Consider the following 53,694-nt stretch of genomic DNA (forward strand, 5'->3'; position numbering starts at 1 on the left):
TCTGCCGCTTCTTGACGATCCTCGGCTCGAACGAGCCGTCCCGGTCACGCGGCACGGATATCTCCACCGGCCCGACGTCCGTCAGCACGGTCTTCGCCCGGGTGCCGTTGCGGGAGTTGCCGCCGTTCTTCCCCGCCGGGTCGTGCTTGTCATAGCCGAGATGGTCGGTGATCTCACCCTCCAGGGCGGACTCCAGCAACCGCTTCGTCAGCTGCTGGAGCAACCCGCCCTCACCCGTCAGCTGCAGACCCTCGGCCTGGGCCCGGGACACTAGCTCATCGATCAGCCGGTCATCCACCACCCTCGACGGCTGCGGCTCAGCCGCCTCGACGGACTCGCCCTCGGGCACGTTCTCACTGGTCATCGATGCATCCTCCATGATCGGGAGTTACAAGTACAACGAGGAGTCCAGCCTTCCCGGCGTGGCCTTCCGTGCGATCAACGAGGCATACCCGGAGAGCACCGGCACGCTGAACCAGCGCGTCGAGACGCTGGCCATCCTGGGAGGTGACGCCGACGTGGACAAGTTCATCGTCCAGACGCGAGGGAACCTCAACGATCAGCGTGCGATTCAGACCCACATGAAGGTCAAGGCCGCCTCGATTCACTTCGCCGACCAGTTCTTCAACGGCGACGTCGAGGTCAACCCGAAGGGGTTCGACGGTCTTCACAAGCGGCTGGTCGGGCGCCAGGTCATCGACGCCGGAGGGAAGGGCGCCGTTGCCCACGGTCATGACTTCTTCGATCTGCTCGACACTCTGACGAATCAGGTGCGGGGCATCAACGGCACGAACGGCGCGTTCTACATGAACGCCGCGCTGCGCGCCAAGATCGCATCCGGTTTCCGGCGTCTCGGTGGCAGTGAACTGCTGACCGTGGACATAGCCGGTAAGCCCACGGTCATGTGGAACGGCATCCCGCTGCTGGACGCCGGCCAGCGCCTTGACGGCACGGACGTGCTGCCGCTGACGACCGGGACCGGTGGTGCGGAGACCGGTGACATCTACGCCGTTCGCTTCGGCGCTACCGAGGCGGACGCCGGTGTCTCCGGACTCACCAACGGTGGCGTTCAGGTCACCGACCTGGGCGAGTCCCACGACAAGCCGGTCTACCGAACCCGCATCGACTTCTACTGTGGCATCGCGCTCTTCGGTGGTAAGGCAGCCGCACGCCTCACCGGTGTACTGAACGGCTGATGCCGCCATACGGCCCCTGTGTCTCTCTCCCTCGCCGGAGAGGGCGCAGGGGCCTTTCGGTGTTTCCGCAGCAAGCCGGACGGTCAGCCGAGCGATGACAGGGCGGATGTCACGAGGGTGCGTGCGGCAGCTCCCCGTGCCGATCCTTGCGACAGTCGGTCGAAGGCTCGTGCATACAGATCGACTTGGCTTGGCTGCGTCAGCGTGGACGCGGCATCCAGGGTGTCCGCGTGCACCCTCGTGTCGTCGAAGATGGTGAAGGTCGGCATGGGCCAGACAGTCCGCTGCGACGAGAACGGGACGATGCCCACAGCCACGTTCTGGAGGTCCATGACCGCCAGGAGGTGACCGAGCTGCGCTGCCATCGTCTCGACGGTGCACAGCCGGTAGCGCAGGACCGATTCCTCCAGGACGAACGAGAACCGGTGCGCCGCGTTGTTCAGTACCGCATTCCGTCTCATGCGGACTTTGACTGCCTCTGTCACGTCGTCCGGCGTTCCCCGGAAGTCCGCGATGGACGACAGGAGCGCGGTCGCGTACCCGGGTGTCTGGAGGAAGCCGGGGATCACGTCGGAGACGTAGACGCGGAAAAGGTGGGTGCGCCGGTACAGGCTCTCCGTGGATTCCTGCACGTGCCGTAGGCCGCCTCGCTGGAGGCGTTTCCATTGGATGTGGGCGTCCGCGGATTGTCTGTTCGCTGCGATGAGGTCCGGCGCCTGGTCGTCGGCTTCGCACGCCTGGCACCATGCCCGGATGTCGGCGTCGGACGGAGGTGTCTTGGCGTTGCCGATGCGCGACACCTTCGAGTCCGACCAGCGAAGCCTGACGGCCAGCTCCCGCCCGCTGATTCCGGCATCCCTGCGTAGCTCGCGCAGTCGGCCCGCGAGTGCTTCACGGGCTTGCTGAACGCTCGATGAGGGGTGTGGGGGCATGGAGCTGGCTGTCCTCAGATCGCGTACAGGTGGTGCGGGACGGCCCGGTCCCAGACGGCTTCGAAGGCCGATGCGCAGAGTTTCACCGTCGCCGGGTCGTCCGTGATTTCGTCTTCGACCACTGCGCCGTCGCCGGAGAAGTGGTGCACGCGCAGGAGTTCGCCGTCGAAGAGCCAGAAGTCATTGCCGGGGAGGGCGATGTCCGTGGCCCGGCGGCGCGGCAACCAACGGACGTCCTCGCCGGCCGTGACGTTGGCCTGGGTGACGTAGTGCTCCCACCGGATGTACTCCGTCACGGGCTCGGAGACGATCCGGGCGCGACGGATCGACACTCCTCGCGCCACGGTGTCCGTGATCAACTGGTCGTACGGGTGCCACCAGGACGCGCGGTCGTCCCAATCGATGCGCTCGCCCCGCTTCCACGCTTCGAACCTGTCGGTGGACGCGTACGAGTCACGCATCTCCAGGTGCACGGCGGACCGCGCGCACCGGCCCAACAGCTCAGCGAAGCTGGGCACGCTCGATGGCATCGCACGCCTCCCGGATCATCGGAATCATGCGGGCCGGAAGCCTGACGATCGCCTCACTGTCGGGAACCGGCCCGTTCGCGGGGCTGCTCGCCTCGCATCGGGCCTGAGTCTCGCTGTCCGGCTTCCAGCCTTGCAACAAGATCTCCTGAGCTTCCGCGTCCGCCCACACCGTCGGGCAGTGATCGCGGTCGGTGTTCGGGTCGATGCCTACGAACTCTACGGCCATGGCTGACTCCCTGGTCCAGGTGATTGCGTGGGCTTGCATGAACCATGTCGACCTGCACTTTGAACGTCAACGCGTAAATGAGACAGGCGATTTGACATGCAAACTCATGCAAGCTCATGGAGCTTCCGTCTGGTGTCTTCCTAGCGTCCTCGGCAAGGACGCAAACGCACCGAGGGGACGACGACATGCCCGGCAAGGCTCAGGAACGCGAAACGGACGCACGGCAGTGGGAGTACACGACCTACGCCCCTTCGGGAGAGGTGTGTCCCGCCTGCAATAACCCGATCGCCTCGCTCGAACGCTGTCGCCGGGGAACGCTGCGCGAGCCGTCCCAGCCCGACAGGGCCGTCTACCAGCACGTGAAGTGCCCGAGGTGATCGGCCCGGACGACATCGGCCGGCGGGTCGAGGACGGCGCGGGAAGGGTCGGCATCCTGCGTGACGTGATCCGGGATTACGAGGACCCCGCCGAGCTGCCCAGTGAGCGCCGGAAGCGCCCCATGGCGTTCCTCTGGCCCGAGCGCGGCGGGCGGGAGTGGCTGGTCCCGCCCGACCATGTGCGGCGAGCGTGAGGGACGCCTGGGCCGAGGGCTGGGGCTGGCGGCTTCTAGGCTGGCCGACCATGGCGGCACTCACGGTGTGAAGCTCTATGTGAGTGGCTTGACCCATTCGTTGATCTTCACGATGCTCATGAAAGGCAGGATATGACCGGGAACGGCGCGGCCGTGCGGGCGGGGGCGGTACGGGAGTTGGCCGGGTGGCTGCTGCCGGGGGACGCGGCGCGGGACTTCGTCGGGTCGCCGGCCGGGCTGTGGGTGGCGCTCGGCGCCGTGGCGGCGGGGGCGCGGGGGCGGGCCGCCGAGGAGCTGCGGGCGGTGCTCGGGGTGGCCGGGGAGGAGGCGGGCCCCGCCGTCGCCGGGGTGGCGGCCGAGTGCGCGCGGACCTCGGGCGTCTTCGCCGGGGTCGCGGTGTGGAGCCGGGTGTCGGTGCGCGCGGCGTACCGGAGCGGGCTGCCGGGCGTCGGGTTCGGGGAGCTGGGCGGGGACGCGCGGGCGGAGCTGGACGCCTGGGTGGCCGAGGTCAGCGGAGGGCGGATGGACGGGCTGCCCGACGCGCTGGACGGGGGCGCCGACCTGGTCCTGGTCGGCGTGGTGGCCCTGGGGGCGGTGTGGCGGGAGGCGTTCGACGCGAGCCGGACCCGGCCCGCGCCGTTCACCGGGGCGGACGGGAGCGTGACGGAGGTGCCGACCATGCACCGGCGCGTTCCCGCCTGGTCGGCGTGGCGGGTCGGGGACGGGGACGGGCACGGGGACGGGCACGGGGTCGTGGTGGAGCTGCCGTGCGCGGGGGAGCGGGCGCCGAGGGTGCGGTTCGTGCTCGGCCCCGTGGGCGCCGGGCCGGACACGGTGGTGCCGCTCGCCTGGGCGGACGCCGTGCCGGAGCCGGTACGGGGGTCGGTGCGGGAGTCGGCACGGGACGGCGGACGGGAGCCGGTACGGGACGGGCGGCGGGGGCCCGTGGGGGCCGGGGGCGTCGAGCTGGCGCTGCCCCGGTTCGCGCTGCGGGGCAGGATCGACGCGCTGGCCTGGCTGGAGTCGGTGGGGGTGACGGCCCCGGCGCGGCCCGGTGCCGACTTCTCCGGGCTCTCGCCCGCGCCGCTGTACGTCTCCAAGGCGCTCCAGGAGGCCGTGCTCGAGGTCGGCGAGACGGGGGTGGAGGCGGCGGCCGTCACCCAGGTGGAGATGACGCGGAGCGCGGCCCGGCCGCTGCCCGTCGAGCGGATCGCCTTCGACCGGCCCTTCGGGGTGGTCGTCCTCGACGCCGACGGGCGGCTGCCGCTGTTCGTGGGATGGCGGGCCGGGGGATCTCCGGTCAGGCCGTGACGCGGGCGATGAGGAGCCCGTCGTGGCCCTTCGTGCCGACCGTCTGGAGGGCGGTCGCGTCGAGGCGCGGCTCGTTCGCCACGAGCTCGAACATGGCGCGGGTGCCGGTGATCGCCGGGTCCGACGGGTCCGGGACGGCGACGCGCCCGGCGCGGACGACGTTGTCGACGACGATCAGGGTGCCGGGGCGGGAGAGCTTCAGGGCCCAGGCCACGTAGTGCGGGTTGTTGGCCTTGTCCGCGTCGACGAAGACCAGGTCGAAGGGGCCCGCGGCCTCCTTCTCCAGGAGGGGAAGGGTGTCCAGGGCCGCGCCCGTGCGGACCTCGACGCGGTCGGCGAGCCCGGCGCGGGCGAGGTTGGCGCGGGCCACCTCGGCGTGCCGGGGGTCGTACTCCAGGCTGATCAGGCGCCCGTCGGCGGGCAGCGCGCGGGCCAGCCAGATGGTGCTGTAGCCGCCGAGCGTGCCGATCTCCAGGATGCGGCGGGCGCCCTGGACCCGGGCGAGGAGGTTCAGGAACTTGCCCTGGTTGGGGGCGACGGCGATCTCGGGGAGACCGGCCGCCGCGCTGTCGGCCAGCGCGGCGGTCAGGGCCTCGTCGGCGGGGACCAGCAGGTCGGTGACGTACGCGTCGACGTCCTGCCACTGAGGGTTCGTCATGCCGTCGACGGTACCCGGCGGCGGCGGTTCGCCCGCGCGGTCAGGAGCACGGTCAGTCCGGCGATCACCGCCGCGCCCGCGCCCGCCGTCAGCATCCAGGCCGGGATCCCGGCGAACGTCAGCAGCCGGTCCCGGTAGACCACCTGGCGGTACGGCGTGTCGGCGACCGTCCGCAGGACGTGGTCGTCGTCGATGCGGGAGGGCTCGGGGAAGCGCTGCCGGAGGACGGTGAGGTGGACGGGGGCGCCGCCGGAGAGGGCGGCGACGGGGCCCTCGGGCCGGTCGATCCGGCCGGAGAAGGTGACCTCGGGGGCCTCGCCGCCGATCGGCGAGCGGGGCTCCATGCGGTGGGCGGCGAAGATCGACAGGCCGAGCGTCTGGCGGGTCTCGGCGAGGCGGGAGAGCCGCATGGGGTAGACGAGTTCGGGGGAGGCGAAGGTGATGCGGAGCGGCGTCAGCTCGCCGTACAGCGGCACGTCCTTGCGGTCCGGGGCGAGGCGGATGGCGACGTACTCCCACTTCCGGTCGACGTAGGGCCGGAGTTCGGGGGTGAGCCGGTCGGGGAGCTCGAAGCCGTTGGCGTGGAGCCAGTCGCCGAGGGCGTCCGGGTCGGTGGCGGTGAGCCGGGCCACGTCGAAGGGGCCGAGCCGCTCGCGGCCGACGACGCCGACGCCGCCGCCGGGGGCCGCGCCGGCCGAGGCGCCGTCGCCGTGGCCGGAGTCGAAGGGCCAGTCGTCCTCACGGGGCCAGAAGTAGGAACGTTCCCGCTCCTCGGGCGCGGCGAGCTCCTCGATCGCGTCGAAGAGCCCGGGGTCGCCGAGGGTGACGTCGGCCCGGTGCGGCACCGGCATGACCCAGGCGGCCTGCTTGGCGTCGCCGTGGACGCGGAAGCGCATGACGATGGTCTCGGTCCGGCCGTCCCAGTGGACGGCGGACTGTTCCTGGTCGACGCCGATGCGCTCTTCCGGGCGCGTGATCATCGCGCCGCAGCCGCACGCCCAGGCGGGCGCGACGAGCGAGCCGAGCTGGAGCGCGAGCAGCGCGAGCAGCGTGGTCAGGATTCTGGCCGTGGTGGTGGTGTGTGTCCCCCGCATGCCCGCTCGGACGTGCGGGGGAGGATTCAGGTTCCCGTTCCGCTGCTCAGGGGGTGGTGCGGACGCGCAGCTCCTTCACTCCGTTGAGCCAGGCGGCGCGCAGCCGGCGGGGTTCCGCCGCGAGGGTGAGGTCGGGCAGGACGTCGGCGATCGCGGCGAAGATCAGCTCGATCTCCTTCACGGCGAGGGACTTGCCGAGGCAGAAGTGGGGCCCGCCGCCGCCGAAGCCCAGGTGGGGGTTGGGGTCGCGGGTGATGTCGAAGACCTCCGGGTCCTCGAAGACCTCGGGGTCGTGGTTGGCGGAGGAGTAGAAGAGGCCGATCCGGTCGCCCTTCTTGATCTTCTGCCCGCCGAGTTCGGTGTCCTGGGTGGCGGTGCGCTGGAAGGAGACGACCGGGGTGGCCCAGCGGACGATCTCCTCGGCGGTGGTCGCGGGGCGCTCCCGCTTGTAGAGCTCCCACTGGTCGGGGTGGGTGAGGAAGGCGTGCATGCCGTGGCTGATCGCGTTGCGGGTGGTTTCGTTCCCGGCGACGGCGAGCAGCAGTACGAAGAACCCGAACTCGTCGGAGGAGAGGTTCCCTTGGTCCTCGGCGGCGACCAGCTGCGAGACGATGTCGGCGGCGGGGCACTCCTTGCGCGCGACGGCCATGTTCATCGCGTACCCGATGAGTTCCATGGCGGCCTCGACGCCGACCTCCTCGGTGATGGCGTACTCGGGATCGTCGTACGCGACCATCTTGTTGGACCAGTCGAAGATCCGGGAGCGGTCCTCCTGGGGGACGCCGATGAGTTCGGCGATGGCCTGGAGCGGCAGCTCGACGGCGACCTTGGTGACGAAGTCGAAGGTGCCGTCGGGGTCTTCGGCGGCCGCGGTCCGCGCCTCCTCGGCGATCGCGCGGGCGCGGGTGCGCAGGGCGGTCTCCAGTCCGCGGATGGCGCGGGGGGTGAAGCCGCGCTGGACGATCTGGCGGACCCGGGTGTGCTCGGGCGGGTCCATGTTGAGCATGATCAGCTTCTGGACGTCGATCTGTTCGCGTCCGATGTGCTCGTTGAAGCGGATCACCGCGGTGTTCTCCTGGGAGGAGAACAACTCGGGGTGCGTGGAGACGTACTTGACGTCCGCGTGGCGGGTGACGGCCCAGTACCCCTCGTCGTCGAAGCCGGTGATGCCGCGCGGCTGGGGGCACCACCAGACCGGTGCGGTGCGCCGCAGCTCCGCGAACTCGGGGAGCGGGACGCGGCTGCGCAGCAGGTCGGGGTCGGTGGCGTCGAATCCTTCGGGGAGGTGGGGGCAGGTCGGCATCGGCAGCACGCTCCATATCTGATGGACCATCAGAAGTTGCCCGGAAAGTTAGTAACGAGTTCTACAAGTGGCAAGAGGCGCGGACGGAATACGCCTCCGGGTGCGCCCGTACGCGCCCCCGGGCGCGGACCGCGCCCGCCTCTCCGGGGGCCTCGGGGTCGCCCCCGTCGCCGAACTCCTCCCTTCCGGACCCTTGCGTACCGGCGGTAGCAGTCATAAGACTTCACTCAGAACTAGAACGCGTACTAGTTCTCCCGTGACGCCGACTGGACGGGGTGCCGGGACACCCCGCCCGGTCGAGGAGAGGACGAGCCCATGGCCGCGGAACCCGTGATCGTCGAAGCCGTACGCACCCCCATCGGCAAGCGCGGAGGCGCGCTCGCCAACCTCCACCCCGCCTATCTCCTGGGCGAGACCTACCGCGAACTCCTCGGCCGCACCGGCATCCCCGCCGACTGCGTCGAGCAGATCGTCGGCGGCACCGTCACCCACGCCGGCGAGCAGTCCATGAACCCCGCGCGCACCGCCTGGCTCGCCATGGGTTTGCCGTACGAGACCGGCGCCACGACCGTCGACGCGCAGTGCGGCTCCTCGCAGCAGGCCGGCCACATGATCGCGAACATGATCGCGGCCGGGGTCATCGACGTCGGCATCTCCTGCGGGGTCGAGGCCATGTCCCGCGTGCCGCTCGGCTCCGGCTCCAAGCACGGGCCCGGCAAGCCCTTCCCCGACGAGTGGAACGTCGACCTGCCCAACCAGTTCGAGGCCGCCGAGCGCATCGCCCGCCGCCGCGGCCTCACCCGCGAGCGCGTCGACTCGCTCGGCGTCATCTCCCAGGAGCGGGCCGCCGTCGCCTGGTCCGAGGAACGCTTCAAGCGCGAGACCTTCGCCGTCCAGGTCCCGACCACCGAAGCCGAACAGCACGCGGGCCAGGGCATGTGGCGGCTCGTCGACCACGACGAGGGGCTGCGCGACACCAGCATGGAGGGCCTGGCCCGGCTCAAGCCGGTCATGCCCACCGCGATCCACACCGCCGGGAACTCCTCCCAGATCTCCGACGGCTCCTCCGCCGTGATGTGGGCCTCCAAGCGGATGGCCCGCGCGCTCAAGCTGCGGCCCCGCGCCCGGATCGTCGCCCAGGCGCTCGTCGGCGCCGACCCCCACTACCACCTCGACGGGCCCATCGACGCGACCCGCGCGGTCCTCGGCAAGGCCGGCATGTCCCTCCGGGACATCGACCTGGTCGAGATCAACGAGGCCTTCGCCTCGGTGGTGCTCAGCTGGGCCCAGGAGTTCGAGAAGGACCTCGACGGCCTGGAGAAGGTCAACGTCAACGGCGGCGCGATCGCCCTCGGCCACCCGGTCGGCGCGACCGGCGCCCGCCTCGTCACCACCGCGCTGCACGAGCTGGAGCGGTCCGACAAGGAGTTCGCGCTGATCACCATGTGCGCGGGCGGCGCGCAGGCCACGGGAACGATCATCCAGCGGCTGTAGCGGGGCCGCGCGGCCTCATGAGACCTGGCAGGGGTGCCCGGGAAACCGCGGGGCCCCGTCCCTCCGGAGTGGGAGGGACGGGGCCCCGCGCCCATGTCCGGAACACGGAAGGCGGAACTCGGGACCGGGATCCCCGCGTCCCCCAGGGAAACCGATCACCAGGGGGACGCATGAGGACACGCAGGGTCCGGATGACGGTGGTGGCAGTGGCGCTGGCCGCGGCCGGCTGCGCGCTGACGGCGGGGTGCGCGCAGGAGGCCGGGCCCGACGGGCGTACGGAACGGCAGACCGTCGACGCGTACGTACGGGCGCTGAACGGCCGGGACGTGGCCGCGCTCGCCGGGCTGGGGCCGTCGGGGTACGTGGAGGTCGAGGCCGACGCGCGCGAGATCGTCGCCGCCGACGGGGGCAAGGGGATCACGGTCGCGGACGTCGAGGTGTCGCACGAGTTCGGCGACGACCTGGCGAGCGCGCGGGTCACCGGGAAGGGGCGGGACGGCCGGCCCTTCGCCACGCACGTGTCGATGTTCCGCCACGGTGGCGACTGGGTCGTGCTCCTCGGGCACGCGCCCGGGGCCGCGGCGGGCAAGGGCGGCGCGAGCCCGGCGGCCACCGGGCGGCCGGAGTAGCGGCCGGAGTGGAGGCCGGAGTAACGGAAACGCCGCAGGCCCCGCCCCTCCGAGAGGAGGGCGGGGCCTTGCGGTGCGCGGGGCGGCGTGGTGACTCTTAGTACCAGCCGTTGGCCTGCCAGAACGCCCAGGCGGCGTTCGGGGAGCCGTAGCGCTCGTTCATGTAGTTCAGGCCCCACTTGATCTGGGTGGCCGGGTTGGTCTTCCAGTCGGAGCCGGCCGAGGCCATCTTCGAGGCGGGCAGGGCCTGGACCAGGCCGTAGGCGCCGGAGGAGGAGTTGGTGGCCTTGAAGTTCCAGCCGGACTCGTGCGAGACGATCTTGCTGAAGGCGGCGTACTGCGAGGCGGGGACGATGTCGCGGGCGAGCTCCTGCGGGCTGGCGGCCGAGGCCGTGCCCGTCGTGCCGAGCACCGCACCCGAGGCGCCGAGCAGCACGGCTGCGGTGGCGGCGAAGGACTTCTTGCGGGCAGCGGCGCGAGTGGTGATCGAGCGGAACAAAACGTCTACCTAACGTCGGGGACTGTGGCTGTGCCGGGCGTCACGGCCGTTTCCGGCCGGTTCAGGCATGCCGGAACCAGAGCCCGGGGGACCCGGGGACTGGGGGGAACCGGCCTGCCGCGGTGACTCGCTCTCGCTGAGCGTTTCGCTTGCGCTGAGCCGAGTACCTGCTGCCTGGCGACGTCCACTACAGAAACAAATCCCCGGGGGGTGGCGCAACGCCCCCCAGTACGAGGAAGGTTCGGACTCCGGCGGGCGGGACCCCGCTCGGTGGGTCGGGTGTTTTCGCAGGTCAAGTGCGCTAATGGGCGTTTTGCGCGCCTCGTCCGGTTCTACTATTTCCGGTCGTACGTGACGTGGGTCCTATGAGGCGCCTCACCCGCGGGACCCTTTTCCGGCCCCTCGAATGTGACCTGGGCCTCGAAGTTCGCCCGCCGAGTGGCCCTGCGCAGCGCCCGCAGCAGCGGTCCGCCGACCGTGAGCGTCAGGACCACGGTGAGCGCGGCCCGGCCCAGGTCCCAGCCGAGGGACGTGGCCAGCACGTACGCGAGGAAGCGGACCAGGTTCTCGGCCGCCGGGGCCCCCGGGACGAAGGAGATCCCCTGACCGAGGCCACCGACCGTCACCCAGCCGTACAGATTGGTGACCGTGCCGTACGCGAACGCCGCCACGAAGCCGTACGCGGCCAGCATCAGCCGCTCCCGCCGGCCCCGGACGCCCGCGGGCAGCAGACCCGCGCCCATCGCGAACCAGCCCATCGCCAGCATCTGCGTCGGCATCCACGGCCCGACGCCGCCCGTGAGCAGCGCCGACGCGAACATCGTCACCGCGCCCAGGACGAAGCCGAAGCCCGGGCCGAGGACGCGGCCGCTCAGCACCATCAGGAAGAACATCGGCTCCAGGCCGGCCGTGCCCGCGCCCAGCGGGCGCAGCGCCGCGCCCACGGCGGCGAGCACCCCCAGCATCGCGACCGCCTTCGCGTCCATCCCGCAGTCCGCGATCGTCGCCACGACGACGGCGATGAGGAGGGGGAGGATCAGCGCGAAGAGCCACGGCGCGTCGGCGGCGTGGTCGGTGACGGCGGAGCCGGCGTCCGCGAAGAGCGGCCAGCCGATGCCCGCCAGACCGACGAGGGAGACGAGGCCGAGGGCGGCGACGGAGCGCGGCCCGAGGCGGATCGGATGCGTCCTCACGGGCGGAGCGCCTCCTCCACCTGCTCGACCGTGAGCCACGGCTCGGGGGCCAGGATCTTCGCGACCTGCGGGGCGAAGGCGGGGGACGAGACGACGACCTCCGCCGTCGGGCCGTCCGCGACGACCTCGCCGCCGGCGACGATCACCACCCGGTCCGCCAGCTCCGCCGCGAGCTCCACGTCGTGCGTGGCGAGGACGATCGCGTGCCCGTCGGCGGCGAGCGCCCGCAGCCGGGTCACGAGCCGGGCCTTCGCGGCGTAGTCCAGACCGCGGGTCGGTTCGTCGAGCAGGACCAGCGGGGGCGCGGCCGTCAGCACGACGGCGAGCGCGAGCGCGAGCCGCTGCCCCTCGGACAGGTCGCGCGGGTGGGTCGCGTCCGCCACACCCGGTACGAGCTCCGCCACGAGCGCCCGGCAGGTCCCGGGCGGCGCGCCCGCGTCCGCGTCGGCGGCCGCGCACTCGTCGCCGACGGTCTCCGCGTACAGCAGGTCCCTCGGCTCCTGCGGGACCAGGCCCACCTGCCGGATGAGGGTGCGGGGCTCGGTCGTGTGCGGGACGAGCCCGGAGACGTGGACGGTGCCGGAGGTGGGGGCGATCATGCCGACGAGCGTGGAGAGGAGGGTGGACTTTCCGGCTCCGTTGCGGCCCATGAGCGCGACGGTCTCGCCGCGGGCGACGCGCAGGTCGACCCTGCGCAGGGCCTCGACGCGGCCGCGGCGGACCGCGAGGCGGCCGACGTCCACGAGCGGGGCGTCGGTGCGGGCGGAGGCGGAGGCGGAGGCGGCTGCGCGGCGCCGTCGGAACAGGGACCTTCCCCCACCCCGCCCCTTCCCGAAACCAGGGGCTCCGCCCCCGGCCCCCCGCGCCTCGAACGCCGGCGGGGCTGGATCGCGGGGCTCGGCCCCGGGCGCCCGCGCGAGCTTCCGCTCCTGCTCCTGGTCCCGCGCGGGCTCCCGCTCCTCCCGCTTCCGGTCCTTCAGGTGGGCCTTCAGTGGGGCCGACCTGCGGCGGGCGTCCCGCACCGTCAGGGGCAGGGGGTTCCACCCGGCGAGGCGGCCGAGGGCGACCACGGGCGGGTGGACGGGGGAGACGGCCATGATCTCCGCCGGGGTGCCGAGGACGGCCTCCGGCAGGAGGAGGACGCGGTCGGCGTACTGGACGACCCGCTCCAGGCGGTGCTCCGCCATGAGGACGGTCGTGCCGAGGTCGTGGACGAGCCGCTGGAGGACCGCGAGGACGTCCTCCGCCGCCGAGGGGTCGAGCGCGGACGTCGGCTCGTCGAGGACGAGGACCTTGGGGTGGGTGGTCAGGACGGACCCGATGGCGACCCGCTGCTGCTGGCCCCCGGAGAGCGTGGCGATGGGCCGGTCGCGGAGGTCCGCGAGGCCCAGCAGGTCCAGGGTCTCCTCGACGCGCCGCCGCATCACGGCGGGGGCGAGGCCCAGGGACTCCATGCCGTAGGCGAGCTCGTCCTCCACGGTGTCGGTCACGAAGTGCGCGAGCGGGTCCTGCCCGACGGTCCCGACGAGGTCGGCCAGCTCGCGCGGGTGGTGGGTCCGGGTGTCCCGGCCGTCCACCGTGACCCGGCCCCGCAGCGTCCCGCCGGTGAAGTGGGGGACGAGACCGGACACCGCGCCGAGCAGCGTCGACTTGCCGACCCCGGAGGGCCCGACGAGCAGCACCAGCTCCCCCTCGGGCACCACGAGGTCGACGTCCCGCAGGGTGGGCCCGGCGGCGTCCTCGTACGTCACCGAGACGTTCTCGAAACGGATCACGCGGACGGCTCCTCGCGGACGGCGGCACGGGCGGGCGGTACGGGGGCGATGACGGCGGGCAGCAGGCCGGGCAGGACCGACAGGGCCGGCCAGAGCGGCAGCTCGGGGGCGATCAGGGGGACGACCCCGGGGTGGAGGGCGTCCGGCGCGTACGAGTTCGCGTGGATCATGAGGGCCGCCACCGCGATGCCGGACGCGGCGACCAGCCAGGAGCGGGGGCCGAAGCGGTCGGGGCGGTAGCGGGTGCGCAGGGTGCGCCGGCCGCCGAGGCGCAGCCCCGCGACGGCCGCGGCGAGCCCGACGGCGAGCAGCGGGAGCCCGTATCCGGCGCCCTGCGCGGCCAGCAGGCCGTACGAACCGGCGCAGACGCCGAGCAGACCGCCGAGCGTGAGGACGTTCGTGGTGCGGCGGACGCCCGGCGGGACCTGGGCGGTGCGCCCGTACCCGCGCGCGTCCATCGACGCGGCCACGGCGACCGACCGTTCGAGGGCGCCCTCCAGGACCGGCAGGCCGATCTGGAGGACCGCCCGCACCCCGCCCGTGGGCCGGCCGCGCAGCCGTCGCGCGGTGCGCAGCCGGACCACGTCGGCGACCAGGTTCGGCGCGAAGGTCATCGCCACCACGACCGCGACCCCGGCCTCGTACAGCGCCCCCGGCAGCGACTTGAGCAGCCGCGCCGGGTTGGCGAGCGCGTTCGCCGCGCCCACGCAGATCAGCAGGGCGGCCAGTTTGAGGCCGTCGTAGAGGGCGAAGACGAGTTGTTCGGCGGTCACCCGGCCGCCGACGCGGATGCCCTGCGCCCAGTCGGGGAGGGGCAGCTCGGGGAGGGTGAACAGTTCGTGCTCACCGGGGATGGGGGAGCCCAGGACCAGCGAGAAGACGATCCGCAGGGCGACGACGAACAGGCCGAGCTTCACGAAGGCGCCGTACGAGCGGGCCCACGGCGCGTCCGTCCGGCGCGCCGCCACCACGTATCCGGCGACCGCGACGATCAGCCCGAGCAGCAGCGGGTTCGTCGTGCGGGAGGCGGCGACGGCGAGGCCGAGGGCCCACAGCCACCAGGCGCCGGGGTGCAGCGCGTTGCCCCGGTCCGCCACGGGCGCCAGGAGGCGCCCCGGCGGGCCGGGGGTGACGGACGTGACCCGGGTCATGCGCGGCGGCGGGACTTCCAGACGGCCGCGCCGCCGAGCGCGAGGACGGCTCCGCCGCCGACGAGGAGGCCGAGGGACGGGCCGTCCCCGCCGTCGTTCTTCTCGGTGGCGGCGGCGGCGGCGGCCGCGGTGGCCGATCCGGCCGCAGGGTCCGCGGAGGCGACCGCCTCGCCGCAGCCCTTCCGCGGGTAGCCGGCGATGCCGCACAGCATCGCGGAGCTGTCGTAGCGGAGCGGCTTGGCGACGGCGGCGAGGGCGTCCGCGGCCGTGCCCTTCCCGTCGATCCGGGCGCAGCCGGTCGTCGGGGCGGTCTTCGGCGGGGTCTCGCCGGCGGGGGCGTCCTTCGGGGTGCCGAAGTCGACGACGACCGCGACGCGCTTGGTGCCGGGCGCCTGCTCGACGTCGGCGCAGACCGCGGCGAAGTCGGGCGCGGCGGTCGGCTTCGCCGCGTCGGCGGAGTCCTCGCTGAGCGCGAAGCGGAAGCCGATGGCGGCGCCGTCGGCGGGCCGGGCGGTGGCCGGGCCCTCGGTGGCGTACGTCCACTTCCCGGCGTCGGACTCCCAGAACGACCAGTACCGGTAGCCGGCCGCCTGTGCCGGGGCCGCCGCGCCGAGGGCGAGCAGCAGCCCGGCGGCGGCGCACGCCGCCGCGCCGGTGGTCTTCCTCCGGAGGGTCACTTCTTGCGGCCGCTCAGGAGGAAGCCGATGCCGACGCCGGCGACCATGCCGATGCCGATGATCCACCAGACGTCGAAGCCGAGGAACGAGTCGTCGTCCTCGTCCTCGGTGGAGGCGGCGGAGGTGTCGGGGGTCTTCGGGGCGGGGCCGGTCGCGTTGAGCGCCTCGACGAGGTCGACCTTGCCGAACTCGCGCGGGTCGGCCTCCATCGCCCGCGCGGCGAGGATCAGCTGCGCGTAGGCGGCGGGGCCGGACTGCTTCGCCCAGGGGGCGGCGTTCTGCTCCAGCCACTGGAGCGCGGGCTCGGCGAGGCGGGCGGTGCCGGCGGCGGCGAGGGCGACGACGGCGTCGGCGGTGTTGCCGAAGTCGGGCTTCGGCTCGGTCTCGGTGGCGCCGGGCAGCGGCGGGGTGGTCAGGTGGCCGGTCTGGACGAGCGCCTTGGCGAGGTAGGAGGCGCCGTTGAGGGCGGCCCGCTCGACGGTCGGCTCGGAGAGGTCGACGCAGGTCGGGGCCTGCGGCGGGGTGGCCTTCACGGCGGTGATGCCCTTGCCGAGGCCGGCGAGGGTGGCGGCGGCGGTCGCGTCCGCGTTGGCGGCGAGCCCGCCCTCCTTGTCGGGCTGGTACGCGAAGGCGCCCGGCCCCTCCTCGTCGGAGCAGGGCAGCGCGAGCGCGAGCAGCGCGTCGTAGGGGGTGCGGCCCTCGGCGGAGGTGTACGAGCCGGGCTTGACGCCCGAGGCGGCGAGCGCGCTGACGACGATCGAGGTGGAGTTGGCGTCGCTGGGGCCGCCGGGGGTGTAGCTCCAGCCGCCGTCCTTGTTCTGCACGCCGCGCAGCCAGCCGTAGCCGGTCTTGACCGCGGTGTCGATCTTCGTCGGGTCGGCGGCCTCGCGGCGGACGGCGCCGAGCGCCTGGAGGGCGACGGCGGTGGCGTTGGAGTCCCGCATCGTCGTGGCGTCGCAGGGCTTGGTGGTGTCCGCGCGGTACGAGGCGAAGGAGCCGTCCGCGCACTGCTGGCCGAGCAGCCAGTCGACGGCCTGGTCGGCGGGCTGGTAGCCGGTGGCGCGCTGGGCGAGGAAGGCGAGCGACTGGCGCCAGACGCCGTCGTACGTCGGGTCGCTCGTGCCGTACAGGCCGGGCGGGAGCGCGGCGGCGGAGGCGCTGGGAGAGGGCGCGGCGGAGGCCGTGCCGGTCGCGGCGGTGCTGAGCACGGCTGCCGCTGCGGTGAGCGCGGCGGCGGCGCGACGGACGCTGATCATGGTTGCCTCTCGTGCGGGCACCGGACACCGGCGCCCGCGCGGGGCCCGCGTCCGGCGCCGTATTCCTCGACGGTGCCGGCGCTCACGTCCCGGGCGCAGGGCGTTCCGGCTCACCGTTCTCCGAGAACGGCTGACGGTTGCGGGTCAGCGCCGGATTCGCACCGGCTTTCCCCTGCTCGGGCATGAAGACGACCGGCCCACTGTACCGGCCCCCGGGGCCGCCGCCGCGGGCGTGCGAGCCGCGTCACACCGCCACGTACGCCACCGGCTCCGTGCCCGTCACGGCCTCCGCCCGGCCCAGCTTCACGAGCCGCCGGATGTGGGCCTCGGCCTCGCTGACGGCGATGTTGCGGGAGCCGTACGGGATGCGGTCCCAGGGCCGGTTCCACTCCATGCGCTCGGCGAGCTGCCAGGGGGTGAGCGGGGTGGTGAGGAGGGCGAGGAGGCCGGTGAGCCGGTCCTCGTGGTGGTCGAGGAGTTCGCGGACCCGGCCGGCGGCGTCGGGGAAGGCGTGCTGGTGGGCGGGGAGCACCTCGGCGACGCCGAGCCGCCCGATCCGTTCCAGGGAGTCGAGGTAGTCGCCGAGGGGGTCCCCCCTGCTCGAACGAAGTTGAGAGCTTGGGGGCGGGTCGGTGACGGTGGCGTCGTCGGGGTCCTCGTAGAGGCCGATGTGCGGGGAGATCCCGGGGAGGAGGTGGTCGCCGGAGAAGAGCCGGCCGCGGCCGGGGAGCCCGGCGGGGTGGTCCTCCTCCAGGTGGAGGCAGACGTGGCCGGGGGTGTGGCCGGGGGTCCAGACGGCGCGGAGCCGACGGCCGGCGAGGTCGAGGAGCTCGCCGGGCACGATCTCGCGGTCGGGGAGGGCGGCGCCGAGCCCGGGCAGGGTCCGCATCCGGCCGCCGGAGCGGGCGGCGAGCAGCGGCGCGAGGTGGTCCTCGGGGGCGCCGGCGGCGGCGAGCTTGCGGGCGAGGTAGTCGAGCCAGGTGCCGGGGTCGGACTCGCGGGTGCGGCGGACGACGGCGGTGTCGGCGGCGTGCATGGCGATCCAGGCCCCGGACTCCTCCCGGACCCGGCCGGAGAGTCCGTGGTGGTCGGGGTGGTGGTGGGTGATGACGACGCCGTGGACGTCCTTGGCCGCGATCCCCAGCGCCCCCAGCCCGTCGTTCAGTTCGCTCCAGGACTCGGGGTCGTCCCAGCCGGTGTCGACGAGGACCGGCCCGCGGCCGGTGTCGAGGACGTGCACCAGGGTGTGGCCCAGCGGGTTGTCGGGGATGGGCACCCGCAGCGACCAGACGCCGCCGCCGTGCTCGGTCACCTGCGTCATGAGCGCCCTCATCTCTGCGTACCGGTACGACCATTGCCGACCATATCTAGAACTGATATCAGTTCTGATACACCGTCAGATACCCCCGGGAGGCGACCGGCATGAGCGAGCTCGTGGAGCACGGAAAGCTGTTCATCGGCGGGGAGTTGACCGACCCGCTCGGCGACGCCTCCATCGAGGTGATCTCCCCCCACACCGAGGAGGTCATCGGCCGCGTCCCGCACGCCTCGCGCGCCGACGTCGACCGGGCGGTCGCGGTGGCCCGGCGGGCCTTCGACGAGGGGCCCTGGCCGCGGACGAGCCTGGCGGAGCGGATCGAGGTCGTCTCCCGGATCAAGGACGCCATCGCCGTCCGGCACGAGGAGATCGCCCGCGCGGTCAGCGCGCAGAACGGCTCCCCGTACTCCTGGTCCGTCCTCGCCCAGGCGCTCGGCGCGATGATGGTGTGGGACTCGGCGATCACCGTCGCCCGGGACTTCGTCTTCGAGGAGCGGCGCGCCGGAGTCCTCGGCCCGCTGCTCGTGCGGCGCGAGCCGGTCGGCGTGGTCGCGGCCGTCGTGCCGTGGAACGTGCCGCAGTTCACCGCCGCCGCCAAGCTGGGCCCGGCGCTGCTCGCCGGCTGCACCGTGGTCCTCAAGCCCTCGCCGGAGTCGCCGCTCGACGCGTACCTCCTCGGCGAGATCGCCACCGAGGCCGGGCTGCCCGAGGGCGTCCTCTCGATCCTGCCCGCCGACCGCGAGGTCAGCGAGTACCTGGTCGGGCACCCCGGCGTCGACAAGGTCTCCTTCACCGGCTCGGTCGCCGCCGGCAAGCGCGTGATGGAGGTCGCCTCCCGCAACCTCACCCGCGTCACCCTCGAACTCGGCGGCAAGTCGGCGGCGGTGATCCTCCCGGACGCCGACGTGGCGACCGCCGTCGCCGGGATCGTCCCGGCCGCCTGGATGAACAACGGCCAGGCGTGCGTGGCCCAGACCCGGATCCTCGCCCCCCGCTCCCGGTACGCGGAGTACGCCGAGGCGTTCTCCGCCGCGGCCTCCGCCCTCGTCGTCGGCGACCCGCTCGACCCCGCCACCCAGCTCGGCCCGCTCGTCGCCCGCCGCCAGCAGCAGCGCTCCCTCGACTACATCGGCATCGGGCAGGCGGAGGGCGCCAAGCTCCTCACCGGCGGCGGCCGCCCGGAGGGCCTCGACCGGGGCTGGTACGTCGAGCCCACCCTCTTCGGGGACGTCGACAACGCGATGCGGATCGCCCGCGAGGAGATCTTCGGCCCGGTGATCTGTCTCCTGCCGTACGGGGACGAGGCCGAGGCCCTGCGGATCGCGAACGACTCCGACTTCGGCCTCAGCGGCAGCGTCTGGACCGGCGACGTCGAGCACGGCCTGGACTTCGCCCGCCGGGTGCGCACCGGCACCTTCAACGTCAACACCTTCAGCCTCGACATGCTCGGCCCCTTCGGCGGCTACAAGAACTCCGGCGTGGGCCGCGAGTTCGGCCCCGAGGGCTTCGGGGAGTACCTGGAGCACAAGATGATCCACCTGCCCGCCGGGTACGGGGACAACTGATGGGCGACCGCTGGCACGTGGAGGTCGACCGGAGCCTCTGCATCGGCTCCGGCATGTGCGTGAACCACGCCCCGGACGGCTTCCGCCTCGACACCGCCCGCCAGTCCCACCCGCTCCATCCGGAGGCCGACGCGGGCGAACGGATCCTCGCGGCGGCCGAGGGCTGCCCGGTGGAGGCCATCCTCATCACCCTCGCCGACGGCGGAGAACCGGTCTACCCGCCGGAGGACTGACGGTCCGCGCCCCGTGTCACACTCCTCCCTGATCACGGGCGAACGCCCCGTGACCTGGGGAGGGAACGCACGTGCGGGGAAAGAGACGGGCCGCCACCACGGCCCTGACGGCGGTGCTCGCGCTGGGGGCGGCGGGCTGCTGGGCGGCGGCGGACGAGGCGCCCGAGGCCGCCCCGGTCCCGCCGCGCCCGGCGGGGTCGGGGCCGCTCACGAAGGACGTGGTGCGGGCGGACGTCGACGGGGCGGTGCGGGCGGCGGACGCGCCGCCCGGCCTTCCGGACCAGGCCGGCCCGGGTGACCGGGACCCGGCCGGATGCACGATCGTCTACCGGGGTTTCGCCGAGAAGGACGTCCCGGCCGACATCACCCGGTACGAGGCGCTGAAGGACGCACTCCGCGCACGTGCGTGGACGTACGTCCGCAAGGGGCCCGGCCAGGACGAGCGGGGCGGGGAGGTCCATCACGCGCAGGAGATCTTCAAGCAGCGTGGCTGGACCCTGGTGACGACCTACTACCAGGGAGTCGAGAAGGAGGACGACCAGATCGGCGTCCTGGCGCTGGACGACGTCTGCGCCAAGAAGTCCGGCCTCGGCCAGGGCGCGGTGGGCTGACCGTGCGCACGAGGAACGGAGCGACTCTGCTGGCGGCCGCCCTGCTCGCCGCGGGGTGCGGGAGCAGGGGGGACGCGCCCGCCTTCGGCCGGGAGGCCGCGCGGGCCGAGATCCGTACGGCCGTCGTCGGCGCGGGGCTGCCGGAGTCGGAGCTGCCGGGGCCGGGGGAGGCGACCGGGACGGCGGCGCCGGGGACGGAGCGGGAGCGGGTCGCGGTGCGGGCCGCCGGGTGCTCCGCCGGCTGGCAGTACGTCGGCCCCGCCGTGGACGGCTCGCTCGGGAAGTACGACGAGGCCCTGACCGCGCTGGCGGGGAAGGGCTGGACCGAGTCGGGGGAACGGAAGGCACTGCCGGTCGGCGAGGGCGACGGGCCCCTGACGCAGGTCGTCCTCAAGAAGGACGGATGGACTCTGTACGCCCGTCACATGCCCTCACGGACGCTCGGGGCGGACACGGTCTCCTTCAACGCCACGGAGGACGCGTGCATGGAGCAGTTCACCGAGCGGGAGATCGACCTCCTGTCCGGGGAGGAGGCCGGTCACTGACGGGCGGCGGCGCGGGCGCGGTCCGGGGCGGTCAGGTCGATCAGGCGGCAGACCGTCTCGATGTCGATCTTCACCTGGGCGATCGAGGCGCGGCCCGACAGCCAGGTGATGAGCGCCGAGTGCCAGGTGTGCTCGATGACGCGGACGGCCGACAGCTGCTGGGGCGTCGGCTGCTCCGCGCCCATCGCGTCCAGGATGATCGCGGTCGTCAGCCGGGAGACCGTGTCGACCTCGGGGCTGACGCTGCGGTCGGCGAAGGTCAGCGCCCTGACCATCGCGTCGGCGAGCTGCGGCTCGCGCTGGAGCGCGCGGAAGGCCCGCATCAGGGTCTCCGCGACCCGCTCGGCCGGGGCGGCGCCCGCCGGGGGCCGCTTCCGGAGCGTGGTGTGCATGTGCTGGAGCTGGTCCTGCATGGTCGCCACGAGCAGGTGGATCTTGGACGGGAAGTAGCGGTACAGGGTGCCGAGGGCGACCCCGGCCGCCTCCGCGACCTCCCGCATCTGCACCGCGTCGAAGCCGCCGCGGGCGGCGAGCCGGGCGCTGGCGTCCAGGATGCGGCGCCGCCGCGCCTCCTGGCGCTCCGTCAGCGGCGGCGTGGCGGAGGGGCGGTGGTCCGCTCTGCTCTCTGCGGTCATCGGGGTCCCGTTCCGTGCGGTGGGGAGCGCCAGTATGGCGGAGGACGGCCGTGGCGCGAACCTCTGCGGCCGGGTGGCGCGAATCACCTGTTCCGACGCTCACACCGAAGCTACCTGCCGGTAGATTCTGTGCCTCCCGGGCAGCCGGGAGAGGTCGGGAACGATCAAGTCTGTAACTTGTTCTACCTTAGCGCGAGCGGTTACGCTCGCGCGAAACGCACGCTCGAAGGGGGTCGCGCATGACCGCTGAGGCCATACAGGCAAGCCCCCGCCAGGGCGCCGCCCCGTCCGGTGACGTCCCCCAATCTCTCGGCTACGCTCGATCAGGGGGCACCCCCATGTTGCGGATCGCTCTCCTCACGTACAAGGGCAACCCCTTCTGCGGAGGCCAGGGCGTCTACGTCCGCCACCTCTCCCGCGAACTGGCCCGGCTGGGCCACACCGTCGAGGTCTTCGGCTCGCAGCCGTACCCGACGCTCGACGAGGGCGTCACGCTCAGCGAGATCGCCAGCCTCGACCTCTACCGCCAGCCCGACCCCTTCCGGACGCCCGGACGCGAGGAGTACCGGGACTGGATCGACGGCCTGGAGGTCGCCACCATGTGGACCGGCGGCTTCCCCGAGCCGCTGACCTTCTCGCTGCGCGCCCGCCGCACCCTCGCCGCCCGCCGCGGCGACTTCGACGTGATCCACGACAACCAGACCCTCGGGTACGGCCTCCTCGGCGGCCCCCGCGCGATCGGCGCCCCGCTGGTCACCACGATCCACCACCCCATCACCGTCGACCGGCGCCTTGAGCTCGACGCCGCCGCCGACTGGAAGCGCCGCGCCTCCGTCCGCCGCTGGTACGGCTTCACCCGCATGCAGAAGCGGGTCGCCCGCCGGCTGCCGTCCGTCCTCACCGTCTCCGGCACCTCCCGCGACGAGATCGTCGAGCACCTCGGCGTCCGCGAGGACCGCATCCGGGTCGTGCACATCGGCGCCGACACCGATCTGTGGTCCCCGGACCCCTCGGTCGCCGAGGTCCCCGGCCGGATCGTCACCACCTCCAGCGCCGACGTCCCCCTCAAGGGCCTCGTCTTCCTGATCGAGGCGCTCGCCAAGCTCCGCACCGAGCGGCCCGAGGCGCACCTCGTCGTCGTCGGCAAGCGCGCCGAGGACGGGCCCGTCGCCCAGGCGATCGAGCGGTACGGGCTCGACGGCGCCGTCCGCTTCGTGAAGGGCATCAGCGACACGGAGCTCGTCGACCTGTACCGGTCCGCCGAGGTCGCCTGCGTGCCGTCCCTGTACGAGGGCTTCTCGCTGCCGGCGGCGGAGGGCATGGCCACGGGCACGCCGCTGGTCGCCACGACCGGCGGGGCGATCCCGGAGGTCGCGGGCCCCGACGGCGAGACCTGCCTCGCGGTGCCGACCGGTGACGCCGGCGCCTTGGCGGCGGCGCTGGGACGGGTGCTCGGTGATGCCGAGCTGCGGGCCCGGCTCGGTGCCGCCGGGCGGGCGCGGGTCCTGGAACGGTTCACCTGGGCGCGGGCGGCGCAGGGCACCGCCGAGCTCTACCGCGAGGCCCTGGAGCGCCAGGGTTCCGGCGCCCGCCGGTGACACCTCGCCTCGTTCGCCGGGTGCGGCCCGGCGGGTGGGTCGCGCCCACCCGCCCCCCTGCGGAACGCCTGCCCACCACCCTCGTCAACCCCGAAAGGCAGACCCCGTGCTGACCGTCGACTTCACCCGCTTCCCGCTCGCCCCCGGCGACCGCGTGCTCGATCTGGGCTGTGGCGGGGGGCGGCACGCCTTCGAGTGCTACCGGCGCGGTGCGCAGGTCGTGGCGCTCGACCAGAACGGCGAGGAGATCCGCGAGGTCGCCAAGTGGTTCGCGGCCATGAAGGAGGCCGGTGAGGCGCCGGCCGGCGCGACGGCCACCGCGATGGAGGGCGACGCGCTCAACCTGCCGTTCCCCGACGAGTCCTTCGACGTCGTCATCATCTCCGAGGTCATGGAGCACATCCCGGACGACAAGGGCGTCCTCGCCGAGATGGTGCGCGTCCTCAAGCCCGGCGGCCGGATCGCGATCACCGTCCCCCGCTACGGCCCCGAGAAGGTCTGCTGGGCGCTCTCCGACGAGTACCACGAGGTCGAGGGCGGCCACATCCGCATCTACAAGGCGGACGAGCTGCTCGCCAAGATCCGCCAGGCGGGCCTGAAGCCGTACGGCACCCACCACGCGCACGCCCTGCACGCGCCGTACTGGTGGCTGAAGTGCGCCTTCGGCGTCGACAACGACAAGGCGCTGCCGGTGCGCGCGTACCACAAGCTCCTGGTCTGGGACATCATGAAGAAGCCCGCCCTGACCCGGGTCGCCGAGCAGCTGCTCAACCCGGTCGTCGGCAAGAGCTTCGTCGCGTACGCCACCAAGCCCCACCTCCCGAAGGCGCAGGCGTGAGCCCCGAGCGGATAGCGGAACACCTGGTCCTGCCCGGCGTCCTCACCGCCGCACAGGCCGCCGGGACCGTCGCGGGCATCCTCGCCGTCCAGCGCGAGGACGGCGCCATCCCGTGGTTCCGCGGCCACCACCTGGACCCGTGGGACCACACCGAGGCCGCCATGGCCCTGGACACGGCCGGCGAGCACGAGGCGGCGGCCCGCGCCTACGCCTGGCTCGCCCGGCACCAGAACGCCGACGGCTCCTGGTACGCGGCCTACCGGGACGGCGACCCGGACGACGTCACCGACCGCGGCAAGGAGTCCAACTTCACCGCGTACGTCGCCGTCGGCGTCTGGCACCACTACCTGTCGACCGGCGACGACGCCTTCCTCGACCGGATGTGGCCGACCGTCTACGCGGCGGTCGAGTTCGTCCTCGGGCTCCAGCGGCCCGGCGGCCAGATCGGCTGGAAGCGCGAACCCGACGGCACCCCCGTCACCGACGCCCTCCTCACCGGCTCCTCCTCCATCCACCACGCCCTGCGCTGCGCCCTGGCGATCGCCGAGGCCCGCGAGGAGCCGCAGCCGGACTGGGAGCTGGCGGCCGGCGCCCTGGCGCACGCGATCCGCCGCCACCCGGAGCGCTTCCTCGACAAGTCGCGCTACTCGATGGACTGGTACTACCCGGTCCTCGGCGGCGCGGTCACCGGCGCCGAGGCGAAGGCCCGCATCGACGAGCGCTGGGACGAGTTCGTGGTCCCCGGCCTCGGCGTCCGCTGCGTCGTCCCCAACCCGTGGGTGACCGGCGGCGAGAGCTGCGAGCTCGCCCTCGCCCTCTGGGCGACGGGGGAGTCCGACCGGGCCCTCGACGTCCTCCAGTCCATCGGCCACCTGCGGGCCGCGAGCGGCCTGTACTGGACGGGGTACGTGTTCGAGGGCGAGGACGGCCACGAGCCGGCGCTCTGGCCCGAGGAGCAGACCACCTGGACGGCGGGCTCCCTGCTGCTCGCCGTCGCCGCCCTCGGCGGCGAGCAGGCGACCGTCGCCGTCTTCGGCGGCGAGACCCTTCCGACGGGCCTGGCCCCGGACTGCTGCGGCGACTGACCCGAAGGCGGCGCACCGACGCCGACACCCGGACGGGTCGCCGGGATGGCGGCCCGCCGGGAGCCGGGCGAGGCTGGCGGGAACCAGTCCCAGGGAGGTCCGCTGTGCCCAGAAGTCTTCGTCGGGGGGCCGCCGCGCTGCTGCTGTCCTGCAGCCTGCTGCTCGGCACGGCCGCGTGCGGGGCCGACACCGACGCCAGTGTGACCACGGCCGCCACCCCCTCGGCGTCGGGCACCTTCGAGCAGCAGAAGCTGGCGAAGACCCGGTTCGTGGCGAACGCCGGGCTCGCGGCCGGCGCCACCTACCAGTGGATCGTGAAGCCGTACAGGGCGGGCAAGTTCAAGAAGGGCGCGGACGGGCGCACCTTCGCCCTGGTGAAGGCGGGGCTCGCGGGCGCGTTCACGTACAACCGGCTGAAGGCGGCGGTGAACAACGCGAAGGGCGACCCGCTGCTCTCCAAGGCGGTGGCCCCGCTCACCGCGGGCATCGACTCCCTCAAGGACCTCGGGACGAAGCTCCGCAAGGGCGAGTTCGACGCGGCGGACGTCGGCGGCCTGGAGGGCGTCATCAACGGCATCAAGGACGCCGGGAAGTCCGCCGGGGCCGAGGTCGTCGACAAGGTCCCCTCGGCCTCCCAGCTCAGCGGCGGCTGATCCCCCGCCACGCCTCCCGTCACACGAGGGCGGCGGACCCGGCGAGGGTCGGGTAGTCGTTGTACCCGGTCTCGTCGCCGGAGTACATCCAGTTCGTCTCCCGCAGCGGGTTGAGCGGCGCGCCGGTGCGGAGCCGTTCGACGAGGTCGGGGTTGGCGAGGAAGGCGCGGCCCAGCGAGATCAGGTCCGCCCCGGCCTCCAGGAGCCGCTCGCCCGCGGCCTTCCCGCCGTCGGCCGGTAGGGGTCCGCCGAAGCCGAGCGCCGGGTTGGCGATCAGCGTGTTCGGCCAGGCGGCGCGGATCCGCCGGTACAGCGGCTGCCCGGGGTCGGCGAAGATCACGTGCAGATAGACCGGGCCGAGGGCGGCGAGGGCGGGCACGAGCGCCGCGTAGAGGTCGTCCGTGTCCTGCGCGCTACCCTCGTCGACGCCGTTGACCGTGACCCCGGGTGAGATGCGCACGCCGACCCGGTCGGCGCCGATCGCGTCGACGACGGCCCGGACGACCTCGACGACGAACCGGACGCGGTTCTCCACCGGCCCGCCGTACGCGTCCGTCCGCCGGTTGGTGTTCTTCGCCAGGAACTGGTGGAGGAGGTGCCCGTTGGCGGCGTGCACCTCGACGCCCTCGAAGCCCGCGTCGACGGCCCGGCGCGCGGCGGCGGCGAAGTCGGCGACGGTCTCGCGGATGTCGTCCTCGGTCATCTCGCGGGGCACCACGGACTCCTGCCGGCCGCCGGGGGTGTGGATGGTCTCCGGCAGCGCGACCGGCGAGGGCGCGACCGGCCGGAGCCCGCTGTTGTCGGGGTGGCCGACCCGGCCGCCGTGCTGGATCTGGAGGAACATCCGCCCGCCCTCGGCCCGTACGGCGTCGGTGACCGCGCGCCAGCCGGTCACGTGGGCGTCGCTGTGGATGCCCGGGATGTTCGGGTACGTCTGACCGACCGCGTTCGGCGTGGTCCCCTCGGTGATGATCAGGCCGGCGGTGGCCCGCTGGGCGTAGTGGGTGACCATGAGGGGCCGGGGGACGCCGTCGGCGGCGGCGCGGTTGCGGGTCAGCGGCGGCATCACCAGCCGGTTGGGGAGGGTGAGGGGGCCGAGGGTGGTGGACTCGAAGAGGCGGGAGGCCGCCGTGGTGTTCGTCATGCGGGTACCGTAGGAGTTGACACCAGTGTCAGGTTCAAGTCCCTTCTCCCGGAGGTGAGACGGCGGATGCGCATCGGTGAACTGGCCCGGCGCAGCGGCGTCAGCGAGCGGTCGCTGCGCTACTACGAGACCCAGGGCCTGCTGCGCTCCGAGCGCACCCCGGGCGGCCAGCGCCGCTACGGCGAGTGGGCGGTCGACCGGGTCATCCGCATCCAGGCGTTGTACGCGGCGGGCCTGAACAGCCGCAAGATCGCCGACCTCCTGCCCTGCATGCGCGACGCGGACGGTGGCCCGAGCGCGATCGCGACGGCCCGGCTGGTCGACGAACTGGCCGCCGAGCGGACGCGCATCGACGTGATGATCGCCGACCTGGTCCGCTCCCGCGACATCCTGGACGAGGTCATCGAGACGGCCGCCGCGCGGGTCGGCTAGGGCCCGTCCGGCGGATCACGGCCGGGGCCGCGCCCCCGATCCGCCGGACGGGCCCTGGCCGTTCAGCTCCGCCAGCGTCCGCAGGGTCTCCTGGTCCGGGGCCGTGACCAGGAGGTCCGTCACCGGGCCGGTGCGCCACTCGTCCAGCCGTTCCGCTATCCGCTCCCTCGGTCCGACCAGGGAGATCTCGTCGGCGAAGGCGTCGGGGACGGCGAGGACGGCCTCCTCGCGGCGGCCCTCGGCGAAGAGGGCCTGGACGCGCCGGGCCTCCGCCTCGTACCCCATGCGGGCCATGAGGTCGGCGTGGAAGTTGCGGGTCGCGTGGCCCATGCCGCCGATGTAGAAGCCGAGCATGGCCTTCACCGGCAGGAGGCCCTTCGGCACGTCGTCGCAGACCTGGGCGCGGACCATCGGCGCGACCAGGAAGCCGTCCGGGAGGCGGTCCGGGAGGGCGTACGCCTCGCGGAAGCGGCCGGGCGACCAGTACAGCGGCAGCCAGCCGTCGGCGATCCGCAGGGTCTGCGCGATGTTCTTCGGGCCCTCCGCGCCGAGCAGGACCGGCAGGTCCGCGCGGAGCGGGTGGGTGATCGGCCGGAGGGGCTTGCCGAGGCCGGTGCCGTCCTCGCCCGCGTACGGGAAGGAGTAGTGCCGTCCCGCCAGGGTCACGGGCGCCTCCCGCCGCAGCACCTGCCGGATCACGTCCACGTACTCGCGGGTCGCCGTCAGCGGGGAGCGGGGGAACGGCCGGCCGTACCAGCCCTCCACCACCTGCGGGCCCGAGAGCCCGAGGCCGAGCCGCATCCGGCCGCCCGACAGGTGGTCCAGGGTCAGCGCCTGCATCGCGGTCGCGGTCGGGGTGCGGGCCGCCATCTGCGCGACCGCCGTGCCGAGCCCGATCCGGCTGGTGTGCGCGGCGATCCAGGTGAGCGCGGTGAAGGCGTCCGAGCCCCACGCCTCCGCCGTCCACACCGAGTCGTAGCCGAGCCGCTCCGCCTCGCGGGCGAGCTCCAGGTGGGCGGGGGAGGGGCCGCGGCCCCAGTAGCCGAGCGCGAGTCCCAGGCGCATGACCGGAGCTCCTTTCTGACGTTGCGTCAGATCAAGTGGTCCGGGGACTGTACGACGACGGCCCTCCGACCGGAAGGGTTCCGGTCGGAGGGCCGTCGTCGAAACGGAGCGGGGCGGATCAGCCGCGCTGGATGCCCGTGGCGTCCTGGAGGACACCGCGGCGCCCGTCCTGCGTCTGCGCGATCAGCGCCTGGCCGCGCTGCTCCACGGCCAGGTACCAGGTGCCGGGGGCCAGTTCGGCGATCTGCGCGCCGGAGCCGTCCTCCGCGTACAGCGGGCGGGCGACCGGCACGGCGAACCAGAACGGGGTGAAGTCCCCGCCGCCCTGGGCCTGCGGCTCGGGCTGCGGCGCCGGCTGCGCGGCGGCCGACTGCGGCTGCCCGCCGAACGGCTGACCGCCCTGCGAGGCGTCCTGCGGCGCCGGGTACGGCTGGTGACCCTGCTGGGCGCCCGGGTAGCCGTAGCCGCCGCCCTGGACGCCCGGCTGGCCGGGCTGGGCGCCGTACGGCTGCGGGGCCACCGGACGCGGGGCGCCGACGAGCGGGGCCTTGAGGGCGGGGACCATCGGGGCGGCGACGGCGGCACCGGCCAGCACGAGCGCGGCGATCAGGCCGAGGATCAGGCCGGCGCCGGCGTTCTCCGCCTCGAAGATCCACATGAGCAGGGTCCACGCCGCGGCGATCGTGAAGGCCGCGCCGACCTGGCCGAGCTCCAGACCCGCGACCTTGCGGGGCTGCGGCAGGCCGTGCGAGACGACGACGAGCGCCGCGCCGGCGATGCCGAGGAAGAAGGAGCCCCAGCCCAGGTAGGAGATCTCCCACGAGTTCACGCTGGTGTAGTACCGCGAGCATTCTTCGGGCGTCCCGGCGCAGCCGGCGATGTCGAGGAACGAGGCGATGAACAGCACCACCGCAGCACCGATCACTACGCCATCGCCTCGGGTGAGGGAGCGGATATTCACGTAAGAAGTCCTTCGTCGGGTCGTCGTCGCGTCGGGCAGGCGCCGGTTCTCGGCACGGGGGCGGCCCCATCGTACGGAGCGAATCTATCGCTCGCGGGTTCTACCCCTGGAGGTAGGTCACGATGCCGTCGGCGATGCCCTGCGCCGCCTTCTGCCGCCACGCCCCGGACGTCAGCAGCGCTGCGTCCTTCGGATCACGCATATTGCCGCATTCGACGAAGACCTTGGGCACGGTTGAGAGATTGAGCCCGCCGAGATCGGACCGGACGTCCAACCCGGTGCCGCCGCCGAGGTAGTTGGCGGGGGAGGTTCCGGTCGTCCGGGCGAAGGCGGCGGCGATCCGCTCGCCGAGCGTACGCGACGGGGCGACGATCGGGCCCGTGTCCGCCGATCCTTCACGGACCTTGGCGGGGACGATCACATGGAAGCCGCGGTTCCCCACGGCCGAGCCGTCCGCGTGGACGGAGACGACGGCGTCGGCCGCCGCCTCGTTCCCGATCCGCGCCCGCTCGTCGATGCAGGGCCCGTACGGCCGGTCCGCGTCGTGCGTCAGGACCACCTCGGCGCCGCGCGCCTCCAGGAGCTTCCTCAGCCGGTGCGACACGTCGAGCGTGAAGGCGGCCTCCGTGTACGCGGCCTTCCCCCCGGACGCGTTCGTCGAGGTCCCGGTGGTGTCGCACTCCTTGCGGGCCGTCCCGATGTCGACCTTCTCGTCGATCTCCCGCGTGTGCCGGAAGTTCCCCGGGTTGTGCCCCGGGTCGACGACGACCGTGCGGCCGGCGAGGGGCCGGGCGGCGTCGGCCGCGGGGGTACGGGAGGGGGTGCGGGAGGGAGTGCGGGACGGTTCCGGGGTACGGCTCTCGCCGGGCGTCGTGGTCGCCGCGGCCGGCCCCCGGGTGCCCTCCGCCGCCTCGGAGGCGGCGCCGCAGCCGGCGAGCGCGGCGGAGCAGACGAGGACGGCCAGGGCGGCGGGCAGGGAGCGGGTCACGGGGTTCCTGTGGTCGTACGGCACCCCGCGACTCTAGGCCCTCCCCCGGACGAAACCGCGGACCGGATGTACCGGCTCGGTCACGCGGCCGGAAAACGCTGGACGCGCGGTCGGCGACCCGGGAAGGCTGGGTGTACGGAGTGGCGTGGGGGTGTCACCGCGCCCGGACCCACGAGGGGGAACCGGTGGGGGAAGAACCGAACGACGCGCGTCCCCAGGACGCGCCGCCCAAGCTTGACCTGGGCAAGGGGGAGCCGAACGCGGGGGAACCCGGCGACACGTCGTCCGTCCCCTCCGGGGAGACGGTACGCAGCCGCCCGACCCGCCCCACGCCCCAGGACGCGAGACCGGGGGACGAGGCGGCCGGGGGCGCGGCGCCCGCCCAGGGGACGCCGAGGGACGCGACGCCTTCGGACGCGATGCCTTCGGACGCGATGCCTTCGGGCGTGACGCCTCCGGACGCGACGCCTACGGGCGTGACGCCCGAGCGGGCCGCCGCTGAGGGTGCCGCGCCCCTGGACGCCACGCCGACGGGCTCCTTCCGGCTGGCCGCTCCGGCGCCGGCGGGCGGCCCGGCGCCCTGGGAGGCGCCGGCACAGAACGGCGGATCCACGGGATCCACGGGATCCGTCGGGCCCGCCGCCTCGGCGGGCTCCGCCGAGTTCGCCGGTTCCGCCGGTTCCTTCGGCTCGGCAGGGCCCAGCGGCTCCGGCGGTTCCGGTTTCGGCGCGCCCTCCGATGGCTCCGGCGGGTTCGGTACGGGGCCCGGGGCCGCCGCCCCGTACGGGCAGGCGCCCGGGTGGGCCGGGGCGGGGGCCCTTCCGCCGCCGCCCCCCGCGCCGCCCGGCTTCGGTGCCGGCGGGGCCGGGGGTTCCGGTGGGCAGGGGGAGGCGCGGCCGCTCCAGGCCGTGGCGGTGGGGCTGCTGAACCTGTCGTGCCTCGGGCTCGGTTACGTCCTGCTGCGGCAGTGGATCGGCGCGGCGGTCTGCTGGGCGGCCACGGCCGCGCTGCTGCTGCTCGCGCTCCCGGCGGACGCGGACGGCGTCCCCGTGGGCGTGCTCGTCGGGTACGGCGTCGTGCTGCTCGCCGCCGTCGCCGACGGCGCCCGGCGCGGTCTGCGGGCCCGGCTCTCGCTCGGGGTCACCGCCCGGCGCCTCGCGCTGCCGCTCGCGGTCGTGCTGCTCGCCGCTCCGGCCGGCGGCACCGTCGCGTACGGGGCGGCCCGGGAGGAGGCCCGCGAGGAGGCGTTCCAGCAGTCCCTGCTGGCCCGGCTCGCCGGCGCCGACGCGGTGGTGAAGTCCAAGGACGGCGTCCGCTTCGACCTCGCCGAGCCGTACTACGAGGAGGCGCTCGGCACCTACGAGGCGCTGGCGCTCGAACACCCCGGGTCCCGGGCCGCGAAGCTCGTACCGGACCGCCTCGACGCGTACGTCGCGTCCGTGTCCGCGCCGTACACGGAGAAGAAGTACTGCCTGGCGGTCGACCCGCTCAAGCACCTGCGGTCGCTCCCGGACACCGTGGACAAGGCCGTCCTCGGCGACCGGGCGGCCCGGTGGGACGAGCCGCTGGCACGCTCCCTGTACGAGTGCGGGAGCGCGGAGCGCGGCCGCGCCGAGACGGCGCCCGCCCACGCGGCCTTCACCGAACTCCTCGCGCTGTTCCCGAAGTCCCCGCACGTCGCCGAGGTCGAGAAGCTCGTCGGCGGCGACCTCACCAAGGCGGCGGCCCCGCTGACGGCCGGCACCGCCTCCGACCCGTGCGCGGCCGTCAAGACGGTGGAGACCCAGCGGGCCTTCGCCACCTCGCTGAAGGGCTACGCGCTCGACGGGGCGGTCGCGGACGCCGACCGGGGCGTCCAGAAGGGCGTCTTCGCCTGCGGCACCCGGCAGTTCCGCGACGGGGACTTCTCCGACGCCGAGACGACCATGGACCGGTACGTCAAGGACTACCCGAAGAGCCCGCAGACGGCCCACGCCCGGTCGATCGCCATCGCCGCGCAGATCGCCGACGAGGAGCCGGAGGCCGGGAAGAAGCTGCCCCCGGCGTCGGCGCCCGGCGGCCCCCGCATGACCATGGTGATCAGCAACGACGCCCCGGACGCGGTCGAACTCCTCTACACCGGCCCGGTGACCGGCAAGATCACGATCCGGGCCTGCGGCGACTGCCGCAAGTACACCAGCCTCGACACCGCCCTCGGCGGCTTCAAGCCCTGCTCCGGCCCGTCGTCGAAGTACCCGAAGGCGACGATCTCGCTGCCGGCGGGGACGTACCACCTGCTCCAGAAGCGGGCCGGCTCCGGTCTCTCCTCGGCCGGCGACACCAAGTCCAGCAAGGCGAAGATCGAGCCCGGCTACAGCTACACCAACTGCCTCTACGTGACCTCGCTACTGTACGGGAACTGAGACCCCGGCCCGGCGCTCAGTACCCGTCCACGATCCGGTCCACCGCCGCCGCCACCAGCGCGTCCCGCTCCTCCTCCGGGAAGACGCCGGGGAGCGTGAGCTGCTCCACGATCAGCCAGTTGAGGGCGAGCAGGAGCAGCTTGACGGAGGTGGCGTCGCCGGGCAGCCCGGAGGACTCGTGGAAGGCGACGTTGGCCTCGACGTCGGCCCGCACCCGCTCGGTCAGGATCGAGCGGAGGGCGGGCCGGCGGGTGGCCTCCAGGCGCAGTTCGAGCAGGGCGAGGTAGCCGGTCCGGAAGGACGAGACCCGTCCGACCAGCTCCCGCATGATCCGCGTGTACGTCTCCTTGTCCCGGGGCGCCGTCCGGGTCGCCTCCATCGTCGCCTCGTCGGGCCGGAGCCGTTCGTAGACCCGGGCCCCGGCCTGGGTGAGGAGGGCGTCGCGGTTGGCGAAGTAGTTGGACGCGGTCCCGGTGGGCACCCCGGCCTCGGCGTCCACCGCCCGGAAGGTCAGCCCCCGGGCGCCCTCGCGGGCCAGCACCTCGATCGCCGCGTCCACGAGCGCGGCGCGCCGCTCCTCGTTCCGCCTCGCCATGGACACCACTCCGATCGTAGTACTACAACTGGACCCCTTCTCGTAGGGTACGCGCACCCCGCGATGAGTTCGCGCCGTCCGGGCGGTCATCACTCCGGAACGACCGAGCGAGGAGGAACCCCCATGTCTCCCACATCCCCCCAGCCCCCCGGGCCCCAGCTGCTGAAGGTCCAGAACTTCTGCGTCTCCGCCGACGGGATCGCCGCCGGCGAGGACCAGTCCCTGGAGCGGCCCTTCGGCCACGTCGACCCGGGCAGGCTCTTCGCCTGGGCGGGAGCGACCGCGAGCTGGCCCAACCGTACCGACCCCGGCGGCACCCGGGGCCTCGACGACCACCTCGTCCGCGACTTCCATCACCGCATCGGCGCGGAGATCATGGGCCGCAACAAGTTCGCCCCCCTGCGCGGCCCCTGGCAGGACGAGGAGTGGAAGGGCTGGTGGGGCGACGAGCCGCCCTTCCACACCCCCGTCTTCGTCCTCACCCACCACCCGCGCCCGTCCTTCACCCTCTCCGACACCACCTTCCACTTCCTCGACGCCGCCCCGGCGACCGCCCTGGAGCGGGCGAAGGAGGCGGCGGACGGGAAGGACGTCCGGCTCGGCGGGGGCGTGACGACGGTCCGCGAGTTCCTCGACGCGGACCTCGTCGACACGCTCCACATCGCCGTCTCGCCGGTGGAGCTCGGCACCGGCCTCAAGTTGTGGGACACGCCCGAGGAGCTCACCGACCGCTTCCACCTGGACGTCGTGCCCAGCCCGAGCGGCGTCACCCACCACCTCTTCTGGCGCAAGTGACCCGCCCGCCCGGCCGCCGTCAGGAGGTCCGGCGCAGCACCCGCAGCGAGTCCGTGACCGAGACCTCCTCGAAGTCGCCGGACTCCAGCGCCCGCAGATAGATCCGGTACGGCGCCTGGCCGCCGTCCGCCGGGTCCGGGAACACGTCGTGGATGACGAGCAGGCCCCCGGCCGCGACCCTGGGGGCCCAGCCCTCGTAGTCGTTCGTGGCGTGCTCGTCCGTGTGCCCGCCGTCGATGAACACGAGCCCGAGCTCCCCGCCCCACACCTTCGCGACCTGCGGGCTGCGCCCGACCACCGCGATCACGTGCTCCTCCAGGCCCGCCTTCCGCAGCGTCCGCCGGAAGGTCGGCAGCGTGTCCATCACGCCGACCTCCGGGTCCACCACGGTCGGGTCGTGGTACTCCCACCCCGGCTGCTGCTCCTCGCTGCCCCGGTGGTGGTCCACGGTCACCGCGACCGTCCCCGCCGCGCGCGCCGCGTCCGCCAGCAGGATCGTCGACCGCCCGCAGTACGTGCCCACCTCCAGGAGCGGCAGCCCGAGCTTCCCGGCCTCGGCCGCCGCCGCGTACAGGGCCAGGCCCTCCCCGGCGGGCATGAACCCCTTCGCGGCCTCGAAGGCGGCGAGGATCTCGGGAGTGGGCTCGGACATGGCGGTCTCCTACTGGCGAGTAGTACGTCGGTACGGGCGCCCATCGTGCCCTACCCGTCGCACGCGGACCACACCGTCGGCGCGGTCGTGCCCGCGGATCAGGCGCCGGCCGGGGAGAGGCGCAGGGTCCAGGTGTCGACCGTGTAGCGGACCGGGTGCGCCGGGCTCGGCTCCGCGAAGGTCGCGACCAGGTGCGCGCCGTCCCGGCGCAGGGCCCGGATCGTCCGCGAGTCGGTGAGGGGCGTCAGTTCGGCCAGGACGGTCGTGGCGAGGTCCCGGTCCACCGCGCGGAGCAGATGCCGGTCGAGGACCAGGAGGGTGCCGTCGGGGAGGACGACCGGCTTCGGGGGCTGGGGGTCGGACAGGGCGGGGCCCGGCCCGACGACGCCGTCGGGGAGGAGCCGCACGACCCGGCCCTGGGTCGGGACGCGCCGGTCGGCCTCCACGACGCGGACGCCGCTGCCGACGACGTAATGCCCGTACGAGGGCCAGCGGGCCGTCTCCGAGCCCTCGCCGTCGTACTCGCGGGTCTCGAAGATGCCGTAGCCCTCCAGGCCGAGGAGGAACCGTCCGCCGCCGCGCGCGGCACCGCGCTCGCCGCGCAGTTCGGCGACGAGCCGGCCGGTGGAGAGGTCGAGGAGGAGCGCGGGGCCGAGGAACCCCCAGGGGGTGTACTCCAGGGAGTCGGTGGTGACGAGGACCCGGTCGCCGGAGATGTGCGCGGCGTTGGGGCGGCCGGCGCAGGCGTGGGTCCACAGCGGCCGGTTTCCGGCGTCGACGGCGGTGATCGCGCCGGCGCCGCCGTGGACGGCGACCCCGTGCCGGCGGGCGAGCGGTTCGCCGGCCGGCCGGGCCCGCTCGAACGGGGGCGGGCCCTCGGCCCGCCGATGGTCCACGACTTCCGCGCGCCACGCCCCGATGTCCGTCATGGCGGGAGGGTAGCGCCCGCCGGGCTGGGCCCAGGCCGGGTTCGGTCCGGAGGCGCGGCGGAGTCCTCCGGGAGCTCCGCCACCGTGAAGCGGGCGACGTACGACCGCCAGGACCCGTCGACGACGAGCGGGAAGCCGTCGGTCTGCCGGAGGAGTCGGCGGCGCTTCGGACGCCGCGGGTGTTCCCGCGAGCAGCGCCGGGCCCGTGCCTCCGGCTCCGCGAGGGCCTCCGCGCCCGTGCCGGTGACGTGTCCCTCACGTACGCCCGCGGGCGCCTGGCGTCCCCCGGCCGACGGTGGTCCCGACGACCGGCCCCCACGCGGCCGCGGGCCCGGTCACGCGCCGGCGTCCGCGAGCACGGCCCGCAGCTTCCGTATCCCGGCCTTCCACTCCTCGCCGTCCGACTCCTCCCACAGCTCCAGGAGTTCGGACGGCTCGGCGACGACGCGGTCGAGCGCGGCGACGGCCTCCGCGCGCAGCTCCACCGGCAGCACCCCCAGCGGCTCCTTCGGGCCGTACGAGGTCACCGGCTCCCCGCCGGGGCACTGCGCCGCCACCAGAGCGGCCGCCGCGACGGCCTCGACGGACAGGTCGGCGTCCAGGTAGTCGTCCCCGGTCCCGGTCACCTCACGGAAGGCCGCGCGCAGCACGTCCGCCCTCCTGCCCGCCTCGGCCTCGTCCACCCTGTACGAGAAGTCCGCCGCCGTGTCGTTGTCGAACGGTCCGATGTCCCAAGTCCCCATGGCGTGCCCGCCCCTTCACGATCGTCTCTCAGGCTCTGCCGGCCATCGTGACAGCACCCACCGACAACGCCCGATGACGACGCCCGATGACGACGCGAGGAGGGCCGGCGCGGAGGACCGAGGCTCAAAGGGAGAACTGATGCTCAAGGGAGGGCCGAGGTTCAGTCGCCCCGCACGCGCGCGTGCAGGTGCATGTCGTGGGGGCCGTCGTCGTGGACGGCGGCCCGGCGCTTGGTGCCCTCCAGGGCGAAGCCCGCCTTCCCGGCGACGCCGCAGGAACCGGCGTTGTGGACCGAGTGCTCCAGCTCCACGCGGTGGAAGCCCGCGACGTCCAGCGCCCAGGCGGCGACCGCCGTCAGGGCCCGGGTCGCCACCCCGGCGCCGCGGGCGGCGGGCAGCACCCAGTACCCGGTCCAGGCGACGCCGTCGTCGAAGTCGAAGCCGCGCAGGGCCATGCGGCCCAGGACCCGCCCACCTTCGCCGGTGACGGCCCAGTGGGCGCCCCTCTCCCGCTCCCAGTCCTCGCGGTAGCCGTCGAACCAGCCGGCGATCTGCGCCTCGGAGGTGGGGCGGCGGGTGTGCCAGCGGCGCAGCTCCCCGTCCGTGTACGCGGACAGGAAGACCGGGGCGTCGGCCTCCTCCCAGGGGCGCAGCAGCAGCCCGCCGGCGGCGGGGAGGACGGGCTGGGGGCGGGCGGACAGCGCGCCGGCCTCGATGACGGGCGGCGTCGACAGGGTGCGGATCATGTGCCCCATGATCGCGGCTCGGCCGATCGCGGTCCGACCGCGGCGTCGGGACCGTCGTCGTACCGGAGTAGGGGGTGCGGTTTGGCACCGTGGTACGAGGCGGCCGGTGCCGCCGTCCCCCTACTCTCCCGGGCGTCGGCGCCCTGCCGGCGCGGGGACGAGCATCAGGGGACGGACATGTCGGTTCACATCTCACGGCGGACGGACCGCGCGGCGGCGGCGGCCGGGTTCGGCCGCCGGGCCGGGTACGCGGCGGCGCTGCTGCCGGTCGCGCTCGCCACCGCGGGGCTCGTGGTGGCGGGCCGCGCGGACCGGGCGCGGGAGTGGTGGGCCCGTGTCGGCGAGGAGGACCCGGCGGCCGCGGCGCGGCGGCCCGGTGCCGGGCGGCTGCTGGTCCACGCGCTGGTGTGCGTGCCGCTCGGGCTGATCGCCCTCGTGCCCGTGGGCGTCGAGCTGCTGTTCGTGCTCCGGGGCGTGCTCTATCCGCTGGTCGAATCCGGTCCGTACGACCACTCCTGGGGCGGTCCCACGCTGGCCGGCGCCTGGGCCGCGCACTTCCTCGTCAGCCTCCCGTTCGCGGCGGCCGGGCTGGGCGCGCTGGGGCTCCTGCACCGGCTGTACCACCGGCTGGCCGGCGGGCTGTGGGGCCGGAGGGTCGGCCTCTGGCCCGTACTCGCCCTCCTGGTCACGGCCCTGGCCTGCACCGTGCTGGTCATCGCCTGGACCCACCAGCTCTGAGCCGCGTCAGAGGTCCAGCGCGTGGCCCGTCGTCGCGTCCACGTGCGACGGGACCTCGTCGTGGCGGTCGCCGACCGTGGAGGTGCCGGTCGGTTCGAGGAGCAGGATCGACGCGCCGCCGGGGGCGTACGGCTTGTGCTCGACGCCCCGGGGGACGGTGAAGACCGAGCCCTTCGGGAGGCGGACCGTGCGCTCGCCGGCCGGTTCGCGCAGCGCGATGCGCAGTTCGCCGTCGAGGACGAGGAAGAACTCGTCGGTGTCGTCGTGCGCGTGCCACAGGTGCTCGCCCTCGACCTTGGCCACGCGGACGTCGTAGTCGTTGACGCGGGTGACGATCCGGGGGCTCCACAGGGCGTCGAAGGAGGCGAGGGCGGCGGCGAGGGCGAGGGGTTCGTTGCGGGTCATGGGGTGATCCTCGCCGTGGCGGGAGGCGGAGCGGGAGTGCTAGGAATCGCACATGTCGCAAGGATCCTCGCAGCAGGCCGTGCCCGTCCCCGCCCGTGGGCGCGGCTCCGCCCTCCACCGGGTCGTCGTGATCGTCGACGCCAACTCCAACCCCTTCGAGCTCGGCTGCGCCAGCGAGGTCTTCGGACTGCGGCGGCCCGAGCTGGGGGAGGGGCGCGAACTGCTGTACGACTTCGGGCTCTGCTCTCCGGAGCCGGAGACGGTCATGCGGGACGGGTTCTTCACGCTGTCCGGGGTCCGTGGTCTGGAGGCGGCGGACACGGCCGACACCGTCATCGTGCCCAACCGTCCCGACGTGGCCGTGCCGCGCCGCCCCGCCGTCCTCGACGCGATCCGGCGGGCGCACGCGCGCGGGGCGCGGCTGGTCGGCTTCTGCAGCGGGGCGTTCACGCTGGCGGAGGCGGGCGTCCTGGACGGGCGGCGGGCGACGGCGCACTGGCAGTGGGCGGACGCCTTCCGGGCGCGGTTCCCGGCCGTGCGCCTGGAGGAGGACGTGCTGTTCGTCGACGACGGCGACATCCTGACGGCGGCGGGCAGCGCCGCCGCCCTCGATCTGGGGCTGCACGTGGTGCGGCGCGACCACGGGGCGGAGGTCGCGAGCGCGGTGAGCCGGCGGCTCGTCTTCGCCGCCCACCGGGACGGCGGGCAGCGGCAGTTCATCGAGCGGCCCGTGCCGGAGGTCCCGGAGGAGTCGCTCGCGCCGGTGCTCGCCTGGGCGCAGGAGCGGCTCGACCGGCCGCTGGCGGTGGCCGACCTCGCCGCGCGGGCGGCCGTCAGCCCGGCGACCCTGCACCGGCGCTTCCGGGCGGAGCTGGGCACGACGCCGCTGGCCTGGCTGACGGGGGAGCGGGTGACGCTGGCCCGCCGGCTCCTGGAGCGCGGGGAGGCCCGGCTCGACGTGGTGGCGCGGGCGAGCGGGCTCGGCACGGCGGCCCATCTGCGGACCCTGGTGCGCCGCGAGACGGGGCTGTCGCCGTCGGCGTACCGGAACCGCTTCGGCCCGGGCGGGACGTGAGTCCCGGCCCGGGCCGCGGGGTTCGTGCGGTTCGTGCGGATCGTGCGGGTGGTGCGGGGGCGCCATGGGGGTGGCGGTCTCAGTTGGAGTGGGCGGAGATGTCGCCGTAGGAGGTGGTGGCGCGGATGGCGAGGCCGGCGCCGTTGCCCTCGGCGTTCCGGAGGGCGTTGCTGACGCGGCCGTAGGAGGTGCCGGCGTCGAGGGTCGCGGCGACGCCGCGGGCGGCGCCGACCGAGATCGAGCCGGACTGCGTGCTCAGCTCCACCGAACCGGCCGTGGCCTCGGCGATCCGCAGGTCGCCGCGGGCGGTGGTGAGTTCGGCGTCGCCGTTGACGCGGCCGAGGGTGATGTCGCCGTCCTGGAGGGTGAGGCGGACGCGGCGGGCCTCGTCGAGCTTGACCGGGCCCTGGGCGGCCTCGAAGGTGACGTCCCCGAGCCGTCCGACGCCGCGCAGGTCCGCGGCGGCGGCCTTGCCCTCGACGGAGGAGCCGGCCGGGAGCTGGACGGTGATCTCGACGGAGCCGGAGGCGCCGAACAGCTGGTTCCCGGCCTTAGGGGCGGTGATCCGCAGGACGCCGTCCGCGAAGGTGACCGCGGTCTCCTCGGCGGCCTTCACGTCACGGGACCGGCCGGCGGTGGCGGGGCGGATGTCGACGGTGACGTCGGCGCGGTCGGCGGCGATGAAGCGGAGGTGGCCGGCCGGGACGGCGACGAGGGCGGCGATCGGGGCGGTGGCGGCGAAGGTCTGCATGGTGGGCGCTCCTGTGGAGTGGTGTTCCCGTCGGCGTTTCCGACATGAGAAAAGCTACGTTGCTTTCCAATGTCTGGCAACTCTCTCGTTGCACTGGATTGAGGTATGCGCAGGTCATCACCGAGATTTCGTTGCAATGGAGCGAGAATTGATGCAACGACCCGGAATCTTCGCGTTGCAATGGAGGGAGGGTGAACGCTATGCTGGCCGCGTTGTGGACGCACGGGTGTGAAAGGGGAGCGCGATGCCGGGAGGCAGGCTCACTCAGCAGGAACGTCAGCAGATCGCGCTGGGGCTGGCCGACGGGCTCGCGTACGCGGAGATCGGCAGGCGGCTCGACCGCCCCACCTCCACCGTCACCCGCGAGGTGATGCGCAACGGCGGCCCCACCGCCTACCGCCCCGACCTGGCGCACCGCGCCACCGAGGGTCGCGCCCGGCGCCGCCGGCCCGGGGGCGCCGCCGCGGCGCCGGCCGCGCGGGCGGACGGGCGGGACGTGGAGGCCGTGCGTGACTACGAGGAGGCGTTCGCCACCGTCTTCATGCAGAGCGGTCTGCCCCGGATGACCGCCCGCGTCCTCGCCGCCCTCTACGCCACCGACGCGGGCAGCCTCACCGCCGGCGAACTCGGCGAGCGGCTCCAGGTCAGCGCCGGCTCCATCTCCAAGGCCATCGCCTTCCTGGAGAGTCAGAGCCTCATCCGCCGCGAGCGCGACGACCGGCGCCGCGAGCGGTACGTCGTCGACGACGAGCTCTGGTACCAGTCGATGATCGCCGCCGCCAAGGCCAACGAGCAGATGGTCGAGATCGCCCGGCAGGGCGTCGCCGTCCTCGGCCCCGGCACCCCCGCCGCCGCCCGCCTGGAGAACGTCGCCCGCTTCATGGACTTCGTCAGCGAGGGCATCGTGCGCGCCGCCGAGCAGGCCCGGGAGATCCTCCTGACGAAGCCCGCGGAGCCGGAGGGCGTACCGGAGGGCGCACCGGACGGCGGGTGAGCCCCGCACTCCTGGACCTCAGGCCACATCTGACCTTCCGTCAGATGTGGCCTTCCGTCGTAATGGAACGTGTTCTACTCTGCGCGCCATGGGCATCGCCATCACGCACGAACAGCGGGACCTCGCCCGGTCCGTCCGCGCCTGGCTCACCCGCGCCGCGCCCCCCGAGGAGCTCCGCCGCTGGCTCGACGCGCCCGCACCGCCGGCCGGCCGGCCCGCGTACTGGGACGCCGCCGCCGCGCAGGGCCTCCTCGGGATCCACGTACCGGAGGAGCACGGCGGCGGGGGAGGCGGCCTCGACGACCTCGCGGTCGTCGTCGAGGAGACCGCCCGCGCCCTGCTCCCCGGCCCCTACCTCCCCTCCGTCCTCACCGCCGAACTCCTGCGCCGCGCGGGCGCGTCCGGACCCCTCCTCGCCGACCTCGCCGAAGGCCGCCGCATCGGCGCCGTCGCCCTCGGCGGGCCCGGCACCCTCACCGCCGTACGCACCGGCTCCGGGTACCTCCTCGACGGCACCGCGCCGCCCGTCCTCGGCGCCGCCCAGGCCGACCTGCTCCTCCTCCAGGCCGCCACCGTCGACGGCACCGTGTGGCTCACCGTCGACGCGCACGCCCCGGACGGCGCGCCGGGGCCCGCCGTCCGCGCCCACGCCTGCGCCGACCCCACCCGGCCCACCGCCGAGGTCGCCGCCGCCGCCCTGCCCGTGCCCGCCGAGCGCGTCCTCGCCCTCGACACCGGTCTCGTCCACGACCTCGCCGCCGTCCTCTTCGCCGCCGACGCCTGCGGCACCGCCGCCCGCGCCGTCGAGACCGCCGCCGAACACGCCCGCACCCGCGAGCAGTTCGGGCGTCCCATCGGACGGTTCCAGGGCGTCAAACACCTCTGCGCCGACATGCTCGTCCGGCTCGAACAGGCCCGTGCCCTCGCCTGGGACGCCGCCCGCGCCGCCGACGACCCCGCCCGGCCCCTCGTCGCCGCGCTCGCCGCCGCCACCGCCCTCGACGCCGCCCACACCTGCGCCAAGGACTGCGTCCAGATCCTCGGCGGCATCGGCTTCACCTGGGAACACGACGCCCACATCCTGCTGCGCCGCGCCCTCGTCGCCCGCCAGCTCCTCGGCACCGGCGACCGCTTCCGGCTCGACGCCCTCCGGCACGCCGCCACCGGGCTGCGCCGCGGCCTCCGCCTCGACCTGCCGGCCGCCGCCGAGCCGTACCGCGAGGCCGCCCGCGCCGCCATCGCCCCCGCCGTCGGACTCGACCCGCCCGCCGCCCGCCGCGTCCTCGCCCCCACCGGCCACGCCGCCCCGCACCTCCCGGAGCCGTACGGCCTCGGCGCGGGCCCGCTCCAGCAGCTCGCCGTCCAGCGCGAACTCGACGAGGCGGGCGTCACCGTCGCCGGACTCGGCATCGCCACCTGGGTCGTCCCGTCCCTCCTCGCCCACGGCAGCCCCGCGCAGCAGACCACCCACCTCCTGCCCACCCTCCGCGGCGAGCGGCGCTGGTGCCAGCTCTTCTCCGAGCCCGGCGCCGGCTCCGACCTCGCCTCCCTGCGCACCCGCGCCGAACGCACCGAGGACGGCCGCTGGCGGATCACCGGACAGAAGGTGTGGACGAGCGCCGCCCAGGGGGCCGACTTCGGCATCCTCCTCGCCCGCACCGACCCCGGCGCCCCCAAGCACCGGGGCCTCACCTACTTCCTCGTCGACATGAGGAACACCCCGGGCATCGACATCCGCCCGCTGAAGGAGATCACCGGGGACTCGCTCTTCAACGAGGTCTGGTTCGACGGCGCGCTGCTCCCCGCCGACGCCGTCGTCGGCGAGGTGAACGACGGCTGGCGGGTCGCCCGCAACACCCTCGGCAACGAACGCGTCCACATGGCCGACCAGGTCGTCTTCGACACCGGCCTCGAAGCGCTCATCAAGGCCTCCGCCGAGGCCGACGGCTCCGTCCGCGCCCGCACCGGCGCCCTCCTCGCCGAGGCCCACGCGCTCGCCTGCATCGGCCTGCGCACCACCCTCCTCCAGGTGTCGGGACTCGAACCCGGCGCGGGCGCCAGCGTCCGCAAGCTCGTCCAGACCCTCCACCAGCAGAGGACCGCCGAACTCGCCCTCGAACTCCTCGGCCCCGACGGCGCCGTGTACGAGGGCGCCGGCGCGGCCGCCGTCCACGGCTTCCTCATGTCCCGCTGTCTGACCATCGCGGGCGGCACCACACAGGTACAGCTCAACGTCGTCGCCGAGCGGCTGCTCGGCCTCCCCAGGGACTGAGAGGGCACGCCGTGAAGTCGTCCATGAAGTCGTCCGTGAAGTCGTCCGTGAAGTCCTTCGTCGTCGGTGTCGGCACGACGAAGTTCGAGAAGCCCGAGACCCGGGACTGGCAGTACTGGGACATGGCGCGCGAGGCCGGCACCGCCGCGCTCGCCGACGCCGGGATCCCGTACGAGAAGGTCGAACAGGCCGCCGTCGGCTACTGCTTCCAGGCCTCCACGGCGGGACAGCGGGCCGTCTACGAACTCGGCCTCACCGGCCTGCCCGTCTACAACCTCAACAACAACTGCGCCACCGGCTCCACCGCCCTCATGACCGCCCGCCAGTTCGTCGAGGGCGGCATCGCCGACTGCGTCCTCGCCCTCGGCTTCGAGAAGATGAGCCGGGGCGCGCTGGGCGGCGGTTCCGGCGCGGGCGACTTCGCGGCCTCGCCCGTCGCCCGGCACTACGGCATCATGGCCGCCGCCCACGGCTTCGAGGCCTCCCCGCCCACCGCGCAGATCTTCGGCAACGCCGCCCGCGAACACATGGAGCGGTACGGCACCACCGAGGCGCAGCTCGCCGCCGTCGCCGCCAAGAACCACCTCCACTCCTCGCGCAACCCCCAGGCCCAGTTCCAGGACGTCTACACGGTCGAGGAGGTCCTCGCGGCGAAGACCGTGCACCACCCGCTCACCAGGCTCCAGTGCTCGCCGACCTCGGACGGCGCCGCCGCCGCCCTCGTCGTCTCCGAGCGCTTCGTCGCCGAACACGGCCTGGAGGGGCGGGCCGTGGAGATCGCGGGCCAGGCCATGACCACCGACACCGGCGAGTCCTTCGCCTCCGGCTCCTGCATCGACGCCGTCGGCCGGCCCATGTCGCGGGAGGCCGCGCGGCAGGCGTACGAGGCCTCCGGGCTGGGCATCGAGGACGTCGACGTCATCGAGCTCCACGACTGCTTCTCCGTCAACGAGCTCCTCACCTACGAGGCCCTCGGCATGTGCGCGGAGGGCGCCTCCGGCAAGCTCGTCGAGTCCGGCGCCACGACCTACGGCGGACGGTGGGTGGTCAACCCCTCCGGCGGTCTCATCTCCAAGGGGCACCCGCTCGGCGCCACCGGCCTCGCGCAGGCCGCCGAACTCGTCCGGCAGCTCCGCGGCGAGGCCGAGGGCCGCCAGGTCGCCGGCGCCCGCGTCGGCCTCGCCCACAACATCGGCCTCGGCGGCGCGGCGGTCGTGACCCTCCTGCGTCGCAGGTCGTAGGACTCTTTCCGCATGTACGGGGCGGAGCCGCTCTGCGACCATGACACGCATGCCGCAGACCGACTCCGCCGCCGGAAGCACCGCCACCCGCCCCTCCATACGCACGGCCCGGCCCTGGCTCGTCGTCCTCGTCGCCTGCGCCGGGCAGTTCCTCGTCGTCCTCGACGTGTCGGTCATGAACGTGGCGCTGCCGTCCCTCAAGGCCGACCTCGGCCTCGGCACCCTCGGCCTCCAGTGGGTCCTCAACGCCTACGCGATCGCCTTCGCCGGCTTCATGCTGCTCGGCGGCAGGGCGGCCGACCTGTACGGGCGCAAGACGATGTTCCTCGCGGGCCTCGGGCTCTTCACCGCCGCCTCCGTCGTCGGCGGCCTCGCCCCCGAGGGCGGCCACCTCATCGCGGCGCGGGCCGCGCAGGGACTCGGCGCGGCGGCGCTCTCCCCGGCCACCCTCACCCTCGTCACCTCCGCCGTCCCGCCCGGCGCGGCCCGCACCCGGGCCATCGCCACCTGGACGGCGGTCGGCGCGGCGGGCGGCGCCGCGGGCGGCTTCGTCGGCGGCCTCCTCGTCGACCTCCTGAACTGGCGCTGGGTGCTGCTGGTCAACGCGCCCCTCGGCGTCCTCATCCTCGCCGCGGCCGTCCTCTGGCTCGCCGAGAGCCGCACGGCGGACGGGCGCCGCCTGGACCTGCCCGGGGCGGTCCTCGTCACCGGGGGCCTGGCGACGCTCGCGTACGGCATCGTGCAGACCGAGATGGCCGGCTGGACCTCGGCCGCGACGCTGCTGCCGCTCCTCGGCGGCCTCGCGCTCCTGGCGGTCTTCGTCGCGGTCGAGAAGCGCACGAAGGAACCCCTGGTCCCGCTCGGCATCTTCCGCAACCGGGCCGTGTCCGCCGCCAACACCGGCATCATGCTGTGCGGCTCCGCCTCCTTCGGCATGTGGTTCTTCATGACCGTGTACGCCCAGAACGTCCTCGGCTACACCCCGCTCCAGGCCGGACTCGCCCTCGTGCCCAGCTCGCTGGCCGTCCTCGTCGGCTCCAAGACCGCGCCCCGTCTGATGGCCGTCACCGGCGCGCGGACGCTCGCGATCGCCGGCATCCTCACGGCGGCGGCCGGCTTCGCCTGGCAGTCCACGCTCACCGCCGACGGCACCTTCCTCACCACGGTGCTCGGCCCCGGCATCCTCATGATGGCCGGCATCGGCCTCGCCACCACGCCGCTCGCCACCCTCGCCACCTCCGGAGCCGCCCCCGGCGACGCCGGCCTCGTCTCCGGCCTGGTGAACACCTCCCGGACGATGGGCGGCGCGATCGGCCTCGCCCTGCTGACCACGGTCGCGGCCGCCGCCACCCCGGACCCCGCCCACCTGGTCCCCGGCTACGCGACGGCCTTCCGCGTCTCCACCGCCATCCTCCTGACGGCGGCGATCCTGATGGCCCTCTGGCTCCCCAGGAAGACCAAGGCGGCCTAGAGCCACCCCTGCTGCCGGGCGGCCCGGGCCGCCTCCATCCGGTTGCGCGTCCCGGTCTTCCCGATGGCGGCGGACAGGTAGTTCCGGACGGTCGACTCGGACAGCCGCAGCCGCCCCGCGATGTCGGCGACCGTCGCCCCGTCCACCGCCGCCGCCAGCGCCTCCCGCTCACGGGCCGTCAGCGGGTTCGGCCCCGCGCCGAGCGCGGCGGCGGCGAGCGCCGGATCGACGACGGTCTCGCCGCGCAGCACCGCCCGGATCGCCTCCGCCAGCTCCTCCACCGGCCCGTCCTTCACCAGGAACCCGGCCGCCCCCGCCTCCATCGCCCGCCGCAGATACCCCGGCCGCCCGAACGTCGTCAGGATCAGCACCCGGCAGTCCGGCACCTCGTCCCGCAGCTCCGCCGCCGCGTCGAGCCCCGACCGCCCCGGCAGCTCGATGTCCAGGAGCGCCACATCGGGCCGTGCCACCAGCGCCCGCTCGACGATCTCGTCCCCCCGCCCCACCTGGGCGACGACCTCGATGTCCGCCTCCATCCCGAGCAAGAGCGCGAGCGCCCCGCGCATCATCCCCTGGTCCTCGGCGAGGAGCACCCGGATGGACTTCCCGGGCCGGTGGTCCCGCGGCATCTCGTTCACACCGGAAAGCGTAGGCCGGGCGGCCTTCCCCCGCCGGGCGGAACGCGCGTGCCCTCGTGCCGGAATGATCGTTTCCCCGGCATGAAGAAGATCATCAGCGTCACCGCCCTCGCCCTCGCGGCCCTCGCCTCCGCCGCCCCGGCCCACGCCGACAACGACGCGAACTTCGGCAGCGGCGTCAACGCCGCCAACAACTGGAACTTCACCGCCGCCGACGTCTGCGTCCAGGAACTCGCCGTGGTCCCCGCCCTCGGCGACTGGACGGGGAACCACCGGAACAACTGCTCCAACGGCAACGTCATCGACCACGCGAAGTAGCCCCCTCCACCGCCCCGGGCGCCGCCGGGACCTCCGCCACCAGCCGGAACCCACCGCCCGGGGCACCCGCCGCCGTGAGCGTGCCGCCCGCTGCCGCGAGGCGCTCGGCGAGGCCACGCAGGCCGCTGCCGAAGGGATCCGCGGCGGCGCCGCCCCGGCCGTCGTCGGTGACCGTGAGGCGGGTCCGCTCCGGAGTGGCGCGCACCGCGATCTCGCAGCGGGTGGCGGCCGCGTGCCGGACCACGTTCGTCACCGCCTCCCGCACCACCGAGCCGAACAGCGCCTCCGCCGCCGGGTCGAGCGGCGGGCCCGAGCGCCGTACCACCGGTTCCACGTCCGCCGAGGCGAGCACCGACCTGGCCCGGTCCAGCTCCGTGCCGAGACCGGCCTCGCGGTAGCCGGTCACTGCCTCCCGGATCTCGGTGAGCGCCTCCCGGCCCACCTGCTCGATGTCCGTGATCTGGCCCAGCGCCGCGCCCGGGTCGTGCGGCACGAGCCGCCTCGCCGCCTCCGACTTGACCACGATCACCGACAGGGTGTGGCCGAGCAGGTCGTGCAGGTCCCGGGAGAAGCGCAGTCGCTCCCGCTCCACCGCCGCGCGGGCCAGCTCCTCGCGGGTGGCGCGCAGTTCGGCGACCGTCTCGTTCAGCGCGAGGATCGCCGCCGTCACCATGGTCGAGATGAACGTCCCGTACACGATCCCGATCGAGTCCCAGCCGTCCCGCCAGAAGGTGACGGCCCCGACCGCCACGACCAGGGGGAGCGTCAGGCGCCGCAGCTCTCGGGCGCCCCGCGCCACCGCGCCCAGCGCCAGGCCGAGCAGTGGGCACAGCAGCAGCCACTCGCGGCCGTAGCCGATCGCCAGGGCGAAGGTGACGGCGGCGAGCGCGCCCAGCAGGACCCAGGTGGTCGTGGTCGCGCGGCGGGACCCGTCGAAGGCGCGCAGGACGACCGCGATGTAAAGCGCGTTGAAGGCCAGCAGGCCGGCCATGCCGAGCCAGGGGTTGGGGGCCTCGCCGCTGACGAGGTGGGAGAGCGAGCCCATCCCCATCAGCAGCCAGGGCAGCAGGCTCAGCCCGTTCGGCCCCCGCCGCTCCCCGTCCTCCCGTCCCGCGCAGCGCTTCCGCGACCGGATCCCCATCACGCGCCCCCCGTCTCAGAACGTCCGTGCGGAACGACGGTACGAGACCGCCGCGTACGTCCCGAAGACCGCGCCCCACACGGCGAGCAGCGCCACGGCGGCGGTGCCCGGCGCGTGCCCCTCCGCGAGGGCCGTGCCCAGCTCCGCGAAGCGGCGGCTCGGGGTCCAGGCCGAGAGCGCGGCCAGCCACGGCGGGAAGAGCGACACTGGGAACCAGAGGCCGCCGGTCACCGCGAGGCCGAGGGTGCACGCCACGTTGACCGCCCCGGTCGTCTGCGGCGCCAGCCGGTAGCCGTTGCCGAGGCCGAGGAGCGTGAAGGGCAGCGAGCCCAGCCAGAGCGCCGCCGCCACCGCCGCCCACTGGAGCGCCGGCATTCGCACGCCGTTGAGCAGCCCGCCGGCCAGCAGCACCGTCCCGATGGACGGCAGCACCACCACCGCCCCGGTCAGGGCGCGCCCCGTGACGACCCGGCGCGGGCTCATCGGGGTGATCCGCAACTGCCGCAGCCAGCCCGTCGACCGATCCTCGGCGACCGCGCCGCCGAGCGAGACGGCGGCGCCGAGCGCGCCGTACGCCGCCATGCCCACCATGGCGGCGGTCCTGACGGCGGGGTCGTTCTGCCCGCCGAGGTTGGTGAAGAGCAGGTACATGAGGACCGGGACGGCGACGGTCGAGATGACGAACCCCTGGTCGCGCAGGGTGCGGCGGACCTCCAGGCGGGCGTACGCGGCCGTGGTGGACAGGGCTGTGTTCATCGGCTCGGCTCCGGTTCCCGGGCGGCCCGCGTGAGGGCGAGGAAGACGTCGGCGAGGGCCGGCGGGGCGACCTCCAGGCCTCGTATCGCGTCCCGCGCGGCGAGTCCCCGGACGGTCGCGTCCGGGTCGTCGGTGCGGAGCCGGGCACGGTCGCCGCGGATCTCGACGTCGGTCACCCCGGGCAGCGCGGAGAGGTACGCGGAGGGGCCGCCGTCCAGGTCGAGGGCGACGACCGCCCCGCCGGCCGCCCGCCTCAGCTCCCCGGGTGTGCCGTCGGCGGCGATCCGGCCGTCGTCGAGGACGACGATCCGGTCGGCGGAGGAGTCCGCCTCCTCCAGGTGGTGGGTGGAGAACAGGACGGTGCCGCCCCGCCGGGCGTAGCCGCGCATCGCGTCCCAGAACTCGACGCGGGCCGCCACGTCGAGCGCGCTGGTCGGCTCGTCCAGGACGAGCAGTTCCGGGTCGCCGGCCAGTGCGACGGCGAAGCGGACCCGCTGGGCCTGGCCGCCGGAGAGGCCGCCGACCCGGCGGTCGGCGAGGGCGGTGAGTCCGGCGAGGGCGAGGGCGTCGGTGACGGGCATCGGCCGGGGGTAGGTCCGGGCGACGAAGCCGACGAGCTCGCGGACGGTGACCCGGGGGACGGCGCGCCCCTCCTGGAGCATCGCCCCGACCCGGCCCGCGCGCACGGCCCGCTCGGGGGTGCCGCCGAGGAGGGAGACGTGCCCGTCGTCGGGGGTGTCGAGGCCGAGGAGGAGGCCGATGGCGGTGGACTTCCCGGCGCCGTTGCGTCCGAGCAGGGCGAGCGTCTCGCCGCGCCGGACGGCGAGGTCCAGGCCGTCGGCGGCGCGGACGGCTCCGTGCGTCTTGGTGACCGCCTCCAGGGCGGCCGCGGGTTCCTGCGTCATGGCCCCGAAGGTACGGAGCGGGGGATGGGGTGCGGCAGGCCGTGGCGTACGGACCCGGCGGTGACAAATATCCCGGGTACGGGTGCCGGCGACGCTTTCTGACGTGTCGTCAGGAGTGTGGTGTACGAGGGTTCCCAACGCCCCGCCCCTCGGCTATACATGGGGGACACCGAACTGGAACGCGTTCTACATCGGCGCGTACGGGACGGTTCCCGCACGGCCTCGGCGTGACCGACGGTGCGGACGGTCGCGCCGAGGTCTTCCACTCCAGGGACCTCCAAGGAGCAGCAAGCCGATGCCCATTGACGCCGCCAAGGCCCTCGCCGCCGAGCCCCGCAGCGCCGAGATCGCCTGGGACCACAAGGACGTCCAGCTCTACCACCTCGGCCTCGGCGCCGGCAGCCCCGCCACCGACCCGGCGGAGCTGCGCTACACCCTCGAATCCCGGCTCCACGTGCTGCCCAGCTTCGCCACCGTCGCCGGCGCCGGCATGGGCGTCGTCGGCGGACTCTCCGCCCCCGGCATCGACATCGACCTCGCCGCCGTCCTCCACGGCGGCCAGTCGGTCACCCTCCACCGCCCGCTGCCCACCGGCGGCCGCGCCGTCTCCACCTCCCGCGTCGCCGCCGTGTACGACAAGGGCAAGGCCGCCATCCTCGTGCTGCGCTCCGAGGCCGCCGACGACGAGGGCCCGCTGTGGACCTCCGACGCCCAGATCTTCGTCCGCGGCGAAGGCGGCTGGGGCGGCGACCGCGGCCCCTCCGAGCGGCTCGAACTCCCCGGCCGGGCACCGGACCGGACCGTCGAGCGGGCCGTCCGCGAGGACCAGGCGCTGCTCTACCGCCTCTCCGGCGACTGGAACCCGCTCCACGCCGACCCCGACTTCGCGAAGCTCGCGGGCTTCGACCGGCCGATCCTGCACGGCCTGTGCACCTACGGCATGACGCTCAAGGCGGTCGTGGACACGCTGCTCGACGGCGACGTCACCCGGGTCCGCGCCTACCGCACCCGCTTCGCCGGGGTCGTCTTCCCCGGCGAGACCCTGCGCATCCGGATGTGGGCCGGGGACGGCCGCGTCCAGGTGACGGTGACGGCCGTGGAGCGCGACGACGCCCCGGTCCTCGCCGACACCCTCGTCACCCACTCGTAGACCCGTCCCGGAGGGAGCCGCACCATGCGCGCAGCCGTACTGCACGAGATCGGCCAGGACAAGCTGGAGGTCCTCGACGACGTCGAGGCGGTGGGCTTCGGCCCGGGCAGGGTGCGGATCCGGGTGCGGGCCACCGGCCTGTGCCACTCGGACGTCTCCGCCATGAGCGGCGTCCTGCCGCAGCCCGCGCCCTTCATCCCCGGCCACGAGGGCGCCGGCGAGATCCTCGACGTCGGCGACGGCGTCACCGGACTCACCCCCGGCCAGCGGGTCCTGCTCTGCTGGCTGCCCGCCTGCGGCAGCTGCGCCGCCTGCAGGCGCGGCCAGACCCAGCTCTGTCTCGCCGGCTTCATGAACGCCGGCACCCCCAACTTCAAGCGCCCCGGCGGGGACGTCTTCGGCTTCGCCGGCACCGGCACCTTCACCGAGGAGGTCGTCGTCGACGCCGGCTGCGCCGTCCCCATCCCGGACGACGTGCCCTTCGACATCGCCGCCCTCATCGGCTGCGGCGTCACCACCGGCCTCGGCGCGGCCATCAACACCGCCAAGGTGGAGGCCGGTTCGTCGGTCGCCGTCATAGGCTGCGGTGGCGTCGGCATCTCCGCCATCCAGGGCGCCCGGCTCCAGGGCGCCGCCCAGATCGTCGCCGTCGACCCCGTCGAGTCCCGCCGCGAGGCCGCCCTCCGCTTCGGCGCCACCGAGGCCGTCGCCCCCGAGGCGCTGGCCGACGCCAAGCAGCGGATCACCGCCGGCGAGGGCTTCGACTACGTCTTCGAGGTGGTCGGCAAGTCCGCCACCGCGCGGACCGCGTACGAGACGACCCGGCGCGGCGGCACCCTCTGCGTCGTCGGCGCGGGCGCCATGGACGACCACCTCCGGCTCAACATGTTCGAGCTGTTCTTCGACGAGAAGCGGATCCTGCCCTCCATGTACGGCGGCGGGGACGTCCTGCGGTCGTACGAGCGGGCCATCGCGCTCTGGCGGGCCGGCCGCATCGACCTGGAGTCGCTCATCACCCACCGGGTTCCGCTTGCGCACATCAACGAGGCCCTGGAGCAGATGCGGACCGGCGCGTCCCTCCGCACCTGCGTCGAGATCTGAGAGGACTCCGTCATGTCACTGCCTCTGCCGCTCGAAGGGCTGAGCGCGATCGTCACCGGCGCCGGGCGCGGGCTCGGCCGCGCCGAGGCGCTCGAACTGGCCCGGCTCGGCGCGGCCGTCGTCGTCAACGACTACGGGCAGCCCGGCCGGGACGGATCCGGGGAGGCCTCGGCCGCCCCCGCGGAGGAGGTGGCCGCCGAGATCACCGCGGCCGGCGGCCGGGCCGTCGCCCACCTCGGCGACGTCTCCGACTTCGAGACCGCGCGCGGCCTCGTCGACCTCGCCGTCGCCGAGTTCGGCAAGCTGGACGTCCTCGTCAACAACGCGGGCATCCTGCGCGACCGGATGGTCTTCTCGATGAGCGAGGACGAGTGGGACTCGGTCGTCCGCGTCCACCTCAAGGGTCACTTCAACACCACCCACTTCGCCGCCGTGCACTGGCGCGGGCGCGCCAAGGCGGGGGAGACCGGCGTCTACGGCCGGATCGTCAACACCTCCTCCGAGGCCTTCCTCGCCGGTTCGGCCGGACAGCCCAACTACGCGGCGGCCAAGGGCGGCATCGTCGGCCTCACCACCTCCACGGCGCTCGCCCTCGCCCGGTACGGGGTCACCGCCAACGCCATCTGCCCCCGGGCCCGCACCCGCATGACGGAGGACGTCTTCGCTGGCTTCGCCGAACCGGCCGCCGAGGACCAGCTCGACCCTCTGTCGCCGGAGCACGTGGCCCCGCTCGTCGGCTACCTCGCCTCCCCGGCGGCGGCCCGGGTCAACGGGCAGCTGCTCGTCGTCCACGGCGGGATGGTCGCCGTCGTCGAACGGCCCCGGGTCGCGGCCAAGTTCGACACCGCCAAGGAGGCCTTCGGCTTCGAGGAGCTCGACGGGCTGCTCACCCCGTACTTCGCGGAGCGCCCGCCGAGCGAGACCTTCGCGGCCACCGAGGTCCTGGGGCTGAAGAAGGGCTGAACCCGGCCCGGGGGGACCGGAGGAGGGGACGGCGAAGGGCCCCGGGGGAGCGGATCCCCCGGGGCCCTTCGCCGTCGCGCGCGGACGAGGGCCTAGCCCTCGTGCGCCTCGCGGCGGTGCCGTCCGTGCGGGGCGGAGGTCGTCTCCTCCGCCGGCGCGGCCGGGCCCCGGTGCCGTCCGGCACCCGTGCCCTGCGCCTCCTCCGTGGACTGCGTGCTGTCGTCCGCCATGTCGTACTCACCCCGTTGACGTGCCTGTGCGTGCGGTACTGCGGCGGTGAGTCTAACCAGCGGGTTTACGGTCCGTCAGAGGCGCCTGCTGGAGCGGCACCGGCCGCAGCGCGCGCGGCTGTTCCTCCTCCGCCGAGGGTGCCGCTTCCGCTTCCGGTCCCGACCCCGGCTCCGGTTCGGGGTCGTCCGGCACCGTCAGCCCGGCCAGCGCGCACGGCAGCTCCGGCGTGGAGCACGGCAGCCGCAGGATGCCCTCCGGCGACCACGCCCCGGCCCCCGCCACCCACCCGGGCGGCGCCGCCACCTGGTGCATCCGCCGCCCCGAGGGCCGCCAGAGCCCGACCCAGCTGCCGCTCGCCGCGTCGATCCGCAGCGCGACCCCGCAGCTCTCCGGCATCAGCACCTGGCCCGGCTGGACCGCGAACGGCGTCACCGCCGCGTCGTCGAGGCGCAGGCACTCGGGGAAGCGCACCGGCAGCAGGCTCCCCAGCACCCCCCAGCCGAGCCGCTCGTGCCC

Annotated in this window: 58 protein-coding genes and 1 riboswitch (1 of these 59 only partly in view); of the genes, 26 read left to right on the forward strand and 32 right to left on the reverse strand. The window is 74.1% G+C overall.

Annotated elements, in window-relative coordinates:
- Positions 1–364 (reverse strand): transposase (locus tag ABZ621_RS02585; RefSeq protein WP_360599923.1); only part of this gene is annotated, 364 nt, incomplete at its 3' end.
- A 13-nt stretch (positions 365–377) separates the two neighbouring features.
- Between ABZ621_RS02585 and ABZ621_RS02590 the strand changes: the two genes are divergently transcribed.
- A complete protein-coding gene (locus tag ABZ621_RS02590) occupies positions 378–1,196 on the forward strand; it encodes a major capsid protein (protein ID WP_360599925.1) in 819 nt (272 codons plus the stop codon).
- 83 nt (positions 1,197–1,279) lie between these two features.
- Here the strand turns inward: ABZ621_RS02590 and ABZ621_RS02595 are convergent, their stop codons facing one another.
- From ABZ621_RS02595 to ABZ621_RS02605, 3 genes are read right to left on the reverse strand one after another with little or no spacing between them, the layout of a single operon-like run.
- Positions 1,280–2,128: a helix-turn-helix transcriptional regulator gene (locus ABZ621_RS02595; protein WP_360599927.1), complete on the reverse strand. Its 849-nt coding sequence runs from the start codon at positions 2,126–2,128 to the stop codon at positions 1,280–1,282.
- A gap of 14 nt (positions 2,129–2,142) precedes the next feature.
- Positions 2,143–2,658, reverse strand: coding sequence for a DUF6879 family protein (locus ABZ621_RS02600; protein ID WP_360599929.1), 516 nt, complete (start codon positions 2,656–2,658; stop codon positions 2,143–2,145).
- Positions 2,630–2,884, reverse strand: coding sequence for a hypothetical protein (locus tag ABZ621_RS02605; RefSeq protein ID WP_360599931.1), 255 nt, complete (start codon positions 2,882–2,884; stop codon positions 2,630–2,632). Before ABZ621_RS02605 ends, ABZ621_RS02600 begins: the two co-directional genes overlap by 29 nt.
- A gap of 364 nt (positions 2,885–3,248) precedes the next feature.
- Between ABZ621_RS02605 and ABZ621_RS02610 the strand changes: the two genes are divergently transcribed.
- Together ABZ621_RS02610 and ABZ621_RS02615 are read left to right on the forward strand one after the other, a co-directional pair.
- Positions 3,249–3,455, forward strand: a complete 207-nt coding sequence (locus ABZ621_RS02610) for a hypothetical protein (RefSeq protein WP_360599933.1) — start codon at positions 3,249–3,251, stop codon at positions 3,453–3,455.
- A gap of 132 nt (positions 3,456–3,587) precedes the next feature.
- Positions 3,588–4,766, forward strand: a complete 1,179-nt coding sequence (locus tag ABZ621_RS02615) for a serpin family protein (RefSeq protein WP_360599935.1) — start codon at positions 3,588–3,590, stop codon at positions 4,764–4,766.
- Here the strand turns inward: ABZ621_RS02615 and ABZ621_RS02620 are convergent.
- From ABZ621_RS02620 to ABZ621_RS02630, 3 genes are read right to left on the reverse strand one after another with little or no spacing between them, the layout of a single operon-like run.
- Complete coding sequence (locus ABZ621_RS02620; RefSeq protein ID WP_360599937.1) at positions 4,756–5,424, reverse strand: O-methyltransferase; 669 nt, start codon at positions 5,422–5,424, stop codon at positions 4,756–4,758. The two genes, ABZ621_RS02615 and ABZ621_RS02620, sit on opposite strands and share 11 nt — an antisense overlap.
- Complete coding sequence (locus ABZ621_RS02625) at positions 5,421–6,518, reverse strand: DUF2330 domain-containing protein (protein ID WP_360599939.1); 1,098 nt, start codon at positions 6,516–6,518, stop codon at positions 5,421–5,423. Before ABZ621_RS02625 ends, ABZ621_RS02620 begins: the two co-directional genes overlap by 4 nt.
- Before the next feature lie 46 nt (positions 6,519–6,564).
- Positions 6,565–7,821, reverse strand: a complete 1,257-nt coding sequence (locus tag ABZ621_RS02630; protein WP_360599941.1) for a cytochrome P450 — start codon at positions 7,819–7,821, stop codon at positions 6,565–6,567.
- 315 nt (positions 7,822–8,136) lie between these two features.
- Between ABZ621_RS02630 and ABZ621_RS02635 the strand changes: the two genes are divergently transcribed.
- A complete protein-coding gene (locus ABZ621_RS02635) occupies positions 8,137–9,315 on the forward strand; it encodes a steroid 3-ketoacyl-CoA thiolase (RefSeq protein ID WP_360599943.1) in 1,179 nt (392 codons plus the stop codon).
- A 170-nt stretch (positions 9,316–9,485) separates the two neighbouring features.
- Entirely contained in the window at positions 9,486–9,944 is a 459-nt protein-coding gene (locus ABZ621_RS02640; protein WP_360599945.1) for a hypothetical protein, read from the forward strand.
- A 97-nt stretch (positions 9,945–10,041) separates the two neighbouring features.
- On the opposite strand, the gene ABZ621_RS02645 is transcribed toward ABZ621_RS02640, so the two are convergent.
- The 7 genes from ABZ621_RS02645 to ABZ621_RS02675 all read right to left on the reverse strand — a co-directional run bounded on the left by ABZ621_RS02645 (position 10,042) and on the right by ABZ621_RS02675 (position 17,816).
- Entirely contained in the window at positions 10,042–10,443 is a 402-nt protein-coding gene (locus tag ABZ621_RS02645; protein ID WP_360599947.1) for a transglycosylase SLT domain-containing protein, read from the reverse strand.
- 335 nt (positions 10,444–10,778) lie between these two features.
- On the reverse strand, positions 10,779–11,636 hold the full coding sequence (locus ABZ621_RS02650) for an ECF transporter S component (RefSeq protein WP_360599949.1): 858 nt from the start codon (positions 11,634–11,636) through the stop codon (positions 10,779–10,781).
- Complete coding sequence (locus ABZ621_RS02655) at positions 11,633–13,411, reverse strand: ATP-binding cassette domain-containing protein (protein ID WP_360599951.1); 1,779 nt, start codon at positions 13,409–13,411, stop codon at positions 11,633–11,635. The genes ABZ621_RS02650 and ABZ621_RS02655 overlap by 4 nt, the downstream gene beginning before the upstream one ends.
- On the reverse strand, positions 13,408–14,562 hold the full coding sequence (locus ABZ621_RS02660) for an energy-coupling factor transporter transmembrane protein EcfT (protein WP_360599953.1): 1,155 nt from the start codon (positions 14,560–14,562) through the stop codon (positions 13,408–13,410). The genes ABZ621_RS02655 and ABZ621_RS02660 overlap by 4 nt, the downstream gene beginning before the upstream one ends.
- Positions 14,559–15,239, reverse strand: a complete 681-nt coding sequence (locus ABZ621_RS02665) for an SCO2322 family protein (protein ID WP_360599955.1) — start codon at positions 15,237–15,239, stop codon at positions 14,559–14,561. The genes ABZ621_RS02660 and ABZ621_RS02665 overlap by 4 nt, the downstream gene beginning before the upstream one ends.
- Positions 15,236–16,495, reverse strand: coding sequence for a prenyltransferase/squalene oxidase repeat-containing protein (locus ABZ621_RS02670; protein ID WP_360599957.1), 1,260 nt, complete (start codon positions 16,493–16,495; stop codon positions 15,236–15,238). Before ABZ621_RS02670 ends, ABZ621_RS02665 begins: the two co-directional genes overlap by 4 nt.
- 98 nt (positions 16,496–16,593) lie before the next feature.
- Positions 16,594–16,669, reverse strand: a riboswitch (cobalamin riboswitch).
- A 70-nt stretch (positions 16,670–16,739) separates the two neighbouring features.
- Positions 16,740–17,816, reverse strand: a complete 1,077-nt coding sequence (locus ABZ621_RS02675) for an MBL fold metallo-hydrolase (RefSeq protein ID WP_360599959.1) — start codon at positions 17,814–17,816, stop codon at positions 16,740–16,742.
- Positions 17,817–17,917: 101 nt separating this feature from the next.
- Between ABZ621_RS02675 and ABZ621_RS02680 the strand changes: the two genes are divergently transcribed.
- The 4 genes from ABZ621_RS02680 to ABZ621_RS02695 all read left to right on the forward strand — a co-directional run bounded on the left by ABZ621_RS02680 (position 17,918) and on the right by ABZ621_RS02695 (position 20,767).
- Entirely contained in the window at positions 17,918–19,378 is a 1,461-nt protein-coding gene (locus ABZ621_RS02680; RefSeq protein WP_360599961.1) for an aldehyde dehydrogenase, read from the forward strand.
- Complete coding sequence (locus tag ABZ621_RS02685; RefSeq protein ID WP_360599962.1) at positions 19,378–19,611, forward strand: ferredoxin; 234 nt, start codon at positions 19,378–19,380, stop codon at positions 19,609–19,611. Before ABZ621_RS02680 ends, ABZ621_RS02685 begins: the two co-directional genes overlap by 1 nt.
- A gap of 71 nt (positions 19,612–19,682) precedes the next feature.
- Complete coding sequence (locus ABZ621_RS02690) at positions 19,683–20,222, forward strand: hypothetical protein (RefSeq protein WP_360599964.1); 540 nt, start codon at positions 19,683–19,685, stop codon at positions 20,220–20,222.
- Positions 20,223–20,224: 2 nt separating this feature from the next.
- Entirely contained in the window at positions 20,225–20,767 is a 543-nt protein-coding gene (locus tag ABZ621_RS02695) for a hypothetical protein (RefSeq protein ID WP_360599966.1), read from the forward strand.
- Here the strand turns inward: ABZ621_RS02695 and ABZ621_RS02700 are convergent.
- On the reverse strand, positions 20,761–21,402 hold the full coding sequence (locus ABZ621_RS02700) for a TetR family transcriptional regulator (protein WP_360599968.1): 642 nt from the start codon (positions 21,400–21,402) through the stop codon (positions 20,761–20,763). The genes ABZ621_RS02695 and ABZ621_RS02700 overlap by 7 nt on opposite strands.
- A gap of 239 nt (positions 21,403–21,641) precedes the next feature.
- On the opposite strand from ABZ621_RS02700, the gene ABZ621_RS02705 reads away from it, so the two are divergent.
- The 4 genes from ABZ621_RS02705 to ABZ621_RS02720 all read left to right on the forward strand — a co-directional run bounded on the left by ABZ621_RS02705 (position 21,642) and on the right by ABZ621_RS02720 (position 25,576).
- A complete protein-coding gene (locus ABZ621_RS02705; protein WP_360599969.1) occupies positions 21,642–23,000 on the forward strand; it encodes a glycosyltransferase family 4 protein in 1,359 nt (452 codons plus the stop codon).
- A 106-nt stretch (positions 23,001–23,106) separates the two neighbouring features.
- A complete protein-coding gene (locus tag ABZ621_RS02710) occupies positions 23,107–23,838 on the forward strand; it encodes a class I SAM-dependent methyltransferase (protein WP_360599971.1) in 732 nt (243 codons plus the stop codon).
- Complete coding sequence (locus tag ABZ621_RS02715) at positions 23,835–24,923, forward strand: prenyltransferase (RefSeq protein WP_360599973.1); 1,089 nt, start codon at positions 23,835–23,837, stop codon at positions 24,921–24,923. Before ABZ621_RS02710 ends, ABZ621_RS02715 begins: the two co-directional genes overlap by 4 nt.
- A 104-nt stretch (positions 24,924–25,027) precedes the next feature.
- Positions 25,028–25,576, forward strand: a complete 549-nt coding sequence (locus ABZ621_RS02720; protein ID WP_360599975.1) for a hypothetical protein — start codon at positions 25,028–25,030, stop codon at positions 25,574–25,576.
- A gap of 19 nt (positions 25,577–25,595) precedes the next feature.
- On the opposite strand, the gene ABZ621_RS02725 is transcribed toward ABZ621_RS02720, so the two are convergent.
- Entirely contained in the window at positions 25,596–26,720 is a 1,125-nt protein-coding gene (locus ABZ621_RS02725; protein WP_360599976.1) for an alkene reductase, read from the reverse strand.
- A 66-nt stretch (positions 26,721–26,786) separates the two neighbouring features.
- On the opposite strand from ABZ621_RS02725, the gene ABZ621_RS02730 reads away from it, so the two are divergent.
- Complete coding sequence (locus ABZ621_RS02730) at positions 26,787–27,152, forward strand: MerR family transcriptional regulator (RefSeq protein ID WP_360599978.1); 366 nt, start codon at positions 26,787–26,789, stop codon at positions 27,150–27,152.
- A 15-nt stretch (positions 27,153–27,167) separates the two neighbouring features.
- Here ABZ621_RS02730 and ABZ621_RS02735 read toward each other — a convergent pair whose 3' ends face one another.
- The 3 genes from ABZ621_RS02735 to ABZ621_RS02745 all read right to left on the reverse strand — a co-directional run bounded on the left by ABZ621_RS02735 (position 27,168) and on the right by ABZ621_RS02745 (position 30,190).
- A complete protein-coding gene (locus ABZ621_RS02735; RefSeq protein ID WP_360599980.1) occupies positions 27,168–28,217 on the reverse strand; it encodes an LLM class F420-dependent oxidoreductase in 1,050 nt (349 codons plus the stop codon).
- A 118-nt stretch (positions 28,218–28,335) separates the two neighbouring features.
- Positions 28,336–29,178, reverse strand: coding sequence for a DUF5336 domain-containing protein (locus ABZ621_RS02740; protein ID WP_360599982.1), 843 nt, complete (start codon positions 29,176–29,178; stop codon positions 28,336–28,338).
- Positions 29,179–29,278: 100 nt separating this feature from the next.
- Entirely contained in the window at positions 29,279–30,190 is a 912-nt protein-coding gene (locus tag ABZ621_RS02745; RefSeq protein WP_360599984.1) for an N-acetylmuramoyl-L-alanine amidase, read from the reverse strand.
- A gap of 452 nt (positions 30,191–30,642) precedes the next feature.
- On the opposite strand from ABZ621_RS02745, the gene ABZ621_RS02750 reads away from it, so the two are divergent.
- Positions 30,643–32,568 carry a hypothetical protein gene (locus ABZ621_RS02750; protein ID WP_360599986.1) on the forward strand — a complete coding sequence of 642 codons (1,926 nt, stop codon included), beginning with the start codon at positions 30,643–30,645 and terminating at the stop codon, positions 32,566–32,568.
- Between the two features lie 16 nt (positions 32,569–32,584).
- On the opposite strand, the gene ABZ621_RS02755 is transcribed toward ABZ621_RS02750, so the two are convergent.
- Positions 32,585–33,163 (reverse strand): TetR family transcriptional regulator, encoded by a 579-nt coding sequence (locus ABZ621_RS02755; RefSeq protein WP_360600781.1) that lies wholly within the window; start codon positions 33,161–33,163, stop codon positions 32,585–32,587.
- Between the two features lie 123 nt (positions 33,164–33,286).
- On the opposite strand from ABZ621_RS02755, the gene ABZ621_RS02760 reads away from it, so the two are divergent.
- Positions 33,287–33,958, forward strand: coding sequence for a dihydrofolate reductase family protein (locus ABZ621_RS02760; protein ID WP_360599988.1), 672 nt, complete (start codon positions 33,287–33,289; stop codon positions 33,956–33,958).
- 19 nt (positions 33,959–33,977) lie between these two features.
- Here the strand turns inward: ABZ621_RS02760 and ABZ621_RS02765 are convergent, their stop codons facing one another.
- The 4 genes from ABZ621_RS02765 to ABZ621_RS02780 all read right to left on the reverse strand — a co-directional run bounded on the left by ABZ621_RS02765 (position 33,978) and on the right by ABZ621_RS02780 (position 37,028).
- Positions 33,978–34,610: a class I SAM-dependent methyltransferase gene (locus ABZ621_RS02765; protein ID WP_360599990.1), complete on the reverse strand. Its 633-nt coding sequence runs from the start codon at positions 34,608–34,610 to the stop codon at positions 33,978–33,980.
- Positions 34,611–34,708: 98 nt separating this feature from the next.
- Complete coding sequence (locus tag ABZ621_RS02770) at positions 34,709–35,539, reverse strand: hypothetical protein (RefSeq protein ID WP_360599992.1); 831 nt, start codon at positions 35,537–35,539, stop codon at positions 34,709–34,711.
- 335 nt (positions 35,540–35,874) lie between these two features.
- Positions 35,875–36,282, reverse strand: coding sequence for a DUF4259 domain-containing protein (locus ABZ621_RS02775; protein ID WP_360599994.1), 408 nt, complete (start codon positions 36,280–36,282; stop codon positions 35,875–35,877).
- Positions 36,283–36,443: 161 nt separating this feature from the next.
- The gene (locus ABZ621_RS02780; protein ID WP_360599996.1) at positions 36,444–37,028 is read right to left on the reverse strand and encodes a GNAT family N-acetyltransferase; all 585 of its coding nucleotides are present in this window, start codon (positions 37,026–37,028) and stop codon (positions 36,444–36,446) included.
- Between the two features lie 177 nt (positions 37,029–37,205).
- On the opposite strand from ABZ621_RS02780, the gene ABZ621_RS02785 reads away from it, so the two are divergent.
- The gene (locus ABZ621_RS02785) at positions 37,206–37,766 is read left to right on the forward strand and encodes a hypothetical protein (protein ID WP_360599998.1); all 561 of its coding nucleotides are present in this window, start codon (positions 37,206–37,208) and stop codon (positions 37,764–37,766) included.
- Between the two features lie 6 nt (positions 37,767–37,772).
- On the opposite strand, the gene ABZ621_RS02790 is transcribed toward ABZ621_RS02785, so the two are convergent.
- A complete protein-coding gene (locus ABZ621_RS02790; RefSeq protein ID WP_360600000.1) occupies positions 37,773–38,171 on the reverse strand; it encodes a cupin domain-containing protein in 399 nt (132 codons plus the stop codon).
- Between the two features lie 52 nt (positions 38,172–38,223).
- Here ABZ621_RS02790 and ABZ621_RS02795 point away from each other — a divergent pair, with 52 nt between their 5' ends.
- Positions 38,224–39,246, forward strand: coding sequence for a helix-turn-helix domain-containing protein (locus ABZ621_RS02795; RefSeq protein ID WP_360600002.1), 1,023 nt, complete (start codon positions 38,224–38,226; stop codon positions 39,244–39,246).
- Positions 39,247–39,325: 79 nt separating this feature from the next.
- Here ABZ621_RS02795 and ABZ621_RS02800 read toward each other — a convergent pair whose 3' ends face one another.
- Positions 39,326–39,997, reverse strand: a complete 672-nt coding sequence (locus ABZ621_RS02800) for a DUF4097 family beta strand repeat-containing protein (RefSeq protein WP_360600004.1) — start codon at positions 39,995–39,997, stop codon at positions 39,326–39,328.
- Positions 39,998–40,241: 244 nt separating this feature from the next.
- On the opposite strand from ABZ621_RS02800, the gene ABZ621_RS02805 reads away from it, so the two are divergent.
- From ABZ621_RS02805 to ABZ621_RS02820, 4 genes are all read left to right on the forward strand, one after another.
- Positions 40,242–40,991: a helix-turn-helix domain-containing protein gene (locus ABZ621_RS02805; protein ID WP_360600008.1), complete on the forward strand. Its 750-nt coding sequence runs from the start codon at positions 40,242–40,244 to the stop codon at positions 40,989–40,991.
- 88 nt (positions 40,992–41,079) lie between these two features.
- Entirely contained in the window at positions 41,080–43,263 is a 2,184-nt protein-coding gene (locus ABZ621_RS02810) for an acyl-CoA dehydrogenase (RefSeq protein ID WP_360600010.1), read from the forward strand.
- Between the two features lie 47 nt (positions 43,264–43,310).
- Positions 43,311–44,504, forward strand: a complete 1,194-nt coding sequence (locus ABZ621_RS02815; protein ID WP_360600783.1) for a lipid-transfer protein — start codon at positions 43,311–43,313, stop codon at positions 44,502–44,504.
- Between the two features lie 40 nt (positions 44,505–44,544).
- A complete protein-coding gene (locus ABZ621_RS02820; protein ID WP_360600011.1) occupies positions 44,545–45,975 on the forward strand; it encodes a DHA2 family efflux MFS transporter permease subunit in 1,431 nt (476 codons plus the stop codon).
- On the opposite strand, the gene ABZ621_RS02825 is transcribed toward ABZ621_RS02820, so the two are convergent.
- Entirely contained in the window at positions 45,972–46,604 is a 633-nt protein-coding gene (locus ABZ621_RS02825; RefSeq protein ID WP_360600785.1) for a response regulator transcription factor, read from the reverse strand. The genes ABZ621_RS02820 and ABZ621_RS02825 overlap by 4 nt on opposite strands.
- A gap of 90 nt (positions 46,605–46,694) precedes the next feature.
- On the opposite strand from ABZ621_RS02825, the gene ABZ621_RS02830 reads away from it, so the two are divergent.
- Positions 46,695–46,931, forward strand: coding sequence for a hypothetical protein (locus ABZ621_RS02830; protein WP_360600013.1), 237 nt, complete (start codon positions 46,695–46,697; stop codon positions 46,929–46,931).
- Here the strand turns inward: ABZ621_RS02830 and ABZ621_RS02835 are convergent.
- Genes ABZ621_RS02835 through ABZ621_RS02845 form a run of 3 tightly spaced genes read right to left on the reverse strand, consistent with a single transcriptional unit; the run spans position 46,912 to position 49,733 of the window.
- Positions 46,912–48,072, reverse strand: a complete 1,161-nt coding sequence (locus tag ABZ621_RS02835; protein ID WP_360600015.1) for a histidine kinase — start codon at positions 48,070–48,072, stop codon at positions 46,912–46,914. The genes ABZ621_RS02830 and ABZ621_RS02835 overlap by 20 nt on opposite strands.
- Before the next feature lie 15 nt (positions 48,073–48,087).
- Positions 48,088–48,828, reverse strand: coding sequence for an ABC transporter permease (locus ABZ621_RS02840; protein WP_360600017.1), 741 nt, complete (start codon positions 48,826–48,828; stop codon positions 48,088–48,090).
- A complete protein-coding gene (locus ABZ621_RS02845) occupies positions 48,825–49,733 on the reverse strand; it encodes an ABC transporter ATP-binding protein (RefSeq protein ID WP_360600019.1) in 909 nt (302 codons plus the stop codon). Before ABZ621_RS02845 ends, ABZ621_RS02840 begins: the two co-directional genes overlap by 4 nt.
- A gap of 295 nt (positions 49,734–50,028) precedes the next feature.
- Here ABZ621_RS02845 and ABZ621_RS02850 point away from each other — a divergent pair, with 295 nt between their 5' ends.
- From ABZ621_RS02850 to ABZ621_RS02860, 3 genes are read left to right on the forward strand one after another with little or no spacing between them, the layout of a single operon-like run.
- A complete protein-coding gene (locus ABZ621_RS02850) occupies positions 50,029–50,883 on the forward strand; it encodes a MaoC/PaaZ C-terminal domain-containing protein (RefSeq protein ID WP_360600021.1) in 855 nt (284 codons plus the stop codon).
- A gap of 24 nt (positions 50,884–50,907) precedes the next feature.
- On the forward strand, positions 50,908–51,984 hold the full coding sequence (locus ABZ621_RS02855; RefSeq protein WP_360600023.1) for a Zn-dependent alcohol dehydrogenase: 1,077 nt from the start codon (positions 50,908–50,910) through the stop codon (positions 51,982–51,984).
- Positions 51,985–51,996: 12 nt separating this feature from the next.
- Positions 51,997–52,947 carry a 3-oxoacyl-ACP reductase gene (locus ABZ621_RS02860; RefSeq protein ID WP_360600025.1) on the forward strand — a complete coding sequence of 317 codons (951 nt, stop codon included), beginning with the start codon at positions 51,997–51,999 and terminating at the stop codon, positions 52,945–52,947.
- Between the two features lie 92 nt (positions 52,948–53,039).
- Here the strand turns inward: ABZ621_RS02860 and ABZ621_RS02865 are convergent, their stop codons facing one another.
- Both ABZ621_RS02865 and ABZ621_RS02870 read right to left on the reverse strand, forming a co-directional pair.
- Positions 53,040–53,177, reverse strand: coding sequence for a hypothetical protein (locus ABZ621_RS02865; protein ID WP_360600027.1), 138 nt, complete (start codon positions 53,175–53,177; stop codon positions 53,040–53,042).
- Between the two features lie 52 nt (positions 53,178–53,229).
- A protein-coding gene (locus ABZ621_RS02870) for a hypothetical protein (protein ID WP_360600029.1) crosses the window boundary here: on the reverse strand, positions 53,230–53,694 show its end. 705 nt of this gene lie beyond the right edge of the window; 465 of the gene's 1,170 nt are visible here — the last part of the coding sequence; its start codon lies off the right edge, out of view; it ends in the stop codon at positions 53,230–53,232.

Origin of the sequence: Streptomyces sp. NPDC007863, from assembly GCF_040633895.1 — a bacterium.
Taxonomy (GTDB): Bacteria; Actinomycetota; Actinomycetes; order Streptomycetales; family Streptomycetaceae; genus Streptomyces.

Bases quoted from the DNA above. Each gene is read 5' to 3' on its own strand.
- ABZ621_RS02685 (WP_360599962.1), top strand. From the start codon at position 19,378: ATGGGCGACCGCTGGCACGTGGAGGTCGACCGGAGCCTCTGCATCGGC.
- ABZ621_RS02725 (WP_360599976.1), bottom strand. From the start codon at position 26,720: ATGACGAACACCACGGCGGCCTCCCGCCTCTTCGAGTCCACCACCCTC.
- ABZ621_RS02755 (WP_360600781.1), bottom strand. From the start codon at position 33,163: ATGGCGAGGCGGAACGAGGAGCGGCGCGCCGCGCTCGTGGACGCGGCG.
- ABZ621_RS02790 (WP_360600000.1), bottom strand. From the start codon at position 38,171: ATGACCCGCAACGAACCCCTCGCCCTCGCCGCCGCCCTCGCCTCCTTC.
- ABZ621_RS02860 (WP_360600025.1), top strand. From the start codon at position 51,997: ATGTCACTGCCTCTGCCGCTCGAAGGGCTGAGCGCGATCGTCACCGGC.
- ABZ621_RS02820 (WP_360600011.1), top strand. From the start codon at position 44,545: ATGACACGCATGCCGCAGACCGACTCCGCCGCCGGAAGCACCGCCACC.
- ABZ621_RS02835 (WP_360600015.1), bottom strand. From the start codon at position 48,072: ATGGGGATCCGGTCGCGGAAGCGCTGCGCGGGACGGGAGGACGGGGAG.
- ABZ621_RS02830 (WP_360600013.1), top strand. From the start codon at position 46,695: ATGAAGAAGATCATCAGCGTCACCGCCCTCGCCCTCGCGGCCCTCGCC.
- ABZ621_RS02855 (WP_360600023.1), top strand. From the start codon at position 50,908: ATGCGCGCAGCCGTACTGCACGAGATCGGCCAGGACAAGCTGGAGGTC.
- ABZ621_RS02865 (WP_360600027.1), bottom strand. From the start codon at position 53,177: ATGGCGGACGACAGCACGCAGTCCACGGAGGAGGCGCAGGGCACGGGT.
- ABZ621_RS02700 (WP_360599968.1), bottom strand. From the start codon at position 21,402: ATGACCGCAGAGAGCAGAGCGGACCACCGCCCCTCCGCCACGCCGCCG.
- ABZ621_RS02705 (WP_360599969.1), top strand. From the start codon at position 21,642: ATGACCGCTGAGGCCATACAGGCAAGCCCCCGCCAGGGCGCCGCCCCG.
- ABZ621_RS02660 (WP_360599953.1), bottom strand. From the start codon at position 14,562: ATGACCCGGGTCACGTCCGTCACCCCCGGCCCGCCGGGGCGCCTCCTG.
- ABZ621_RS02615 (WP_360599935.1), top strand. From the start codon at position 3,588: ATGACCGGGAACGGCGCGGCCGTGCGGGCGGGGGCGGTACGGGAGTTG.
- ABZ621_RS02605 (WP_360599931.1), bottom strand. From the start codon at position 2,884: ATGGCCGTAGAGTTCGTAGGCATCGACCCGAACACCGACCGCGATCAC.
- ABZ621_RS02630 (WP_360599941.1), bottom strand. From the start codon at position 7,821: ATGCCGACCTGCCCCCACCTCCCCGAAGGATTCGACGCCACCGACCCC.
- ABZ621_RS02780 (WP_360599996.1), bottom strand. From the start codon at position 37,028: ATGATCCGCACCCTGTCGACGCCGCCCGTCATCGAGGCCGGCGCGCTG.
- ABZ621_RS02785 (WP_360599998.1), top strand. From the start codon at position 37,206: ATGTCGGTTCACATCTCACGGCGGACGGACCGCGCGGCGGCGGCGGCC.
- ABZ621_RS02675 (WP_360599959.1), bottom strand. From the start codon at position 17,816: ATGACGCAGGTGACCGAGCACGGCGGCGGCGTCTGGTCGCTGCGGGTG.
- ABZ621_RS02680 (WP_360599961.1), top strand. From the start codon at position 17,918: ATGAGCGAGCTCGTGGAGCACGGAAAGCTGTTCATCGGCGGGGAGTTG.
- ABZ621_RS02825 (WP_360600785.1), bottom strand. From the start codon at position 46,604: ATGCCGCGGGACCACCGGCCCGGGAAGTCCATCCGGGTGCTCCTCGCC.
- ABZ621_RS02595 (WP_360599927.1), bottom strand. From the start codon at position 2,128: ATGCCCCCACACCCCTCATCGAGCGTTCAGCAAGCCCGTGAAGCACTC.
- ABZ621_RS02850 (WP_360600021.1), top strand. From the start codon at position 50,029: ATGCCCATTGACGCCGCCAAGGCCCTCGCCGCCGAGCCCCGCAGCGCC.
- ABZ621_RS02760 (WP_360599988.1), top strand. From the start codon at position 33,287: ATGTCTCCCACATCCCCCCAGCCCCCCGGGCCCCAGCTGCTGAAGGTC.
- ABZ621_RS02590 (WP_360599925.1), top strand. From the start codon at position 378: ATGATCGGGAGTTACAAGTACAACGAGGAGTCCAGCCTTCCCGGCGTG.
- ABZ621_RS02840 (WP_360600017.1), bottom strand. From the start codon at position 48,828: ATGAACACAGCCCTGTCCACCACGGCCGCGTACGCCCGCCTGGAGGTC.
- ABZ621_RS02810 (WP_360600010.1), top strand. From the start codon at position 41,080: ATGGGCATCGCCATCACGCACGAACAGCGGGACCTCGCCCGGTCCGTC.
- ABZ621_RS02640 (WP_360599945.1), top strand. From the start codon at position 9,486: ATGAGGACACGCAGGGTCCGGATGACGGTGGTGGCAGTGGCGCTGGCC.
- ABZ621_RS02765 (WP_360599990.1), bottom strand. From the start codon at position 34,610: ATGTCCGAGCCCACTCCCGAGATCCTCGCCGCCTTCGAGGCCGCGAAG.
- ABZ621_RS02845 (WP_360600019.1), bottom strand. From the start codon at position 49,733: ATGACGCAGGAACCCGCGGCCGCCCTGGAGGCGGTCACCAAGACGCAC.
- ABZ621_RS02795 (WP_360600002.1), top strand. From the start codon at position 38,224: ATGTCGCAAGGATCCTCGCAGCAGGCCGTGCCCGTCCCCGCCCGTGGG.
- ABZ621_RS02805 (WP_360600008.1), top strand. From the start codon at position 40,242: ATGCCGGGAGGCAGGCTCACTCAGCAGGAACGTCAGCAGATCGCGCTG.
- ABZ621_RS02625 (WP_360599939.1), bottom strand. From the start codon at position 6,518: ATGCGGGGGACACACACCACCACCACGGCCAGAATCCTGACCACGCTG.
- ABZ621_RS02620 (WP_360599937.1), bottom strand. From the start codon at position 5,424: ATGACGAACCCTCAGTGGCAGGACGTCGACGCGTACGTCACCGACCTG.
- ABZ621_RS02600 (WP_360599929.1), bottom strand. From the start codon at position 2,658: ATGCCATCGAGCGTGCCCAGCTTCGCTGAGCTGTTGGGCCGGTGCGCG.
- ABZ621_RS02635 (WP_360599943.1), top strand. From the start codon at position 8,137: ATGGCCGCGGAACCCGTGATCGTCGAAGCCGTACGCACCCCCATCGGC.
- ABZ621_RS02800 (WP_360600004.1), bottom strand. From the start codon at position 39,997: ATGCAGACCTTCGCCGCCACCGCCCCGATCGCCGCCCTCGTCGCCGTC.
- ABZ621_RS02730 (WP_360599978.1), top strand. From the start codon at position 26,787: ATGCGCATCGGTGAACTGGCCCGGCGCAGCGGCGTCAGCGAGCGGTCG.
- ABZ621_RS02775 (WP_360599994.1), bottom strand. From the start codon at position 36,282: ATGGGGACTTGGGACATCGGACCGTTCGACAACGACACGGCGGCGGAC.
- ABZ621_RS02735 (WP_360599980.1), bottom strand. From the start codon at position 28,217: ATGCGCCTGGGACTCGCGCTCGGCTACTGGGGCCGCGGCCCCTCCCCC.
- ABZ621_RS02770 (WP_360599992.1), bottom strand. From the start codon at position 35,539: ATGACGGACATCGGGGCGTGGCGCGCGGAAGTCGTGGACCATCGGCGG.
- ABZ621_RS02670 (WP_360599957.1), bottom strand. From the start codon at position 16,495: ATGATCAGCGTCCGTCGCGCCGCCGCCGCGCTCACCGCAGCGGCAGCC.